Annotated in this window: 52 protein-coding genes, 1 tRNA gene and 4 pseudogenes (1 of these 57 only partly in view); 19 read left to right on the plus strand and 38 right to left on the minus strand. The window is 70.8% G+C overall.

Translation table 11 applies throughout. The features are described 5' to 3' along the window. The first annotated feature begins 316 nt into the window (after positions 1-316). Positions 317-1401 (plus strand): IS630 family transposase gene (locus ABD363_RS32680; RefSeq protein WP_425578000.1). Its coding sequence is split into 2 segments (ribosomal slippage): positions 317-842 and positions 842-1401, totalling 1086 coding nucleotides; the frame shifts between segments, so codons are not numbered across the junction. Between the two features lie 259 nt (positions 1402-1660). Here the strand turns inward: ABD363_RS32680 and ABD363_RS20095 are convergent. After that, entirely contained in the window at positions 1661-2293 is a 633-nt protein-coding gene (locus ABD363_RS20095) for a hypothetical protein (protein WP_344605498.1), read from the minus strand. After that, the gene (locus ABD363_RS20100) at positions 2290-2529 is read right to left on the minus strand and encodes a type II toxin-antitoxin system HicA family toxin (protein ID WP_344605500.1); all 240 of its coding nucleotides are present in this window, start codon (positions 2527-2529) and stop codon (positions 2290-2292) included. The genes ABD363_RS20095 and ABD363_RS20100 overlap by 4 nt, the downstream gene beginning before the upstream one ends. Before the next feature lie 324 nt (positions 2530-2853). Here ABD363_RS20100 and ABD363_RS20105 point away from each other — a divergent pair, with 324 nt between their 5' ends. Beyond that, positions 2854-4038, plus strand: a complete 1185-nt coding sequence (locus ABD363_RS20105; protein WP_344605502.1) for a pyridoxal phosphate-dependent aminotransferase — start codon at positions 2854-2856, stop codon at positions 4036-4038. Positions 4039-4167: 129 nt separating this feature from the next. On the opposite strand, the gene ABD363_RS20110 is transcribed toward ABD363_RS20105, so the two are convergent. The 3 genes from ABD363_RS20110 to ABD363_RS20120 form a co-directional block, all read right to left on the minus strand. Then, positions 4168-4698: a YbjN domain-containing protein gene (locus ABD363_RS20110; RefSeq protein WP_344605504.1), complete on the minus strand. Its 531-nt coding sequence runs from the start codon at positions 4696-4698 to the stop codon at positions 4168-4170. Positions 4699-4961: 263 nt separating this feature from the next. Continuing rightward, positions 4962-7559: an ATP-dependent chaperone ClpB gene (gene clpB / locus ABD363_RS20115; RefSeq protein WP_344605506.1), complete on the minus strand. Its 2598-nt coding sequence runs from the start codon at positions 7557-7559 to the stop codon at positions 4962-4964. Between the two features lie 582 nt (positions 7560-8141). Next, on the minus strand, positions 8142-8438 hold the full coding sequence (locus tag ABD363_RS20120; RefSeq protein WP_425578006.1) for a (2Fe-2S)-binding protein: 297 nt from the start codon (positions 8436-8438) through the stop codon (positions 8142-8144). 408 nt (positions 8439-8846) lie between these two features. Between ABD363_RS20120 and ABD363_RS20125 the strand changes: the two genes are divergently transcribed. Further along, on the plus strand, positions 8847-9791 hold the full coding sequence (locus tag ABD363_RS20125; RefSeq protein WP_344605510.1) for a helix-turn-helix transcriptional regulator: 945 nt from the start codon (positions 8847-8849) through the stop codon (positions 9789-9791). 28 nt (positions 9792-9819) lie between these two features. Here ABD363_RS20125 and ABD363_RS20130 read toward each other — a convergent pair whose 3' ends face one another. Together ABD363_RS20130 and ABD363_RS20135 are read right to left on the minus strand one after the other, a co-directional pair. Further along, on the minus strand, positions 9820-10857 hold the full coding sequence (locus ABD363_RS20130; protein ID WP_344605512.1) for a helix-turn-helix transcriptional regulator: 1038 nt from the start codon (positions 10855-10857) through the stop codon (positions 9820-9822). A gap of 631 nt (positions 10858-11488) precedes the next feature. Beyond that, on the minus strand, positions 11489-12589 hold the full coding sequence (locus ABD363_RS20135) for a sugar ABC transporter substrate-binding protein (protein WP_344605514.1): 1101 nt from the start codon (positions 12587-12589) through the stop codon (positions 11489-11491). Between the two features lie 296 nt (positions 12590-12885). Between ABD363_RS20135 and ABD363_RS20140 the strand changes: the two genes are divergently transcribed. Further along, positions 12886-14610 (plus strand): fibronectin type III domain-containing protein, encoded by a 1725-nt coding sequence (locus ABD363_RS20140; protein WP_344605516.1) that lies wholly within the window; start codon positions 12886-12888, stop codon positions 14608-14610. Between the two features lie 62 nt (positions 14611-14672). Here the strand turns inward: ABD363_RS20140 and ABD363_RS20145 are convergent, their stop codons facing one another. The 5 genes from ABD363_RS20145 to ABD363_RS20165 all read right to left on the minus strand — a co-directional run bounded on the left by ABD363_RS20145 (position 14673) and on the right by ABD363_RS20165 (position 20266). Next, positions 14673-15125 (minus strand): heat shock protein transcriptional repressor HspR, encoded by a 453-nt coding sequence (locus ABD363_RS20145; protein WP_344605518.1) that lies wholly within the window; start codon positions 15123-15125, stop codon positions 14673-14675. 5 nt (positions 15126-15130) lie between these two features. Beyond that, positions 15131-16297: a molecular chaperone DnaJ gene (gene dnaJ, locus ABD363_RS20150; RefSeq protein WP_344605520.1), complete on the minus strand. Its 1167-nt coding sequence runs from the start codon at positions 16295-16297 to the stop codon at positions 15131-15133. A gap of 36 nt (positions 16298-16333) precedes the next feature. Beyond that, positions 16334-17023, minus strand: a complete 690-nt coding sequence (grpE, locus tag ABD363_RS20155) for a nucleotide exchange factor GrpE (protein WP_344605522.1) — start codon at positions 17021-17023, stop codon at positions 16334-16336. After that, the gene (gene dnaK / locus ABD363_RS20160; protein WP_344605524.1) at positions 17020-18864 is read right to left on the minus strand and encodes a molecular chaperone DnaK; all 1845 of its coding nucleotides are present in this window, start codon (positions 18862-18864) and stop codon (positions 17020-17022) included. Before dnaK ends, grpE begins: the two co-directional genes overlap by 4 nt. 94 nt (positions 18865-18958) lie before the next feature. Further along, positions 18959-20266 (minus strand): MraY family glycosyltransferase, encoded by a 1308-nt coding sequence (locus tag ABD363_RS20165; RefSeq protein ID WP_344605526.1) that lies wholly within the window; start codon positions 20264-20266, stop codon positions 18959-18961. Positions 20267-20504: 238 nt separating this feature from the next. Here ABD363_RS20165 and ABD363_RS20170 point away from each other — a divergent pair, with 238 nt between their 5' ends. Beyond that, on the plus strand, positions 20505-22799 hold the full coding sequence (locus tag ABD363_RS20170) for a (Fe-S)-binding protein (RefSeq protein ID WP_344605528.1): 2295 nt from the start codon (positions 20505-20507) through the stop codon (positions 22797-22799). 442 nt (positions 22800-23241) lie between these two features. Continuing rightward, entirely contained in the window at positions 23242-24246 is a 1005-nt protein-coding gene (locus ABD363_RS20175; RefSeq protein WP_344605530.1) for a Yip1 family protein, read from the plus strand. Positions 24247-24315: 69 nt separating this feature from the next. Here the strand turns inward: ABD363_RS20175 and ABD363_RS20180 are convergent, their stop codons facing one another. After that, positions 24316-24813, minus strand: coding sequence for a phosphoribosyltransferase (locus ABD363_RS20180; protein WP_344605532.1), 498 nt, complete (start codon positions 24811-24813; stop codon positions 24316-24318). Positions 24814-24823: 10 nt separating this feature from the next. Further along, positions 24824-25399: a dCTP deaminase gene (gene dcd / locus ABD363_RS20185; protein ID WP_344605534.1), complete on the minus strand. Its 576-nt coding sequence runs from the start codon at positions 25397-25399 to the stop codon at positions 24824-24826. A 646-nt stretch (positions 25400-26045) separates the two neighbouring features. Between dcd and ABD363_RS20190 the strand changes: the two genes are divergently transcribed. Continuing rightward, a tRNA-Gly gene (locus ABD363_RS20190) sits at positions 26046-26119 on the plus strand. Between the two features lie 79 nt (positions 26120-26198). Here ABD363_RS20190 and ABD363_RS20195 read toward each other — a convergent pair. The 4 genes and pseudogenes from ABD363_RS20195 to ABD363_RS20210 form a co-directional block, all read right to left on the minus strand. Beyond that, a pseudogene (locus ABD363_RS20195) lies at positions 26199-27354 on the minus strand (tyrosine-type recombinase/integrase). After that, on the minus strand, positions 27354-27566 hold the full coding sequence (locus tag ABD363_RS20200) for a helix-turn-helix domain-containing protein (protein ID WP_344605536.1): 213 nt from the start codon (positions 27564-27566) through the stop codon (positions 27354-27356). The pseudogene ABD363_RS20195 and the gene ABD363_RS20200 overlap by 1 nt, the downstream one beginning before the upstream one ends. Continuing rightward, positions 27563-27742: pseudogene (locus ABD363_RS20205) on the minus strand (replication initiation protein); the annotation flags it as partial. The pseudogene ABD363_RS20205 and the gene ABD363_RS20200, both read right to left, overlap by 4 nt. A gap of 176 nt (positions 27743-27918) precedes the next feature. Next, complete coding sequence (locus ABD363_RS20210; RefSeq protein ID WP_344605538.1) at positions 27919-28059, minus strand: hypothetical protein; 141 nt, start codon at positions 28057-28059, stop codon at positions 27919-27921. 244 nt (positions 28060-28303) lie between these two features. On the opposite strand from ABD363_RS20210, the gene ABD363_RS20215 reads away from it, so the two are divergent. Beyond that, a complete protein-coding gene (locus ABD363_RS20215) occupies positions 28304-28951 on the plus strand; it encodes a GOLPH3/VPS74 family protein (protein WP_344605540.1) in 648 nt (215 codons plus the stop codon). Positions 28952-29173: 222 nt separating this feature from the next. Then, positions 29174-30058 (plus strand): hypothetical protein, encoded by an 885-nt coding sequence (locus tag ABD363_RS20220; protein WP_344605542.1) that lies wholly within the window; start codon positions 29174-29176, stop codon positions 30056-30058. Here the strand turns inward: ABD363_RS20220 and ABD363_RS20225 are convergent. The 13 genes from ABD363_RS20225 to ABD363_RS20285 all read right to left on the minus strand — a co-directional run bounded on the left by ABD363_RS20225 (position 30029) and on the right by ABD363_RS20285 (position 43188). Then, a complete protein-coding gene (locus tag ABD363_RS20225) occupies positions 30029-31114 on the minus strand; it encodes a glycosyltransferase family 2 protein (RefSeq protein ID WP_344605543.1) in 1086 nt (361 codons plus the stop codon). The two genes, ABD363_RS20220 and ABD363_RS20225, sit on opposite strands and share 30 nt — an antisense overlap. A 31-nt stretch (positions 31115-31145) precedes the next feature. Next, a complete protein-coding gene (gene lanKC / locus ABD363_RS20230) occupies positions 31146-33701 on the minus strand; it encodes a class III lanthionine synthetase LanKC (protein WP_344605544.1) in 2556 nt (851 codons plus the stop codon). Between the two features lie 54 nt (positions 33702-33755). Then, positions 33756-35417, minus strand: coding sequence for a daptide biosynthesis intramembrane metalloprotease (mpaP, locus tag ABD363_RS20235; protein ID WP_344605545.1), 1662 nt, complete (start codon positions 35415-35417; stop codon positions 33756-33758). Beyond that, a complete protein-coding gene (locus ABD363_RS20240; RefSeq protein ID WP_344605547.1) occupies positions 35414-36151 on the minus strand; it encodes an ABC transporter permease in 738 nt (245 codons plus the stop codon). Before ABD363_RS20240 ends, mpaP begins: the two co-directional genes overlap by 4 nt. Further along, complete coding sequence (locus tag ABD363_RS20245; protein ID WP_344605549.1) at positions 36144-36872, minus strand: ABC transporter ATP-binding protein; 729 nt, start codon at positions 36870-36872, stop codon at positions 36144-36146. Before ABD363_RS20245 ends, ABD363_RS20240 begins: the two co-directional genes overlap by 8 nt. Then, the gene (locus tag ABD363_RS20250; protein WP_344605551.1) at positions 36869-37033 is read right to left on the minus strand and encodes a hypothetical protein; all 165 of its coding nucleotides are present in this window, start codon (positions 37031-37033) and stop codon (positions 36869-36871) included. The genes ABD363_RS20245 and ABD363_RS20250 overlap by 4 nt, the downstream gene beginning before the upstream one ends. Before the next feature lie 156 nt (positions 37034-37189). Continuing rightward, positions 37190-37366 (minus strand): daptide-type RiPP, encoded by a 177-nt coding sequence (locus tag ABD363_RS20255; RefSeq protein WP_344605650.1) that lies wholly within the window; start codon positions 37364-37366, stop codon positions 37190-37192. A gap of 82 nt (positions 37367-37448) precedes the next feature. Further along, positions 37449-37652, minus strand: coding sequence for a daptide-type RiPP (locus ABD363_RS20260; protein ID WP_344605553.1), 204 nt, complete (start codon positions 37650-37652; stop codon positions 37449-37451). Positions 37653-37742: 90 nt separating this feature from the next. Next, positions 37743-38954 (minus strand): daptide-type RiPP biosynthesis dehydogenase, encoded by a 1212-nt coding sequence (mpaC, locus tag ABD363_RS20265; RefSeq protein ID WP_344605555.1) that lies wholly within the window; start codon positions 38952-38954, stop codon positions 37743-37745. Further along, the gene (mpaD, locus tag ABD363_RS20270) at positions 38954-40234 is read right to left on the minus strand and encodes a daptide-type RiPP biosynthesis aminotransferase (RefSeq protein WP_344605557.1); all 1281 of its coding nucleotides are present in this window, start codon (positions 40232-40234) and stop codon (positions 38954-38956) included. Before mpaD ends, mpaC begins: the two co-directional genes overlap by 1 nt. Next, positions 40234-41040 (minus strand): daptide-type RiPP biosynthesis methyltransferase, encoded by an 807-nt coding sequence (gene mpaM / locus ABD363_RS20275; RefSeq protein ID WP_344605559.1) that lies wholly within the window; start codon positions 41038-41040, stop codon positions 40234-40236. Before mpaM ends, mpaD begins: the two co-directional genes overlap by 1 nt. Next, on the minus strand, positions 41037-42131 hold the full coding sequence (gene mpaB, locus ABD363_RS20280; protein ID WP_344605562.1) for a daptide biosynthesis RiPP recognition protein: 1095 nt from the start codon (positions 42129-42131) through the stop codon (positions 41037-41039). The genes mpaM and mpaB overlap by 4 nt, the downstream gene beginning before the upstream one ends. A gap of 16 nt (positions 42132-42147) precedes the next feature. Further along, positions 42148-43188 (minus strand): LLM class flavin-dependent oxidoreductase, encoded by a 1041-nt coding sequence (locus tag ABD363_RS20285; RefSeq protein ID WP_425578001.1) that lies wholly within the window; start codon positions 43186-43188, stop codon positions 42148-42150. A gap of 129 nt (positions 43189-43317) precedes the next feature. On the opposite strand from ABD363_RS20285, the pseudogene ABD363_RS32685 reads away from it, so the two are divergent. Both ABD363_RS32685 and ABD363_RS20290 read left to right on the plus strand, forming a co-directional pair. Then, a pseudogene (locus ABD363_RS32685) lies at positions 43318-43548 on the plus strand (IS630 family transposase); the annotation flags it as partial. A gap of 321 nt (positions 43549-43869) precedes the next feature. Beyond that, entirely contained in the window at positions 43870-44094 is a 225-nt protein-coding gene (locus ABD363_RS20290; RefSeq protein WP_344605564.1) for a cold-shock protein, read from the plus strand. Between the two features lie 222 nt (positions 44095-44316). Here the strand turns inward: ABD363_RS20290 and ABD363_RS32760 are convergent. The 4 genes and pseudogenes from ABD363_RS32760 to ABD363_RS20305 form a co-directional block, all read right to left on the minus strand. Further along, positions 44317-44468 (minus strand): annotated as a pseudogene (locus ABD363_RS32760) (site-specific integrase); the annotation flags it as partial. Positions 44469-44843: 375 nt separating this feature from the next. Further along, positions 44844-45128 carry a hypothetical protein gene (locus tag ABD363_RS20295; RefSeq protein WP_344605566.1) on the minus strand — a complete coding sequence of 95 codons (285 nt, stop codon included), beginning with the start codon at positions 45126-45128 and terminating at the stop codon, positions 44844-44846. Further along, on the minus strand, positions 45125-45277 hold the full coding sequence (locus ABD363_RS20300; protein WP_344605568.1) for a hypothetical protein: 153 nt from the start codon (positions 45275-45277) through the stop codon (positions 45125-45127). The genes ABD363_RS20295 and ABD363_RS20300 overlap by 4 nt, the downstream gene beginning before the upstream one ends. Before the next feature lie 416 nt (positions 45278-45693). After that, positions 45694-46353: a hypothetical protein gene (locus ABD363_RS20305; protein WP_344605570.1), complete on the minus strand. Its 660-nt coding sequence runs from the start codon at positions 46351-46353 to the stop codon at positions 45694-45696. Between the two features lie 770 nt (positions 46354-47123). On the opposite strand from ABD363_RS20305, the gene ABD363_RS20310 reads away from it, so the two are divergent. Further along, positions 47124-47567 carry a winged helix-turn-helix transcriptional regulator gene (locus ABD363_RS20310; protein ID WP_344605572.1) on the plus strand — a complete coding sequence of 148 codons (444 nt, stop codon included), beginning with the start codon at positions 47124-47126 and terminating at the stop codon, positions 47565-47567. A 342-nt stretch (positions 47568-47909) separates the two neighbouring features. Here the strand turns inward: ABD363_RS20310 and ABD363_RS20315 are convergent, their stop codons facing one another. From ABD363_RS20315 to ABD363_RS20325, 3 genes are all read right to left on the minus strand, one after another. After that, positions 47910-48782 (minus strand): aldo/keto reductase family oxidoreductase, encoded by an 873-nt coding sequence (locus ABD363_RS20315; protein ID WP_344605574.1) that lies wholly within the window; start codon positions 48780-48782, stop codon positions 47910-47912. 649 nt (positions 48783-49431) lie between these two features. After that, complete coding sequence (locus ABD363_RS20320; RefSeq protein WP_344605576.1) at positions 49432-49980, minus strand: TetR/AcrR family transcriptional regulator; 549 nt, start codon at positions 49978-49980, stop codon at positions 49432-49434. Between the two features lie 123 nt (positions 49981-50103). Beyond that, entirely contained in the window at positions 50104-50577 is a 474-nt protein-coding gene (locus ABD363_RS20325) for a nuclear transport factor 2 family protein (RefSeq protein ID WP_344605578.1), read from the minus strand. Between the two features lie 1149 nt (positions 50578-51726). On the opposite strand from ABD363_RS20325, the gene ABD363_RS20330 reads away from it, so the two are divergent. The 7 genes from ABD363_RS20330 to ABD363_RS20360 form a co-directional block, all read left to right on the plus strand. Further along, the gene (locus ABD363_RS20330; protein ID WP_344605580.1) at positions 51727-51930 is read left to right on the plus strand and encodes a cold-shock protein; all 204 of its coding nucleotides are present in this window, start codon (positions 51727-51729) and stop codon (positions 51928-51930) included. Positions 51931-52162: 232 nt separating this feature from the next. After that, on the plus strand, positions 52163-53659 hold the full coding sequence (locus ABD363_RS20335; protein WP_344605582.1) for a DEAD/DEAH box helicase: 1497 nt from the start codon (positions 52163-52165) through the stop codon (positions 53657-53659). A gap of 46 nt (positions 53660-53705) precedes the next feature. Next, the gene (locus ABD363_RS20340) at positions 53706-54053 is read left to right on the plus strand and encodes a CBS domain-containing protein (protein WP_344605584.1); all 348 of its coding nucleotides are present in this window, start codon (positions 53706-53708) and stop codon (positions 54051-54053) included. Between the two features lie 54 nt (positions 54054-54107). Further along, positions 54108-54425, plus strand: a complete 318-nt coding sequence (locus ABD363_RS20345; RefSeq protein ID WP_344605586.1) for an SCO5918 family protein — start codon at positions 54108-54110, stop codon at positions 54423-54425. Positions 54426-55165: 740 nt separating this feature from the next. Beyond that, positions 55166-55516 (plus strand): helix-turn-helix domain-containing protein, encoded by a 351-nt coding sequence (locus ABD363_RS20350; RefSeq protein ID WP_344605588.1) that lies wholly within the window; start codon positions 55166-55168, stop codon positions 55514-55516. Positions 55517-55852: 336 nt separating this feature from the next. Beyond that, entirely contained in the window at positions 55853-56317 is a 465-nt protein-coding gene (locus ABD363_RS20355) for a hypothetical protein (RefSeq protein WP_344605590.1), read from the plus strand. 402 nt (positions 56318-56719) lie between these two features. Further along, a protein-coding gene (locus tag ABD363_RS20360) for a hypothetical protein (RefSeq protein ID WP_344605592.1) crosses the window boundary here: on the plus strand, positions 56720-56775 show its beginning. 676 nt of this gene lie beyond the right edge of the window; the window shows 56 of its 732 coding nt (coding positions 1-56); its start codon is at positions 56720-56722; its stop codon lies off the right edge, out of view.

Here is a 56775-nt window from a genome sequence, read left to right on the forward strand (position 1 = left end):
CCAGGCTCCCACCAACGAGTCCGCCACGCCCACAGAACTAACGAAAACCTCAGTAGTGGACAACACCGCCTATCGGTCAACGCAGCAAGCCCAACGAGTGGTGGCCTGTGATCTTAGATCTGGTATCCGTGATCATTGCCGTCATCAGCTTGACTCTCCAGATTCTGCGATGACTGCCCCGGGCGCTATAGGGACAGCCACGGGCTGAGGTCGACGGCATGAGCGACGCTCAGCCACATGACGTGAGTGTCTACTGAGCTTGTCGGCGTGATGTCGCGGGGCTGACAAGTGATGGTTGTCGCGGTATGCCGGAAGTATGAGGTATCCGCAAGGCGGCGGCCTGACCGCCGAGCGGCGGGCGTTTCGCGAACGCATCCGCATGGAGGCGGCCGAGATGTTCGCCGGGGGACAGGACAATGCGACGGTGGCGAAGGAGCTGCGGGTCAGCGTGCGCTCGGTGCAACGCTGGCGCTGTTCCTGGCAGGAAGGCGGCCGACAGACCCTGCACTCCAAGGGATCGGCTGCCCGTCCCAAGCTGGACGAGGCCCTGTTCGCGGTTTTGGAGCAGGAGCTGGCCAAGGGGCCGGTCGCCCACGGCTGGCCGGATCAGGCCTGGACCCTGGCCAGGATCAAAACGTTGATCGGGCGCCGGTTCCACCGGACCCTCACGCTCTCGGCCATCGCGCGGATGCTCCGGCGTCACGGGTGGAGCCACCAGGTTCCGGCCCGACGGGCACTGGAGCGCGACGAGGACACGGTCGCCGGCTGGGTGAAGGAGACCTGGCCCCGGGCAAAAGGACCGCGGCGGCGCTCGGCGGCTGGATCGTCTTCGAAGACGAAGCCGGCTTCTCGATGACGCCGCCCACTTCCCGAACCTGGGCAAGGCGCGGACACACGCCCGTGATCCGAGTACGGGGACGCTCCCAGCGCCGGTTCTCGATCACCGCCCCGGCCTGCTACAAGCAGGGCGAACGCTCACGCCTGGCTTTCCGGCCCAAGCGGCACATCGACCACAAGCGCGGCGGCCGGCGCAGCTCCACCTGGACCGACTACCGCGACCCGCTGACCACCGCCCACCAGCAACTCGGCGCCCCCTTCGTCCTCGTCTGGGACAACCTCAACGTGCACCTGGACGCCCGGCTGCGGGCCTTCATCGACACCCACGACTGGATCACCGCCTACCAGCTACCGCATTACGCACCCGACCTGAACCCGGTCGAAGACATCTGGTCACTGGTCCGACGCGCGGGTCAGAACAACACCGTCTTCACCGACCCCGACCACCTGATGCACGTCCTGCGCCGCACCCTCCGCGAACTCCAGTACCGCAGCGAAACCATCGACGGATGCCTCGCCGCAACCGGACTCACCCTAACGACGTCACGCCGACAAGCTCAGTAACTGCGCGATAAGGCCGACACACAGCGGCGGACAACCACGGACGCCTGTGGAGCACCGCGGCAGGTGAGAGGCACGCCAAGCCAGGTTGCTTGGTAACGGACGAGTGATGGCACGGGCGGCCGGCAAGGACGGCACATCCTGTGAAGCGTCTGAGGCAATGGGTCCTGCTTTTACGGAAAAGCGCAATGGGACCTCCGCAATTCGTTTTACGGAGGTCCCAGCATCGAAAGGGCATCCATTTATGCGAATGGCTACTACCCTAGCGAGCGTTTCTCGCTCCCCCTCGACTCACCGGAAGTCGAGGAATAGGAGTCACCACATTAGTTGCCTGAATGATCTCACTGAGGGGCGTTTTCCGGTCGTACCGACTGCTGGCCAAAGTGAAAGAACCTTCAATTCTTTCGCGATTCTCGCCGTACGCGAAGGGCAACGTAAGAAGCATCTGATCAGCCACTAGAATTGCGGCTGAAAATGCGTCGCCTCGCTCGTCGAGCTGATCCACTAGCCAGCCGACAGTGTCTTGCGGAAGAGCACACACGTAGACAGACTCGCCGACGCTGTTCGCAACTCCGTGCGCCAACGAAATTGCCTGTGATTCGTCTCTTAGCACCTCGCCAAGGCGCTCGTAAACGAACTGTCGCTCATCTAGGAATTTGTCATTTGCGATGCGAGTCACCAATTCGCCGTCGGCGATTTCATAATGCCGCTCATGGTGCTCCAGGACGCGAAATGGACCAGGTTCATCAAAATGGAATGAAAGAGCGTCCTGCAGATCCGCCCGAACAGCTTTTAGTGTTTCCCTGCCGAACATGAAGCCAGGAGCTTGTGGGGAGGTTACGTAGAGGCCTGAATCTGTCTTGCGCACGATCAGGTGGATGAGTTCAGCTGTCACTTCGCGCCCACCACCTTCAGTGCCTCGTCCTCCAGCAGTCCCACCTGCTTGACCAGGATGTCGCGCACCTCACCGGGAGACAAGCTGGCCCCGTCGTGGAACGCGAACGTGAGCGGCGGCATTCCGTCCGCTTCTAGTCGACGATGCGACCCCTTCTGTCTTGTGATCATGTAACCGAGCCCGCTCAGGACGCGCAGCATGGCCTGCGCCTTGAGCGAGGGGAAGGGATTGGGCACGCGTCGCTACTCCTTATGTCCACGCGCGAGGTTCACACAGCGTACCGGCCCTGTGGCTTCGTGTGTGCACGCTTGGAAGAATCAACGACGGTCCAGATCCTGCCCTCATGGCTCGGCCCTCAACCTTCGCGGACAAAGTCGCCAGCAGCCTGGCATCAGCTCTGCTCTTTCTGGGCCGTCCCTGGGCCGTCCGAGGGCGGCCAACGACGACAGATGACGACAGTCGATAACAGCCCTTCCCCTGTTCAGAGACGGGGCTTCGGGCATCGGCGCGGGTACTCATCGGTGAAGCAGAGTTGAGGAACTCCAGAGCTTCGGCGCAGGATGACCGGCATGACCTCCACCCCGCGCCCCTTCCTCAACCGCCGCCTCGCCGAGTTCGGGACGACGATCTTCGCCGAGATGTCCGCGCTGGCCGTGCGGACCGGGTCGATCAACCTGGGCCAGGGCTTCCCGGACACCGACGGTCCCGAGGAGGTCCGGGAGGCGGCCGTGCGGGCGCTGCGCGACGGGCGGGGCAACCAGTACCCGCCGGGTCCGGGCGTGCCGGAGCTGCGCTCGGCCGTCGCCGCGCACCAGCTGCGGCGCTACGGGCTGTCGTACGACCCCGACACGGAGGTCCTGGTCACCGCCGGCGCCACCGAGGCCATCGCCGCCTCGCTGCTGGCCCTGCTGGAGCCGGGCGACGAGGTGATCGCCCTCGAGCCGTACTACGACTCCTACGCCGCCTGCATCGCGATGGCGGGCGGCAAGCGGGTGCCGGTCACCCTGCGGCCGGACGGCGGGAGCTTCCGTCTCGACCTCGACGAGCTGCGCGACGCGGTCACCGACCGCACCCGGCTGCTGCTGATCAACACCCCGCACAACCCGACGGGCACCGTCCTCACCCGCGAGGAGCTGACGGCGATCGCCCGGCTGGCGGTGGAGCGGGACCTGCTGGTGGTGACGGACGAGGTGTACGAGCACCTGGTCTTCGACGGGGCCGAACACCTGCCGCTGGCGGCCTTTCCCGGGATGCGGGAGCGGACGGTCACCATTTCGAGCAGCGGGAAGACGTTCTCGTTCACGGGGTGGAAGGTCGGCTGGGTCACGGCCTCCCCCGGGCTGGTCGCGGCCGTCCGCTCGGCGAAGCAGTTCCTGACGTACGTGTCGTCGGGCCCGTTCCAGTACGCGGTCGCCGAGGCGCTGGCGCTGCCCGAGTCCTACTTCACCGCTTTCCGCGAGGACCTGCGGGCCAAGCGGGACCTGCTGGCGGCGGGCCTGGCGGAGGCGGGCTTCACGGTCTTCCGCCCGGCGGGCACGTACTTCGTCACCACCGACATCCGGCCCCTCGGCGAGAGCGACGGCGTCGCCTTCTGCCGCTCCCTGCCCGAGCGCGCGGGGGTCGTCGCGATCCCCAACGCGGTCTTCTACGACCACCGCGAGGAGGGCGCCCCGTTCGTGCGGTTCGCGTTCTGCAAGCGGACGTCCGTGCTGGAGGAGGCGGTGCGGCGGCTGAAGACGCTGTAGCGCCGGCGGGTACGGCGAGAGCCCGGTCCGGCACGCGGCCGCGGTGGCCGGTGCCCCGGCCGGGCTCTCCCTCACGTCCGGCGCGTACCCGCGTACCCGCCGGCGCACCGCTGCGGACCGGGGCGGGGACTACTCCTCGCCGTCCTGCGGGTTCTCCGCGTCGTTGATCTCCTGCTCCAGGCCGAGCTGCTCGACGAGCCACTTGTCGAACTCGATGGCGGCCCGCACCCAGCTGACCGTCGAGGAGACGAAGTGCTCCAGGCCGACGCCCATGCCGATCAGCATCTGCGCCTCGCCGATCAGGCGGACGGTGCCGTCGTCATGGGTGTGGGTGTAGACCTTGGGCCACAGGGTGCGGCGGTTCCAGTCGTCGACGGACTCCAGCAGCTGCGGCTTCTCGTCGATCTTGTGGGGCCGGTCGTAGAACGTCCGCACCGAGAAGACCTGCTGGTCCCCCTCGCCGCGGAACATGAAATACGTACGGAACTGCTCCCACGGCGCCGCGAGGTCGCCCTCGTCGTCGACGACGTACTTGAGCTCCATCTGGTCGAGGAGCTGCTTCACGAGGTCCTGATCCGGGACGACGGGGCCCGCCGGTCCTTGGGGCTGCGGCTCGGGCTGGCCCCCGAAGTTCGGAATCGAGGACGGGTCGATGCTCACCGTGATTTTCCCTTCGTACGGATCCCGCCATCCTCCCTCATCCGGGGAGGGGGGTGGCAAGCCCCGACGGTCCTGTCAGCTCCGGGCTGACACGATCCGGTCACTCGCAGCCGCCCCTTCGGCGGTCTTCCCTTCGCTTCACGGGGTGCCCCGCTCCGCCGGGTGGATGCACGCGTATCCCCGTCCCCGGCCGCGCGCCTGCCGCGGACCGCCCGCGGGCCCGCCCCCACCGGGGCGGCGGGCCCGCGGGCGGTCCGCGTCGCTCACAGGGTCTTGCCGGTCGCCGGACCCACCAGGAGTCCGTCGCCGAAGCGGTCCACCCGGACCGTGTCGCCGTCCTTGATCTCGCCGGAGAGGATCTCCCTGGCGAGGCGGTCGCCGATGGCGGACTGGACGAGGCGGCGCAGCGGGCGGGCGCCGTAGGCCGGGTCGAGGCCCTCCTCCGCGAGCCAGGCCAGGGCCTCGGGCGTGACGTCCAGCGTCAGGCGCCGCTCGGCGAGCCGCCTGGCCAGGCGGTCGACCTGGAGCTTCGCGATGCGCTCCAGCTCGGGCTTGGTCAGCGCCGAGAAGACCACCAGGTCGTCCAGGCGGTTGAGGAACTCCGGCTTGAAGGAGGCCCGGACCACCTCCAGCACCTGCTCCCTCTTCTCCGCCTCGCTGGTGAGCGGGTCGACCAGGAACTGGCTGCCCAGGTTGGACGTCAGCACCAGGATCGTGTTGCGGAAGTCGACCGTGCGGCCCTGGCCGTCGGTCAGCCGGCCGTCGTCCAGGACCTGGAGCAGGACGTCGAAGACCTCCGGGTGGGCCTTCTCCACCTCGTCCAGCAGGACCACGCTGTACGGCCGCCTGCGCACCGCCTCGGTGAGCTGGCCGCCCTCCTCGTAGCCGACGTAGCCGGGCGGGGCGCCGACCAGGCGGGCCACGCTGTGCTTCTCGCCGTACTCCGACATGTCGATGCGGACCATCGCCCGCTCGTCGTCGAAGAGGAAGTCGGCCAGCGCCTTGGCCAGCTCCGTCTTGCCCACGCCCGTCGGGCCCAGGAAGAGGAACGAGCCGGTGGGCCGGTCGGGGTCGGAGATCCCGGCCCGGGAACGGCGCACCGCGTCCGAGACCGCCCGCACGGCCTCGCTCTGGCCGATCAGGCGCTTGCCGATCTCCTCCTCCATGCGCAGCAGCTTCTGCGTCTCGCCCTCCAGCAGGCGGCCGGCCGGGATGCCGGTCCAGGAGGCGACGACGTCCGCGATGTCGTCGGGGCCGACCTCCTCCTTCACCATCGTGTTCCCGGTGACCTCCTCCTCGGCCTCGGAGGCGGCCTCCAGCTCCTTCTCCAGGGCCGGGATCTCGCCGTACAGCAGCTTCGAGGCGGTGTCGAAGTCGCCGTCGCGCTGGGCGCGTTCGGCCTGGCCGCGCAGGTCGTCGAGCTTCTCCTTCAGCTCACCGACCCGGTTCAGGGACTGCTTCTCCTTGTCCCAGCGCGCGTTGAGACCGCGCAGCTCCTCCTCCTTGTCGGCGAGGTCGCGGCGCAGCTTCTCCAGCCGCTCGCGCGAGGCCGCGTCGGTCTCCTTGCCGAGGGCCAGCTCCTCCATCCTCAACCGGTCGACGGCGCGCTGGAGTTCGTCGATCTCGACGGGGGACGAGTCGATCTCCATGCGCAGCCGGGAGGCCGACTCGTCGACCAGGTCGATGGCCTTGTCGGGCAGGAAGCGGGAGGTGATGTAGCGGTCGGACAGGGTCGCCGCCGCCACCAGCGCGCTGTCCGCGATCTGCACCTTGTGGTGGGCCTCGTACCGGCCCTTGAGGCCGCGCAGGATCGCGATCGTGTCCTCGACGGTCGGCTCGGCCACCAGCACCTGCTGGAAGCGCCGCTCCAGCGCCGGGTCCTTCTCGATCCGCTCCCGGTACTCGTCCAGGGTGGTGGCGCCGACCATGCGCAGCTCACCACGGGCGAGCATCGGCTTGAGCATGTTGCCCGCGTCCATCGCCGAGTCGCCGCCGGCGCCCGCGCCGACGACCGTGTGCAGCTCGTCGATGAAGGTGATGATCTGGCCGTCGGAGGCCTTGATCTCGGCCAGGACGGTCTTCAGCCGCTCCTCGAACTCGCCCCGGTACTTCGCGCCGGCCACCATCGCGCCCAGGTCCAGCGCCACCAGCCGCTTGTCCTTCAGCGACTCCGGCACGTCCCCCTTCACGATCCGCTGGGCGAGCCCCTCGACGACGGCGGTCTTGCCGACGCCGGGCTCGCCGATGAGGACGGGGTTGTTCTTCGTCCGGCGGGACAGCACCTGCACGACCCGGCGGATCTCCTGGTCCCGGCCGATGACCGGGTCGAGCCTGCCCTCGCGGGCGGCGGCGGTGAGGTCGGTGCCGAACTTTTCCAGGGCCTTGTACTGGCCCTCGGGGTCGGCGGTGGTCACCCGGCGTCCGCCCCGCGCCTTCCGGAAGGCCTCCTGGAGCTTCCTGGCGTCGGCCCCCTGCCGCTGCAGCACCTCACCGGCCTGACCGCCCTTGGCGGCGATGCCGATGAGGAGGTGCTCGGTGGACAGGTACTCGTCCCCGAGGTCGCGGGCGCGCGCCTGCGCGTCCGCGATCACGGCGAGCAGCTCGCGGTTGGGCTGCGGCGGCGCGACGGTGGACCCGGTCACGCTGGGCAGCCCGGCGAGGATCTTCTCCGCGCCGGTGCGCACGGCCGCCTGGTCGGCGTCGACGCCGGCCAGCAGGTCGATGATGTTCTCGTTGTCCTGCCCCTGGAGCAGAGCGAGGAGCAGGTGCGCGGGGGTCAGGTCCGGGTGCCCCTCGGTCACGGCCCGGTTGCCGGCCGCGTTGATCGCGTCCCGGCTCCGGTTGGTCAGCTCGGCGTCCACGTTCGCGTTCTCCTCCTGGCGTCAGCTGTCTGCAGCCGTTCTTGTGCCGTCTCCCAATGCTGACTTAATCAACGTACACAAAGTTGAGTCTATTCCACTCAAGGCCCGGTGCGGGAGGCTCCACGGGGCCGAGTTCCGGGGACCCGGCTCCGCACACCCCTCCGATCCGGCGGTCCGGTCGTCGGCGAGCCGGGCGCGTCGCCTCTCGGCTTCCGGCGGGAGCGGCACGCGCGCACGCGGGCGGGCGGGCGGATACGCGTTCACTGCGGGCGGCACGCGTCCACGGCGGGGCACGCGTCCACGACGGGTGGGCCACGTCCGCAGCGGGGCAAGCGTCCACGGCGGGCGGGCGCACGTCCACAACGGGACAGGCGTCCACGGCGGGTGATGCGCGGAGCGATGGGGGAAGGCCGGCTCGACCGGGGAGATCCGCACCGGTGATCGACTATTTTCGGCCAGTCGAGAGCGAGCCGATGTCCAGAAAAGTCCCCTCAAACTGCAGCGGCGTCACCGTGTTCAGGTCACGGTGACGCCGCTGCGGGGGGAAGCACCTGAGCGATCTTTTGCGACGGGGGAATCGCGTCAGGCACTGCGGGGGGTGGCCGAAACAGTCCGATGGGCAGGGGAGCCGGACTCCACCTGCCGGTGGTCCCGCTGGTCGAGGTTCACAAAGATCATTCCGTACCGGACGGCACACCGCACGGGCTGCGGCGCCCCCCGGGGCCGCCGCAGGCACCGGTACGCCCGTACGTCTCCGTCCTCGTCCCGCGTGACGACGACCGGCTCGCCGAACACGGTCACCATCAGCGAATCGCCGCTGTGGGGGATGGCGGTGACCAGGTCGATGAAGTGCCAGCCGGACCGGTAGGCGGTGGCCATCTCGCGTCGGAAGGACCGGTCGTCGGGTGGAGTGGTCACGTCAGCTCCCGGATCCCGCTGCCCCGGAACTCGGCCAGCTGCTGTTGTCCGCGCCGTAGACGGTGTTCACGCCCACTGACGGCCAGCTGCTGTTCGCTCGGACATCGTCCTTCGCCTCGGAGAAGCCACTCAGCGCGCCGAGGGCCACAACGGTGGAGAAGGCGGCGACAAGCACCGAGCGAAGCATTCTGTTACGCATGGTCGGCTTCGTCCTCACTTGAAGGTCCCCTTTTCCCCCGTCGGGTACGACGATGGCTCATTCGGGCACGTCATGGCCACACAATCGATGCATCATGTTCCTGCATGTTCAGGAGCCTGGGGGGTGGAGATTTGGCATCAAATCGGACTAAAGCAGTGCATCCCCATGCGATGACCGAGTGGTGTGCGGAGGGGGAGCGTCTGTATGCCGCCGCCCTGCGCGCCGGACGCATCGCCCGAAAGGACGCGGAAACCGCCCCCTGTCTGATGGAGTTCGCCCTGCTCCATCCCGATCCGGACGACCCGAACTGGCTGCGCCCGGTCCTCCCGGCGGTCGCCCTGTCCCGGCAGCTCGGCCCCCTGGAGTACGAGATCACCCAGCGCAGGCGGCTGGCGGTCGAGCTTGCAGAGACCTTTCAGCCGTTTCTGGCGCTGGGCACCCAGGTCACCTCCACCAGCGACTCCATCACCGTGCTGGAGGGCGGGGAGCGGATCAACGCCGCCCTGAACATGGCCACGGCCCAGTGCCGGACGGAGATGCTCACGGTCCAGCCCAGCGACCGCATGTCCGAACGCAGCCTGCTGCGCGGCCTGGAGCGCGACAAGCCGTTGATCGAACGTGGTGTGCGCATCCGCACGCTGTATCAACACACGGCCCGCTACAACCCTGAACAGCTCGCCTACGCGGCCCGGCTCTCCGAGGGCAAGGCGGAGTACCGGACCATCGACGAGCTGGTGGAACGCCTGATCATCTGTGACGAGGCCGTCGCCTTCATCCCCGCCCGCGACGACCAGCAGGTCGCCCTCGAACTGCGGCACCCCGGCCTGATCCGCTACCTGATCAAGCTCTTCGAGTACCTGTGGGACCGCGCGGTCCCGCTGAGCACCGGCAAGCCCTACGAGGCGGCCCTCGACGGCATCACGGAGATCCAGCACTCCATCGCCAAGCTCCTGGTCGAGGGCCATGTGGACGAGGCCATAGCCCGGCGGCTCGGCATGAACGTCCGCACCTGCCGGGCCCACATCGCCAAACTGGCGACGGCCCTCGGCAGCGGCAGCCGCGCCCAGCTCGGCTACCTCATCGCGCAGTCGGGGATCCTGGAACAGGAAGGCTGAGTTCCGGGCACGGCCGCGCCGGGCCGGCTCACCGGACCGTCCGCGCCCCCGGCTCGCGCGCGCCCGGCGAGACGGCCGTGCGCGGCGGGCCGTCCAGGCCCACCTGGGCGATGCGGACGCCGAGCTGGGTACGGCTGGCCGCGCCCAGGGTCTCCGACAGCCGGGCGATGTGGGCGCGGCAGGTGCGGACGCTGATCCCCAGCCGCTCCGCGATCACCGCGTCCTGGTGGCCCTCCGCCAGCAGCGCCGCGATGGACTGCTCCCGGTGGGAGATGCCCTCGATGCCGGTGTCCGGCAGCGGCGCGGTCAGCGGGATGGCCAGCCGCCACAGCCGCTCGAAGACCGTGACCAGGTACTCGACCAGCGCCGGGTGCCGCAGCTCCAGCGCCATCGTGCGGTCGGCGTTGGCGGGGATGAACGCCACCTTGCGGTCGAACAGGATCAGCCGGTCGATCACCTCGTCGAGGGTGCGCGCCTCCACCGCGTCGCCCATCAGCTCCAGGTAGTTGAGCAGCCCCTGCCCGTGCCGGGCGACGTGGTTGTACAGGTCCCGCATACGCACCCCGCGGCCGCGCAGCGTCAGCGCCCGGTGCAGGCCCTCCGCCAGCTCGTGCTCGCGCCGGATGCCGCCGGGCTGGACGGTCAGCACCTCGGTCGTGCAGGCCTCCGTCGCCTCGTCCATCGCGGCCTGGATCCGGGCGAGCCCGTCCAGCACCCGGATCGCCGAGCCCTCCGCCGCCGACGGGACCGGCTGCACCTGGCGGCCGAGTCCGGCGTACCGCTCGAAGGCCGCCACCGCCGAGCCCACCCGCCGCTGGCTCGCGCTGACCTCGTCGTACATCCCGCGCAGCAGCCGGGTCATGACCTCCTGCGGAGGGGTGGGCACCAGCCAGTCCATGTCGTCCGGGTCCGGGTGCAGCAGGGCCAGGTCCAGCAGGCAGGGCGCCGTCTCCGCGTCCCCGCGCGGCACGCGGCCACGCCGTACGGCCCGGGAATACACGCGATCCCCGGCCTCGCACAGTCGGTCAGCACCATGGGGATGCTCGTCCGTCCCGTGCCCGGCCATCGCCCGTTCCACCCCCGGTTCCAGCCTCGTTCCGCAGCGCAACTATGCGCGGAGCGGACCGGGTCCGCAACACGGCTCCCTCCGCCGTGATCTACGAAATGGACCGGTACGCACCGGTATCTCCGCGCCTCCGCCCGGCACGTCGCAGCGGAACGACCAGGGTCTCCGGATACCCGGCGAACACGGCGGAAGACATGGTTCCGAAAAGCCGCCGCCCGCGCGGCCGGGGCCGGGCGCGTGGACCGGGCGGGCATGAGAACCGGATCGGGCATGAGGACCGGGCCAGGTGCACGCAGCGGACCCGACCTGGGGATCGGCCCGCGCGTGCGGGCCGGCCAGGCGGCCCGCACGCGCACCCCATGAGCCACGAAGGCCTCACGGATCACAGGTCTTACAGGCGGCGGCTGCCCACGGGCGGAACGCACCCGCGACGAAAGGCGGCGGCTCGGCCCGGGGCCGGGGGACGGACGGTGCGCGGACGTCCGGCGGCCGCCAGGGCGCTCACCGGGGCGTGGCCGCGTATCACCGGAAAGAGTGCGGAACCCCGGCCGGGACGGGCACCGTGCCCCAGCCGGAGGAGGGCACCGTGCCCCGGCCGGGGCACGTAACCGGACGGTCCCCGCCGCCGGTGCTACTTCAGGCCGATCGCCGCGCAGGCGGTCTGGTACTTGGCGGTGCAGATGTCGGACACCTTGTGGATGCCGTCCGCGACGACGGTGTCCTCGATGTTCCCCCGCGTCAGGGCCACGACGGGCACGAGCTGCGCGGGGATGCCCTTGTGGGTGGGGCTGTCGACCTTGTCCCGGGCCAGCGCCTCGAACTGGATGTCCCGGCCCTGCACCTTCGCCACGGCCATCTCCGCGGCGCTCTCGGCCTCCTGCGGGTAGGACTTGTACACGCTCATGTACTGCTCGCCGGCGACGATCCGCTGCACCGCCGCCAGTTCCGCGTCCTGGCCGGTGATCGGCGGCAGGTCGGTGACGCCCGCGGCCTTGAGGGCCTTGACGATGCCGCCCGCCATGCCGTCGTTGGCGGAGTAGACGCCGGCGATGTTGTCCTTGCCGAGCGTGTTGATGGCCTCGGCCATGTTGGCCTCGGCGTTCTCCGGCTTCCAGTCCTTGGTGTCGAAGGACTGCGCGATCGTCACCTTGCCGGTCAGCACCGACAGCGCGCCCGCCTTGAACTGCTTGGCGTTCGGGTCGGTGGGCGAGCCGTTCATCATGACGATCCTGTCGGAGGCGCCGCCCCCGAGGGCCTCGAGCAGGGAGCGGCCCTGCACCTCGCCGACCAGTTCGTTGTCGAAGGAGATGTACGCGTCGATCGGGCCCTCGGCCAGCCGGTCGTAGGCGATGACCGGGATGCCGGCCTCCTTGGCCTTCTTCACCCCGTCGGCGATGGCGTGCGCGTCGACCGCGTCCAGCACGATCACGTCGACCTTGTCCTCGATCAGCTGCCGGAGCTGCTCGGTCTGCTTGCCGGCGCTCGCCTCGGCGTTGGCGTACACGACGTGGCCCCGGCCGCCGGTGAGGGACTCGACCTTCTTCTTGAAGATGGGGTAGTCGAACTGTTCGTACCGGGTGTTGTCCCGCTCCGGCAGCAGCAGCCCCACGGTGAGGTCGTTGCCCTTGGTGGGACTGGCGTCGCCGCTGCTCCCCGACGCGTTCAGCATGCCGCAGCCGGCGAGCGTGACGGACATCGTGGTGACGGCCACGGATATGGCGATACGACGCATTCGAGGGCTCACTTCAGGTGCGTTCCGGACGTGGGCACAGCATTGCGGCCCATGTGACTGAAAAGCCAACGCGGCGGCGGCCCCCAGCGTCAAGCGGAACCACTTAACGAGATGACAACACCACGCTCCGCGTTCGCCGTGAAGACGGAGCGGAATCTTCTCCCAACACCCTTCACGGAGTGTCCACTCCATGGGGGGCGAACGGCGCGCGGAAGGCCGTACAACCAACGCCTTTCCTCACGAGTCGTGATCACGAGGGCGGTGTCCGGCCCTCCCGATCCCAGTAAGAGGACCGCATGATCCCAGCCAGACGCACGACGACCGCGGCCGCGTCCGCCGTCGTGCTCGCCACCGCGGGCGGCCTGCTCACCGCCGTCGCCGCGCCCGCGTCCGCCGCCGTCAGCTGCGCCTCCCCCGTCTACAAGCGGCAGTTCTTCGCGAACACCACCTTCTCCGGCACCCCGAAGAAGACCGACTGCGACAGCGCCATCGACCAGAACTGGGGCACCGGCGCCCCCGCCTCCGGCCTGCCCTCCAACAACTTCGGCGTCCGCTGGTCCCTCACCCGCGACTTCGGCTCCGGCGGCCCCTTCACCTTCACCGCCTCCGCCCAGGACGGCATCCGCGTCCACCTCGACGGCACCCGCAGGATCGACCTGTGGAAGAACGTCTCCTCCACCACGAAGAAGACGGTCCACCTCACCATCCCCGCCGGCAAGCACACCCTGCGCATCGACTTCGTCAACTGGACCGGCACCGCCAACGTCAAATTCACCTACACCCCCCGCACCACCGCCACCACCGACAAGGTCAAACCCCTCGCCCCCACGAACGCCACCGCCACCTACGACCCCACCACCGGCAAGACCAAGGTCACCTGGGCCAGGAACAAGGAAATGGACCTCGCCGGCTACCGCGTCTACCGGCGCCCGAAGGGCGCGGCGTACGGCAGCACGCCGCTGACGGCCACCACCGCCACGTCCGCCACCGACGCCACCCTGCCGGCGACCGGCCAGGCCTACTACTACGAGGTCCGCGCCCACGACAAGGCCGGCAACGAGTCGGCGGGGACGGCCGACCTGCTCGTCACCACCGCCGACCGGACCGCGCCCGCGGCGCCCACCGGGCTGGGCACCGCCTCCGAGGAGGGCGGCCTGCGCATCGCCTGGCGGGCGGTCCCCGACGCGGCGTCGTACCGCGTGTACCGGGCGACGAGCGCGTCGGGCACGTACACCAGGATCGGAACCGCGACGGGCCGGACCTCGTACCTCGACGCCTCGGCCGCCGAGGGCACCGCCTACCACTACCGGGTGACCGCCCTCGACGCGGCCGGCAACGAGTCCGCGCGGTCCGCCGCGGCCGGCGGCGAGCGGCGCGACCTCACCCCGCCGTCCGCCGTCACCGGGCTCGCCGTCACCCCGACCGAGTACGGCTTCCAGCTGCGCTGGGACGCCAACCCGACGCCCGACCTGGCGCGCTACGTGGTCCGCCGGGGCGAGCTCCTCGGCGACGAGGGGGAGCGGATGTGCTCCCTGTACGCGGGCTATCACGTCCCGGCCGGCACCACCTCGTACGCCTACACCACCCTGCCCGACGGCGAGGAGGTCTGCTTCGTCGTGGACGCCGTCGACGACGCCGGGAACTCCGCCTTCCAGTGGACCGGCGACGCGCTGGTGGTGACCGCGACCGAGCTGGACACCACGCCGGGCGTGGCGACGCCCGAGGGTTCCCCGCTCACCCTGGAGGCGACCGGGGCCGAGGGCGCCGAGGGCAACCGGCTGACCTGGTACGGCCTCGGCGAGGACGATCCCCGGGCGGCGGGCGGTTACCGCGTCCACCGCTGGAACCCGGCCACCGGGGCCTACGAGAGGATCGCCGCTCCCGGCAGCGGCACGGCGGAGTACGTCGACACCGGCGCGCGGCCCGGCACCACCTCGTACTACTGGGTGACCGCGGTGGCCGCGGACGGCACCGAGTCCCCGCCGGCGGGCGACTGGGCGGTCACCGCGCCGGCGGGGTGACCCGGACGACGCGAAGGGGCCCGGAGGTCCACCGCCTCCGGGCCCCTTCCCGCGCGTACGGGTCAGTCCGACTGCTGCTGCCGCTTCGGCCGCCACACCACCAGCGCGCTGGTCTGCTGCACCTCCTGGTACGGCACCAGGTCGCGGCGGTAGGAGGCGTGCACCGCCGCCTCGCGCTGGCGCATCGCCGCCGCCGCGCCGTCGAGCGCGTCCTCCAGCTCCGCGACGCGGGCCTGGAGGGCGGCGACCTGGTTCTCCAGTTCGATGATGCGCTTGATGCCGGCCAGGTTGATGCCCTCGTCCTGCGACAACTGCTGCACCTGGCGGAGCAGTTCGATGTCGCGGGCCGAGTAGCGCCGGCCGCGGCCGGCCGTGCGGTCCGGGGAGACCAGGCCGAGGCGGTCGTACTGGCGCAGCGTCTGCGGGTGCAGGCCGGAGAGCTGGGCCGCCACCGAGATGACGTAGACCGGGGTGTCCTCGGTCAGTTCATACGGGTTGCGTCGACGGCCATCCATCTCGTTCAAGCTCCCTTCGCGGCCTGGAACAGCTCCGCCCGCGGGTCCTCGCCCGCGGTTGCCTCGCGATACGCCTCGAGCGCTTCACGAGCCTTCCCCGACAGGTCCTTCGGGACACTCACCTCCACGGTGACCAGCAGATCGCCGCGGGTGCCGTCCTTGCGGACCGCGCCCTTGCCCCGGGCCCGCATCGTACGGCCGTTCGGCGTGCCCGGGGGCAGCTTCAGCGTGACGGGCGGGCCGCCCAGCGTCGGGACCCGGATCTCCCCGCCGAGGGCCGCCTCCGGATACGTGACCGGCACGGTGACGGTGAGGTTGTCGCCCTTGCGGCCGAACACCGGGTGCGCGTCGACGTGCACGACGACGTACAGGTCGCCCGCCGGGCCGCCCCGCTCGCCGGGGGCGCCCTTGCCGCGCAGCCGGATGCGCTGCCCGTCGGAGACGCCGGCCGGGATGCGGACCTGCATCGTCCGGGAGGACTTGGCCCGGCCGCTGCCCTTGCAGACGTCGCAGGGGTGCTCCGCGATCAGGCCGCGGCCCTTGCAGTCCGGGCAGGGGTCGGTGAGGGAGAATCCTCCGCCGGAGCCCCGGGCGACCTGGCCGGTGCCGACGCAGGTCGGGCACACGCGCGGCGTGCCGTTCTGGTCGCCGGTGCCCGAGCAGGCCTTGCACGGCTGCTGGCTGGACATCCGCAGCGGGACCGTCGCGCCCTCGATCGCCTCCGTGAAGCTGAGGGTGACCTCGGACTCGATGTCCTGGCCGCGCCGCGGCTGGGTACGGGTGCCCGCGCCGCCGCGGTTGAACAGACCCCCGAAGACGTCACCGAGCCCGCCGCCGAAGCCGCCGGCTCCGCCCTGGGCGCCGCCGAAGAGGTCGCCCAGGTCGAAGTTGAAGGAGGCGCCGCCCGCGCCGGGCCCCGGACGGAAGCCGCCGTTGCCGAAGAGGGCGCGCGCCTCGTCGTACTCCTTGCGCTTCTTGGGGTCGCCGAGGACGTCGTTCGCCTCGGAGATCTCCTTGAAGCGTTCCTCGGCCTTGGCGTTGCCCTTGTTGGCGTCCGGGTGGTACTCGCGGGCGAGCTTGCGGTACGCCTTCTTGATCTCGGCCTCGGTGGCGTCCTTGGGGACGCCGAGGACCTTGTAGTAGTCCTTCTCGATGAAGTCCTTGGTGCTCATCCCCGACGCCCCTCCTTCCCTGCGTTCGTTTCGACGTCAGCCCTCCTCCGGGCCACCGTTCTCCTTGTCGTCCGCCGGCTGCTCCGGTTTCTCGGCGTCCCCGGCGTCCTTGGACTCCTCCGCCGGCTTCACCGTCTGCGCCCCCGGCTGGGGTTCGGCCACGGCCACCCGCGCGGGGCGGATGGTCCGCTCGCCGATCCGGTACCCGGGCTGCAGAATCGCCACGCACGTCGTCTCGGTGACGTCCGGCGCGTAGGAGTGCATCAGGGCCTCGTGGACCGTCGGGTCGAAGGGCTCGCCCTCCTTGCCGAACTGCTGCAGGCCCATCTTGGCCACGGTGGTCTCCAGCGACTCCGCGACGGACTTGAATCCGCCGACGAGCTCGCCGTGTTCCCGCGCGCGGCCGATGTCGTCGAGCACGGGCAGGAGCTCGGTCAGGAGGTTCGCCACGGCGATCTCCTTGACCGCGACCCGGTCGCGCTCGACCCGGCGACGGTAGTTCTGGTACTCGGCCTGGAGCCGCTGGAGGTCCGCCGTGCGCTCGTTGAGCGCGGTGCGCACCTGGTCCAGCTGGGCCACCAGACCGGCGTTCTGGCTCGTGTCCCCGGCCGGGGCCGCCTGCTCCTCCGGGGAGGAGGAGGCGGCCTGCGACTGCTCGGCGTCGTCGGAGTCGGCGCCGGAGGGGACGTCGGGCTTCTCCTCGAAGCCCGGGTTCTCCTCCGTCACGCGGCACCGTCCTTCCGCTCGTCGTCGACGATCTCGGCGTCGACCACGTCGTCGTCGGCCTTGGCGTCACCGGCACCGGCGGAGGCACCGCCGGCCGCCTGGGCGCCCTGGGCGTCGGCGTACATGGCCTGGCCGAGCTTCTGCGAGACGGCCGCGACCTTCTCCGTGGCGGTGCGGATCTCGGCCGTGTCCTCGCCCTTGAGCTTCTCCTTCAGCTCGCCGACCGCGGCCTCGACCTCGGTCTTGACCTCGCCCGGGACCTTGTCCTCGTTGTCCTTGAGGAACTTCTCGGTCTGGTAGACGAGCTGCTCGCCCTGGTTGCGGGCCTCGGCGGCCTCGCGGCGCTTGTGGTCCTCCTCCGCGTAGCGCTCGGCTTCCTCGCGCATGCGGTCGACCTCTTCCTTCGGGAGCGAGGAGCCGCCGGTGACGGTCATCTTCTGCTCCTTGCCGGTGCCGAGGTCCTTCGCCGTGACGTGCATGATGCCGTTGGCGTCGATGTCGAAGGAGACCTCGATCTGCGGGACGCCGCGCGGCGCCGGGGGCAGACCGGTCAGCTCGAACATGCCGAGCTTCTTGTTGTACGCCGCGATCTCGCGCTCGCCCTGGTAGACCTGGATCTGCACCGACGGCTGGTTGTCCTCGGCCGTGGTGAAGATCTCGGAGCGCTTGGTCGGGATCGTGGTGTTGCGCTCGATGAGCTTGGTCATGATGCCGCCCTTGGTCTCGATGCCGAGGGACAGCGGGGTGACGTCGAGCAGCAGGACGTCCTTGACCTCGCCCTTGAGGACACCGGCCTGGAGCGAGGCGCCGACGGCGACGACCTCGTCCGGGTTGACGCCCTTGTTGGCCTCCTTGCCGCCGGTCAGCTCCTTGACGAGCTCGGCGACGGCGGGCATGCGGGTCGAACCGCCGACGAGGACGACGTGGTCGATGTCGTTGATGGAGACGCCGGCGTCCTTGATGACGTTGTGGAACGGGATCTTGCAGCGCTCCAGCAGGTCGGACGTGAGCTGCTGGAACTGGGCGCGGGTGAGCTTCTCGTCCAGGTGCAGCGGGCCCTCGGCGGAGGCCGTGATGTAGGGCAGGTTGATCGAGGTCTCGGTGGAGGAGGACAGCTCGATCTTGGCCTTCTCGGCGGCCTCGCGCAGCCGCTGGAGGGCCATCTTGTCCTTGGACAGGTCCACGCCGTGGCCGGACTGGAACTGCTTGACCAGGTAGTCGACGATGCGCTGGTCCCAGTCGTCGCCACCGAGGTGGTTGTCGCCGTTGGTGGCCTTCACCTCGACGACGCCGTCGCCGATCTCCAGCAGCGAGACGTCGAACGTACCGCCACCGAGGTCGAAGACCAGGATGGTCTGGTCCTCCTTCTCCAGGCCGTAGGCCAGGGCGGCGGCGGTGGGCTCGTTGACGATGCGGAGCACGTTCAGGCCGGCGATCTCGCCGGCCTCCTTGGTGGCCTGGCGCTCGGCGTCGTTGAAGTAGGCGGGGACGGTGATGACCGCGTCGGTGACCTTCTCGCCCAGGTAGGCCTCGGCGTCCCGCTTCAGCTTCTGCAGGATGAACGCGGAGATCTGCTGCGGGTTGAAGTCCTTCCCGTCCAGCGCGATCTTCCAGTCGGTACCCATGTGGCGCTTGACGGACCGGATCGTCCGGTCCACGTTGGTGACCGCCTGGCGCTTGGCCACCTCACCCACGAGCACTTCGCCGTTCTTGGCAAAGGCGACGACGGACGGCGTGGTCCTGGCGCCCTCGGCGTTGGTGATGACGGTGGGCTCGCCGCCCTCCAGAACGCTGACGACGGAGTTAGTCGTGCCCAGGTCGATGCCGACCGCACGTGCCATGGTTGATTCCTCCAGCTGACTTGAGTGGAACAGGCTCAAGTGTGCCGGACGCCCGGCGCTGGGTCAACAGAGCTGAGTCAACCTGGCTCAACTCTTATCCGTTCCTTACGCGCAACCGGTTCCTGACCTGCGAAGAAGCGCTACGGGAAACCTGCCGCACCGGAAATCCAGCCGTACGAGGACCCGGGCGCACCACGCCCCCGGCGGCACCCGAGCCCTGCCGCGCCACGGCCCCGCCGCCACGAGGGACCCGGCCCGCCACCGCCCCGGCGACTCCCGCGCCCTGCCGCGCCACGGCCCCGCCGCTCCGCGGAACCCGCCCCACCGCGCCCCCGGCGGCACCCGGCCCCTGACCCACCACGGCCCCGCCGCCACGGGGAACCCGCCCCGCCGCGCCCCCGGTCGTCCGGCGCGGCTCGTACACCCGCACCCGCAGCAGCCCCAGGACGACGACGAGCGCGCCCGCGGCGATCCACAGCGCGGCGCCCCCGCCCGCCCAGCCGGTGTGCACGAGCACCCCGGTGAGCACCCCCGGGACCGCGCCGACGCCGAGCAGCACCGTGGCGCCCCGCGCGGTGAGCCCGAGCCGCCGCAGCCGGTGGGCGAGGTGGTCCGGGCCGCCGCGCGACAGCGTCCGCCCGGCCAGCCACCGGGAGAGCACCACGAGGACGGCGTCGGCGCTCGCGAGGGCGGTGAGCGCGAAGAGCACCGCCGCGCCGGCGGACGGTTCGCGGCCGGCGCGGGCGAACACCGCGGCCGAGGCGAGCACGAAGCCCGCGAACAGCGAGCCGCACGCCCCGAGCGCGCTCCGCGCGGGGTGCCAGTTGTGCAGGAGGAACCCGGCCAGCGCGGCGGCCAGCGTGCTCAGCAGCACCACGATCCCGTCCAGCATGTCGACGGCCGCGCACACCGCCACGCCGAAGGCGGTGACGACGCCCGCCGTGCCGGCGAGCCCGTCGCTGTGGTCGAGCCCCCGGAAGGCGGCGGCGACACAGACGATCCAGCCCGCGGCGAGCACCCCGCCCGGCACCCCCGTCTCGCCGTACGGCACGACGAGCGCCGCCGCCACGGCCGTCCCCGCGAGCACGAACCGCCGCCGCAGCCGCCACGCGTCGGCGGCGAGGCCCAGCAGGGCGACCCCCGCCCCGGCGGCGAGCAGCCGCCCGGCCTCCGCGCCGAGCGGGGCGGCGCCCGTCCACTGCCCGGCCCCCGCGACCAGCGACGTGCCGAGGACGACGGCCACGCCGCCGAGCAGCGGCAGGGGCCGGCCCCGGGCCTCCTCCGAGCGTCCGCGCCCGCGCGGCTCGACGAGGCCGAGGCGCAGGGCGAGCGGGCGGAGCAGCGCGGTGAGCAGGGCGGTGAGCAGGACGGCGGTGGCGGCGGCGACGATCCCGTAGAGCACGGCCTTAAACTAAGCCGACTGTCACGATTTGCGATGAATGGCGGGATCGGCTCGGCGTGGCGTCGCCCCCGGGCCGGTCAGGGTCGCCTCAGCGACGCAGATCACCGCACGCCCGGCTACAGTGCGGCGGAGGATAGGGGTAGTCTCAGACGGACTGCATAAGTTACCGCTTAGTAATCTCGGGGAACTCGTCGAGGAGTTCCCCGACGCAAACCCCTCGCAGGCCCGAGGAGCCCCCATGCAACTCGCCGCGATCGTCGTGTCGCTGGTCCTGACCGTGGTCGGCGTTGCGCTGCTCGCGCGCGCCGTCGGTCAGTTCGTCCGGTACTTCAGACTGGGCCAGCCCGTACCCGCCGGCAGCCGGACCGACAACCCCTACCAGCGCAGCGTGACGCTGGTGAAGGAGTTCCTCGGCCACACCCGGATGAACCGGTGGGGCATCGTCGGCATCGCCCACTGGTTCGTCGCCATCGGCTTCCTGACGCTGCCGCCGACGATCATCACCGCCTACGGGCAGCTCTTCCAGGCCGACTGGACGCTTCCGGTGCTCGGCGGCTTCCTGCCGTACGAGCTGTACATCGAGTTCATCAGCGCGATGACCACCCTGGGCATCCTCGTGCTGATCGTGATCCGCCTGCTGAGCCTGCCCTCGCGGCCGGGCCGCAAGTCGCGCTTCGCGGGCTCGAAGATGGGCCAGGCGTACTTCGTCGAGTACGTCATCCTCACCATCGGCCTCGCGATCTACGTGCTGCGCGGCCTGGAGGGCGCCCTGCACCACGTGGACCACTACGAGGCCGCGTACTTCGCCTCGTACCCGCTGGTCCTGGCCTTCGAGGGGCTGAGCGTCGCCACGCTGCAGAACCTGGTCTACCTCTTCGCGATGATCAAGCTGGGCACGACCATGATCTGGATGATCACGGTTTCGCTCAACACCAACATGGGCGTGGCCTGGCACCGCTTCCTCGCCTTCCCGAACATCTGGTTCAAGCGGAACGCGGACGGCTCCACGGCCCTCGGCGCGCTCCCGCCCATGACGAGCGGCGGCAAGCCGATCGACTTCGCCGACCCCGGCGAGGACGACGTCTTCGGCGTCTCGCAGGTCGAGCACTTCTCCTGGAAGGGCCTGCTGGACTTCTCCACCTGCACCGAGTGCGGCCGCTGCCAGTCGCAGTGCCCCGCCTGGAACACCGGCAAGCCGCTCTCCCCGAAGCTGCTGATCATGTCGCTGCGCGACCACGCGCACGCCAAGGCCCCGTACCTGCTGGCCGGCGGCGGCAAGACCATGGAGGGCGAGGAGAAGGCGTCCGAGGAGCAGCTGAGGGACGTGCCCGCGGCCGCGCTGGCCGAGGCCGAGCGCCCGCTGGTGGGCACCGCCGAGGACAACGGCGTCATCGACCCGGACGTGCTGTGGTCCTGCACCACCTGCGGCGCCTGCGTCGAGCAGTGCCCGGTGGACATCGAGCACGTCGACCACATCGTCGACATGCGCCGCTACCAGGTGATGATCGAGAGCTCCTTCCCGTCCGAGGCGGGCACGATGCTCAAGAACCTGGAGAAGAAGGGCAACCCCTGGGGCCTGGCCAAGAAGCAGCGCCTGGAGTGGACCAAGGAGGTCGACTTCGAGGTCCCGGTCGTCGGCAAGGACATCGAGGACCTGTCCGAGGTCGAGTACCTGTACTGGGTCGGCTGCGCGGGCGCCCTGGAGGACCGCGCCAAGAAGACCACCAAGGCCTTCGCGGAGCTGCTGCACATCGCGGGCGTGAAGTTCGCGATCATGGGCGGCGACGAGAAGTGCACCGGTGACTCCGCCCGCCGCCTGGGCAACGAGCCCCTGTTCCAGGAGCTCGGCATGGAGAACGTGATGGCCCTGAACACGGCGTTCGGCGAGGAGCTGGACGACGAGGGCAAGGTCACCGAGGAGTCCAGGAAGCCGAAGTCGGCCAAGAAGATCGTCGCCACCTGCCCGCACTGCCTGAACACCCTCGGCAACGAGTACCCGCAGCTCGGCGGCGACTACGAGGTCATCCACCACACCCAGCTGCTCCAGCACCTCGTCGACGAGGGCAAGCTGGTCCCGGTGACCCCGGTCGAGGGCATCATCACCTACCACGACCCGTGCTACCTGGGCCGCCACAACAAGATCTACACGCCCCCGCGCGAGATCATCGGCAAGGTCCCGGGCCTGCGCAACGAGGAGATGCACCGCCACAAGGAGCGGGGCTTCTGCTGCGGCGCCGGCGGCGCGCGGATGTGGATGGAGGAGCGCATCGGCAAGCGCATCAACAACGAGCGCGTCGACGAGGCCCTCTCCCTGAACCCGGACATCGTCTCCACCGCCTGCCCGTTCTGCCTGGTCATGCTGACCGACTCGGTCAACGGCAAGAAGAACGACGGCAAGGCCAAGGAGTCGGTCCAGGTCGTCGACGTGGCCCAGCTGCTGCTGGACTCCGTCAGGACCCCCGCCCCGGACGACGAGCCCCCGGCGGGCACCGCCGAGTCGGAGAGCGCACCGGAGCCGGAGCCGGTGAAGTAACCGGCGCCGACGGCAGGCTCCACACCCCCGGGTTCCGCACGGAACCCGGGGGTGTCGTCGTATCCGCGGGCTCGGGGACTCCCGGACGCGCGTACCCCCCACACCCCGGCGCGGGTCCCCCGATCACCGACCGCCCCGCGCCCCGGGAGAACTCCCGGCCGACGCGGACGGGCCGACGAACCCGGCCGCCGGCGACGTCGACGGCGACCGGGAGACCGGCCCGTCCACCACGGACGCCCACGCCGCGCCCCGGACCCGCCGACGGCTGCCGGAGGCCTGCCGACGGCCTGCCGACGGCCTCGACAGCGGCTTCGGCGGCGTCCGGCCGCCCCGGGCCCGACCGGGCCGTGCCGAGGCGACACCGCCGCCGCGGACCGGGCCCTCCCCCGTACGGCCCATCCCCGACCGTCCACGGGGACAAGGCCGTTCGCCCCCTTAGGGGATGTCACAGCTCGGCCGCAAAGCCGGGCCCGGACGCCCGGGCCCGGCACGTCACTCCTCGGGACCAGGTACGTTCGAAGGCGTGGCTGGATTCAGGATCGGACGCGGCCGGGACAACGGCGCTCCTCAGACGCGACCGCAACACCCTCCGTACGGACAGCAGACGCCGCAGGGACCGTCGTACGGCTACCCCCCGGCGCCGCAGCCGTACCCGCAGCAGCCGCCGTACGGCAGCAGCGGCGGCGGCCCCTGGCCGCAGGGGAACCACGGCGGCTACGGCGACCAGGGCGAGCCGGAGTACTTCGGCGACGGCACCTACCCGCCGGACCAGGGCCCGGCCGGCCCGCACGACCCGTACGCGGCGAACAACCCGGGCCACACCCAGGTGTTCTCGATCGGCGAGGACCCCTACGGCCAGGGCGAGACCTACCGCGCGGGCTCGGTCCCGCCGCCCGGCCCGATCGGCCCGCGCCTGCACTGGAAGGAGCTGCTGAAGGGCATCGTCACCGCCCCCGGCCAGACCTTCCTGCGGATGCGCGACTACACGATGTGGGGCCCCGCCCTCGTCGTGACGTTCCTCTACGGCCTGCTGGCGGTCTTCGGCTTCGACGAAGCCCGCGCGGAAGCGATCGGCGCCACCCTGTCGAACGCCATCCCCATCGTCCTGACGACGGCGGTCGCGATGGTGCTCAGCGCCTTCGTCCTGGGCGTGGTCACCCACACCCTGGCCCGCCAGCTCGGCGGCGACGGCGCCTGGCAGCCCACGGTCGGCCTCTCCATGCTGATCATGTCCCTCACGGACGCGCCCCGCCTGATCGTCGCGATGTTCTTCGGCGGCGACGCCTCCTTCGTGCAGATCCTGGGCTGGGCGACCTGGGTGGCGGCCGGCGCCCTGCTGACCGTGATGGTCAACCGCTCCCACGACCTGCCGTGGCCGAAGGCCCTGGGCGCGTCGGCGATCCAGCTGGCCGCGCTGCTGTCGATCGTGAAGCTGGGCACGTTCTAGACGATCCCGCCATGCGCGAAGGCCCCCGGCTGTGCCGGGGGCCTTCGTCGTCGCTCCGCCGCCGTCCGCTCAGGCGTCGAGCACCTGCCCGCCGCGCCGGACGACGGGCGGCTGGACGGACCACGGGAAGTTGATCCAGTCGTCGGTCCGCTTCCACACGTACTCGCACTTCACCAGCGACTGCGACTTCTCGTAGATCACGGCGCTGCGCACCTCGGCGACGGCGTCCAGGCAGAAGTCCCGCACGAGCTTGAGCGTCTTGCCGGTGTCGGCGACGTCGTCGGCGATGAGCACCTTCTTGTCGGAGAAGTCGACGACGTTGGGCACCGGCGCGAGCATCACCGGCATCTCCAGGGTGGTCCCCACGCCCGTGTAGAACTCCACGTTGACCAGGTGGATGTTCTTGCAGTCGAGGGCGTAGGCGAGCCCGCCGGCGACGAAGACGCCGCCCCGGGCGATGGAGAGCACGATGTCGGGCTCGTACCCGTCGTCGGCGATGGTCTGCGCGAGCTCCCGGACGGCGGTGCCGAACTGCTCGTAGGTCAGGTTCTCTCGTACGTCACTCATGTCGCCGCGCTCACACCTGGGTCCGATGGAAGTTGAGGAAGGACCGGGAGGCAGTGGGCCCGCGCTGCCCCTGGTACCGGGATCCGTACCGCTCGCTGCCGTAGGGGTACTCGGCCGGCGAGGTGAGCCGGAACATGCACAGCTGCCCGATCTTCATCCCGGGCCACAGCTTGATCGGCAGGGTCGCGAGATTCGACAGCTCCAGGGTCACGTGCCCCGAGAAGCCGGGGTCGATGAACCCGGCGGTGGAGTGCGTGACGAGCCCGAGCCGCCCGAGCGAGCTCTTCCCCTCCAGCCGCGAGGCGAGGTCATCGGGGAGGGTGATCACCTCGTACGTGCTGGCCAGCACGAACTCACCGGGGTGCAGGATGAACGGTTCGTCCCCCTCGGGCTCGACGAGCCGCGTCAGGTCCGCCTGCTCGACGGAGGGGTCGATGTGCGGGTACCGGTGATTCTCGAACACCCGGAAGTAACGGTCGAGGCGCACGTCGATGCTGGACGGCTGCACCATGGATTCGTCGTAGGGATCGATCCGCACCCGCCCGGCGTCGATCTCGGCCCGGATGTCCTTGTCTGAGAGAAGCACGCCCCGAGGATACGCAAGGCGCGCGGAGCGGCCACAATCGCGCCGACTCCACGCGCCCGGGAAACTGCTGGTACCGGTGCACCGCTGCCGCAGCCGCGGCGTCCCGCGGACACGGTCACAGCCGTCCTCGCGGCCGTGCCCGGGTCCGTTTCCGCACCTGCCCGTGCAGTCGCTCACGCGGCCGCACGGGCAGCCGCCTCTGCTCCTGCTACCGCTTCTGCAAGCTCACCGGCACGACACTGCGCAACCGCGCGCATCGCGGACAGCGCAGGAGCCGTCCGGGGCCGAGTCGCTCGGCCTGCTGCATCGGGAACGAAGCGGTGGTGAACACGTGCCCATCGGCACAGCGGACGACGGTGCGCTCCATCAAGTCCTAGAGTCCCTTCCCCAAGAGCCGCGTCTGGCCAACTGCCTGACGACAAAAGCCACATTACGGGATCAAAGAGACGACTCTCCAGGCGGCACTCCGCCCCCGCTCGACCCCTCCCCCACCCCCACCGTACGCCCCAACTCCAGCCCCCCGCAGCCGCATCCCTCCCCCCGAAACCCACTCAGGCCCACGGCGTGAACACCAAGGGCCTGGGATGAGGTACAGTGGGCGAGCGTTCGGGCACCGACTCCGGATATCCTCCGGTCGGCGTCTTACGCGGGTGTAGTTTAATGGTAGAACATCAGCTTCCCAAGCTGAGAGCGCGAGTTCGATTCTCGTCACCCGCTCCATGCGAAACCCCCAGGTCAGTGACCCGGGGGTTCTTTGTTGTCCGGACCGGTGAGCGGGTGCCGCACCACAACCGCACCACTAGCTCTCCGCGCGCTCCTCCGGCTGCTCCCTGTGGTGCTTCGCACGTTCGGCGCGCACCAGGTCGTCCAGGCCGACGGCCACCTCGCGCTGCCGCTCCTCGTCGGAGTGCCGGTAGATCAGTGCCGCCTTCTCCGAGGACTGCCCGGCACGGACCATGGTGTCCTTCAGGGTGGCGCCCGAGCGCGTCGACAGGGTGTGCCCGGTGTGACGAAGATCGTAGAAGCGGAAGCCGTCCGGCAGACCCACCGCCGCGCGGGCCCGCCGCCAGGTCCGGCCGAAGGTCGTACGACGGAACGGCGCGCCCTTCTCGCCGACGAAGAGCAGACCGTCGGGTCCCTTCTCGGCGTACCAGTCGAGGTGCCACCGGAGCTCCCGGCGCAGGAAGGCCGGCAGGACGACCACACGGGCACCCCCCGCCGGACTTGGTCGGTCCGGGCGCGCGCCTGCCGTTGGTCCGCTCGGGTTCGGCGACGCGGACGCGGATCACGAGGTCGTCCGGGTCGACGTCCCGGCGGCGCAGGCCGGCCGGTTCCTCGGGCCGCATCGGACCGTAGGCGCCGAGATAGACCATGAGCCGCCAGCGGGGACCGATCGCGTCGGCCAGGGCGTCGACCTGGGCCACGGTGGCGATACGCCGCTCGGCCGCGGCCTCCTTGCCCGCGCCCTTGATACGGCACGGGTTGCGGCTGATCAGCTCGTCGTCGACGGCCGTCTCCATGATGGCCTTGAGGAGGCGGTACGCCTTGGCGACGGTCGTCCTCGCCCCGATGGCACGCAGCCGCTCGGCCCGCCACTCACGCACGCGCGGAGCGGTGATCTCGTCCAGGTCGAGCGCGCCGAACGTCGGAAGGAGGTGGAGCCGCAGGAGGTGCCGGTACAGGTCCTCGGTGCGAACGGCCAACTCCCGCTCCTCGACCCACTTCTCGGCGTAGACGCGGAAGTCGACGGCCCCGGCGTCCGGGGCGCGCCAGTCCCCGCGGCTGAGGTCCGCCTCGATCTGGGACAGCCAGATCTCGGCATCCCTCTTGGTCTCGAAGGTCCCGTCCGCGCGGATGCGCTCCCCGTCGGGCCCGAGGTACGACGCCGTCCAGCGGCCGGACCGGTACTGCCGCACCGCACCGAAGCGGCGGCGCCTGCCCTTTTTGTTGGCCATCAGGCAGCCCTCCGCAGTCCGGCGCGGCGGAGCCTGACCGGCTCGACGGTGTGGGACTCGATGAACTCCTCGAGCGCGCTCGCCGGGATACGGACGTGCCGGCCGACCTTCACGTAGCGGATGCGCCGCTCCTCCACGAGCCGCCGGGGGAAGCGCACGGAGGTGCCCAGCAGCTCGGCGACCTGGTCCACGGACAGATAGCGGTCGGTCATGTGGTGGGCTCTCCTTCCGTTCCGGGGGCGGGCTCGAGGGTGGCGGCGAGCCAGGCTTCGGCACGGGAGAGGCCGGTACCGGCGAAGACCCAGTGGGCGAGGACGAGCGTGGTCTCGCCGTCCCGCGGGACGGGCGGGGCCGCTCGGGCCCGGCGCCAGTCGGCACGCGCATCGCGACGGACGCAAGAGCTTCTCCTGGCGCGACTACCGCGACCCGCTGACCGCAGCACACCGGCAGCTCGGCAGCTCGGCGGCCCGATCGTGCCCATCCAGTACGACCTCACCGTCCACAAGGCCGCCGGCCTGCAGCAATGGTCGGCAGCCCGGGGCCGACCGGCCGCCACCTGCCGCCCTACGCACCCGGCCGCAACCCCGTCGAGGGCATCTGGTCCCCGCTGCGGCGCGACCGGCTCTCCGACGCCGCCTTCAGCACCCCGAACGCCCCGTCCAGACCGTCCGGCGCGGTCTCCGCCACCTCCAGTACCGCAGCCACCTCACAGACGGCTGCCTTGCCGGGACGGGACTGACCATCAACCCCTGATCACCGCGGACGGCATCACGAGTTCAAGCCCAGTAGCAGGACTTCGAAAAGAAAGAGGATTCCCGTTTAATACCCATGTGCTGATGATTGAATCCACGCTTCTTCTCGTCTCTCTTGCCGCCTCGATCGATTTGCTGACGCACAACGGGAACCCCCGCTTCCTGTGAGACGTCCTTCCTGTCGAGAGGGGGATCCCATGACCAAGGATCTGACGATCGGTGAGCAGATCGTGCTGCTCGCCTTGGACGAAGAGACCGGGGAACTGCGAGAGGCGCCCCTGCGGGTTTCACTGGCCGTTTCGGCAGCCGCCTTGCTGGAGCTGACCTTCTCCGGCGGCCTGACGGCGCGTGAGGGCGCGCTCGTCGTCGACGGAGAACCGGCATCCGCGGACCCGGCGGCCGCGGCCATGGCCGCGCACGCGCGGAGCCATCCGGAGCAGTCACCACGGGAGTGGCTCCTGGCCCTGCGCGAGCCCGCGCTCGACGCGGCATACCAGGGACTGTCGCGCAAGGGAGTGGTGGGCGAGCAGGGACGACGGATCCTCGGCGCGTTCGGGTCGGTGAAGCACCCGGTCACGGACCCGGCCGCGCTCGCGACGCTACGCGGGCGGCTGGAAGCCGTGTTGACGGAGGGCGGGCGGCCCGACGAACGCACGGCCGCCCTGATCACCGTGCTGCATCACGCGGGCCTCCAGTCGGTGGTCACCCGGGAAGCCGGGACGGAGGCGGTGGAGTCCCGGCTGGCCGAGATCGCCGACGGCCAGGGCACCGCCGCGGCGTTGGGCGACACCATCCGCACGACGGTCGCCGCGCTCACCGCGGTCATCGCCGCGTCCGCCCTGTAGGGAGGACGCCCCCCAGGAGCCGGCGGACCCCACCGGGGTCTGCCGGCACCGGAACAGGGAAGTCAAGCACCTATCACAACGGTGATTGACAGGTATACCCACGCCTGTTCGAATACAGCCATGGGGGAAGCCGTTTTGACCATCTTAGGTATTTCAAGTTTTGACGAATCCGTGTACAGGGCCCTGGCCCGAGAACCGGATTTGGGGATATCCGGCCTGTGCATGGTCCTCGACCGTGACGACACGGAGGTCCGGGCGTCCCTGCGGAGACTCGCCGCCAAGGGCATGGTCTGCCTGAGCGGACACGGTGAGCCGACCGTCCTCGATCCGGACGAGAGTGTCGGACGGCTTCTCGAGCAACGGCTCAAGAGGCTCCATGCCGAGCAGCAGGAATTGCTGTCCTTCGGTTACTCGCTGATCCGCCGGTCGCTCGCCTGGCGTTCTCCCGGACGGATCCCGCGGGACAGCGGGCCGGCCGTGGGCGTCGAGGCCGTGCAGGACCCGGCCAAGAGCATCACGGTCCAGGCGCGGCGCGAGGTGCTGACGATGCAGCCCGACTGGGCCGTGACGCCGCAGAAGGTCGCGGCCACACGCCGCGTCTGCGCGCCGTGCCTGCAGCGGGGAGTGACCGTGAAGGCGCTGGTGCACAGACGGGCCCTGGAGGACGAAGCCACGTCCGCGCATCTCACCGAGCTGATCCGGCTCGGTGCTCAGATCCGTCTCCTGGACGGGGAGTGCCAGCGGGTGCTGATCGCCGACGGGGAGACCGCCGTCGTGCAGACCGAGCGCGACTCCTCGCCGACCACCATTCTCGTGGAGCAGAGAATCCTCGTGGGCACGCTCCGGTCGCTCTTCGACCACTGCTGGTCCCATGCGGCGGACGCCTCACCGCTGCTCCTGCCGGAGTGCGAATCCGCCTCGCTGGACGCGACGCAGTTGAAGGTGCTCCACGCCATGGCCCGTGCCGAGAAGGACGAGATCGGCGCGCGTGAACTGGGCATGTCCGTACGGGCCTACCGCGGGCGGGTGGCGGAACTGCTCAAGCACTTCAAGGCCACCACCCGCTTCCAGGCGGCCCTACGGGCCAAGGAGAAGGGCCTCGTCTGACCGGTGCGCACGCCCGCCGGGGCCGCCCAGGGCCAGTTCCCTCAGCAGCCGGAGCACCCGCGGCTGGACGGAGGGAACCAGCCGGGCGGCGCGGCGGGCGTGCTCGGCTCGGGAGCAGAGCAGGTTCCGCGCGATGGCGTACCGCCCCCGGTCGGGCACCAGCACAAGCTCCTCGAAGAGTTTCACATCACCCGAGACGACCCGCTCGATCTCGTCGTCCAGATCTCCTCTCCAGTCGAGGGGCCGCACCAGCGCGCCGGACCCGTCCATCCGGCGGTACCAGTCCTTCATGTCCGCCAGGACGGCGGCACGGAAGGCCTCGTCATGCCGACCGGACCGCAGTTCGCACAGCAGGCCGTGGGCGGCCCTGGCGTCGTCGAGAACGACCAGCGGCAGCCGGTGGGGCCGCGGCATCCGGTTCCTCCGGGTTCCGCTGTCCATCAACAGGGCTGCGGTCGGGTCCACGCAGGTGCGGAACGTATGGCCCGCGTCGGCCACCCGCAGCCACAGGTCCCAGTCCTCCAGACCCGCACCGCTGCGCCAGCCTCCGACCCGCTCCACGACACGGCGCCGGTGTCCGACCCTGGACGGCTCGAACATCGGGCCGAACAACTGGAGTTCGGGGTGCCAGAAGGCTGACAGCGGTGAGAACTCGGCCGCCTCCCCGCCGTCGGCGTCGTGGTAGGTGCAGCCGGTCACCGCGAGGTCCGCGCCGGCCCGCAGCATGTCGAGCAGCAGGCGCAGGTGACCGGGCCGCCAGACATCGTCGTGGTCCAGATAGGCGATGAACTCCCCGCGTGCCAGGGCGAGCCCCGCGTTTCGTGGCCCGCTCGGATGGCCGCTCCGCTCCGTCCTGTGGAGCTTGACCCGCGGATCCTGCCGCGCGGACCGGCGCACCCAGTCCTCGGTGTCGTCGTCGCACCCGTCCGAGACCACGAGCAGTTCCCAGTCCTCAACGGTCTGCGCGCGGACGGAGTCGATGGTCTCGGTGATCCGCCATGACCTGTTGTAGGTGGGGCAGATCACGGACACCGTCACTGTGCTGTCGGCGTTCATCGCCTCTCGTGGCCTCCGTCGTCGTATCGGTTCACAGGAACGCCGTCGCCCCAGCAGGGGTGTCCGCCGCGTTCAGGGCGAGCAGGACGCCTGCGGCTCCGGTCGCCAGGTCCGTGGTGAGGCGCACGTTCTCCAGGCCGAGGAACGCCGGCCGTCCCTCGTGGGCGACCCGGTAGAGGTCGACCGTGGCGACGAGGCGCTCGACCGCGGTGGCCTCCGCGGGGCCGGCGAGACGGGTGGCCGTCAGCAGCACGCCCGCGAAGCCGTGGAAGAGCCCGGCGGTGTGCGGAACACAGTCCAGGGCCGACCGCAGAACGGTCTCGCAGGCCAGGGCGAAGCGCGGCTCGTGGCGTCCGGCCAGGTACTCCTTCAGGACCAGGGCAGTGCCGCCGCTGCCGGCGGCGAAGGTGGGACGCGCGCCGACCGCGCCCTCCGCCCAGCCCTCCTCCGCGTCCGGCCGCGCCGTCCACCCGAGGGCGCGCAGATCGGTGTCGAGCAGGTCACGGGCCCGGTCGAGCAGTCCGGTGTCGTGCGTATGGGCGTGCAGTCGCAGCAGCAGCAGCGCGCCACCGGACCTGCCGCGCATCAGACCGGCCTCGCCGCGACGGGGAGGCCGGCCTCCGGCGTTCTCGGCCACCTGCTCCGCCAGGACCATGGCGCGCTTCAGAGCCGCGTCGTCGCCTGTGGCGCGCGCCATGTGCAGATGGGCGAGGCCCAGTCCTGCCCGGCCGTCCAGCAGGCTGTCGTTGGCGGGCTCCGCGCGGTCCGCCTCCTTCAGCAGCGCGGTGGCGGCATCGGTCCGGCCGAGGCGCTCCAGCGCGCAGGCGATGCCGGACATGCCTGTGTAGAGCCCCGGGGACGGCTCGGCGAACCGGCGTGCGGTCTGCTCGAGCCAGTCGACGTGGGCGGCGGGAATGTCCGCCCCCGCCTCGCTGAGCGCCCACAGCACCCCCGCGGCCCCGTAGGCGAGGCAGGCGCCGCCCTCCGGCAGGATGAACTGGGCGGTGTCGCCGGGGAAGAGACGGTCCTCGCGGTGAGGCGTGGCCGTCATGAGGATCCCCTGTTCCACGGCCGCCCGGTCGATCCGGCCCTCGGCGAGGCCCCGGCCCGCGACGGTGGGCGGATCGACGGGCTCCGCGTCCGGGTGGCCGTCCGGTGTGCCCGCACCGTCGGCGGCGGGCAGGGGTGCGAGGTCGGCGCGTACCTTGTCGCCGTAGTCGGCGGGTACCGGGTAGCGGGCCTGCACGAGCTCGATGAGCTGGTCGGCCTTGTCGGCGTCCCACGGCAGGAGACTGGTCAGCGGAGTGAACAGGGCGAGGCGCAGACAGCCCAGGGCGTACCTGTCGATGTCCTTGCCACGGTGGGTGGACGGGGCGGCGAAGCCTGGCGCGGCATGGATCTGGCGTGCGGTGAGATCGGTCGAAGCCGTCTCCAGGTCGATGAACGCGATGGAGCCGTCGGGACGGACCATGACGTTGCCGGGGTGCAGGTCGCCGAAGACCACACCGCGTTGGTGCATGGCCCGCACCCCCTGCTCGATCTGGTCGAGCACGTCGAGGGCCCATCGGGTGTAGTCGGCCGTCCGCTCCGGATCGGCGCCGGGGGAGGACGGGTTGTCGCGGGTGGTGCGCACCGCCAGCGTCTCGCCCTCCACGTACTCCCGGACCAGGAAGTGGTGTTCGTGCCCGACACGGGCTTCGACGAGTTCCGGCACCCATGGAAGGCCGCCGAGCCTGCGCAGGCAGTCGCGCTCACGCAGGAGCCGGGCGACCGCGTCCTCGCCGTTGGTGTCGATCCCGGCGAGCGGCCTTGCCTCCCGGAGCAGGACGGGCGCGCCCGTACGCAGGTCGGTGGCACGGTAGACGCCCCCGCCGTTGGAGAAGTGCAGGGCCTGTTCGGCACGGTACGGGAAGTCGTTCAGGGTGCCGGCGTTGCGCGCCTTCACCGCTTCCTCGAGACAGTCGGGAATGGTCACCCACTCCGGCGGGCGGAAGGAGGGGCCGCGGCGGTCCGGCACCAGCCTGCCCTCGGGATCCTCGATGCAGGGGACGGTCTCTCCCCTCTCCGTCTTCATCGTGCGCGCGACGAACCCGCCGTAGCGCACGTACAGGGGACCGGAACGCCACCTGAGATCGCTGAGGATGTACGGACCCTGCTCACCGTCGAGCAGGGCGCCCAGCTCGTTCAGCGCTGAGGCCAGGCGGGTCTCGTCCTCCGGGTAGATGGTGATGAACTTGCCACTGGCCCCGCGGTCCCCGTACTTGCCGTTGCGCCGCAGCAGCACCTGCCTGCTGCGGATGAACTTGAACGCCATGCGCTGCGGCACCAGCCAGTCCCAGGACCGGGCGAGGATCCTCGCCGCGTTCTCGGCGGTGGCCGACACATGGATCTTCCAGCCCTGGAGCGGCATCCGGAATCCGTGGGGCGCCAGCATGGTCCAGTCAGGTCCCGTGTCGCACGACCAGCCATCGGGCGTGTCGGCCGTCACGGCACGGAAGTCGTCGTCCACGTCGCCGGCGCCGGCCTCGTCCCGGTCGAAGAAGGGCGTGCCGGGCGCCAGGAACATCACGCGCCGATGTGCATCCATGACAGGTTCAACCGCCTTCGGGAGTACGGAGAGATCAGGGGAGACGGGCGGCTCTCAGCGCCAGAAGGACGCCAGGTACTTGAGGTAGAGCCAGTCGCCCAGGCGCCGCTCGCCGGCGCTCACCACGGCTTGGCCCGTGGTCGCCCGGACCGGCGAACCGGTGTCGAGGGGGATTCCGGAGGCCGGCACCCGTACCGGGTCGAGTCCCTTGACGGGGACGAAGGCGGAGATCGGGGCCGACAGGTCCGCAAAGTCCGCGGACGCCACCCTGGCCGTGCCCATCTGCTGCTGGAGCGCGATGCCACCGCTCAGCAGACGCACCTCGGCGCCGGGCACGACGGCCTCCCGGTCGGTGGCCCCGGTGGACACGAACACCGTCCGGCCCTCGGCGTGGACGAAGCCGCCGGTGACGTTGTACGGCACGGAGACGCCCCACATGATCCACGCCACGGCGGCGATCCCCACCGCGGAGACGGTCGCGCGCCGCCAAGGGGACGCTCCCGCGGTCCGGGCCTCCGCGTTCAGATTCAGCGCGGCGGCATAAAGCCGGAGCAGCAGGTAGCCGATCGCGACGGAGACGACCACGGCGCCCACCAGGCCCGTGCTCTCCAGGATCGAGCCCCAGAGCGCGAAGGCCATGCTCACGACGTACAACGGGAAGAGCATGCATGCCAGACCGAACAGGGGCGCCCAGCCGACCTCGGGCAGCTCGCGCTTGTAGCGTCCGCCGAACAGCAGCCTGGCGACGAGCCGGCGGGCGTCCGTCATGGACCGGTCCCGCAAGTGGGAGATGTCCAGGTGGCTCATGAGCGCCAAGTACCCGTCCAGCTTCACGAGCGGGACGGCGTTGAAGACACCGGAGATGTAGTTGGTCACCGCGAGGAGCAGCAGAAGATCGCGCAGCGCGGGGTTGTCGCCGGTCGCCGCCACGACGACGGAAGCGATGCCGGCGAGCCCGGCGAGGACCGCCTGGGTGGCGATCCCGGCCAGTGCGACCCGTACCCGCTGGTGGTTCCTCGGCAGCCGCCATCCGTCCGAGACGTCGCAGAAGAACGCCGGAGTGAGGTAGAAGAGCATGAAGCCCATACGGCTCGGCCGGCCACCGTAATGGCTCAGCACCAGTCCGTGCGAGAGCTCGTGCAGCATGGTGCCGCAGTAGGTGGCGATCATGAGCGCGACCAGTGCCGACATGGAGATCGGACTGGACAGGGCGTTCATCGTCGCCGGGGCTTGGACGGCCAGGCACAGCAGCCCCGCCGCCGCGAGGACGGCGCCGGCGACCGCCCAGCCCCGCCTGGCGAGACGGGCGGTGAGCGGCCGGAACCTGCTCAGCATGCGTTCCGGCCGCACCAGGGTGAGCTGAACGGTGAGCGGCGGGACGAAGGTGAGCCTCCGGTCCTTGACCGGTTCGCGATCGGGGTCCTCCAGGAGCCGGGTGCGTTGGGCACGCAGCAGGCCCTCGCCCACCAGCTCGACCGTCCAGGGGGCGCCGAGCTCCTTCGCCAGTTCCTCCCGGTTGCGCGTGCCGTCGGCGAGGGTCAGGAGCCTCGCCATTCCGGCGGTCACCCGCAGGTAGCGCTGCGAACCGGACTGGACGAGCCAGGGGGCGCCCTCCTCGATCGGCTGATGGACCCGCACGTCCGGCGCCAGGCGCGGGCACTCGGGCAGGGGTGCCGGCGCCGTGTCCTCCCGGGGCCGGTTCAGGGTCAGCCTCACGGCAGGTCCCTGCGCAGGAACAGGGCCCGTGCGGCGATCGTGCCCGCGACGATCCAGGCCGCGAGGACCACCAGGGCCCACGGGATGGGCAGCAGGTCCTCATGGCCTCCCCGGTACACGGATGCCATGGCCTCGTCGATGGTGAACCTGCCGATCTCCGGGACGAGCCGCAGCAGGCCCTCCCCCACCAGCCAGGTGCTGATCAGCAGGGTGAGAATGGCCGCGACCTGCTGCCGGATGAGCAGTCCGAGCAGTGCTCCCCACACGGCGCCGACCACGATGACCAGCATCACCCCGAGCAGTGTCCAGGTGGTGTCCGTCGTCCATTCGGGCTCCTGCGTGCGGCCGGCCAGGAAGACCCACGGGCTGGCGGCGGCCAGCACGCCGGCCCCCGCGGCGAACACCGCGCCGCATCCGGTGGCGGCGACGAGCTTGGCCACGAGCAGCCGGCTTCTGCCGCCGCTCAGCAGCACCGACCTGCTGACGGCGCCGTTGCCGAACTCCCTCGTCACGGCGAGCATGGCGACCACCGCGGCGGCGAGTTCGACCATGAACCAGCCCTGCACCAGGGTGGACGTGATCTCGCGGGTGTCACCGGTCACCCCGGTGGCGACCTCCTGCTGCAGGAAGCCGGCGTCGGCCATCGCGCACATCAGCACGGCGGCCGCGGCCACGCCCCACCAGGCCCGCCCGGTCCAGATCTTGCGCCACTCGGCCGCGATCAGGTCACGCATGGGCGTTCTCCTTCACCGCGGGCCCGACCAGGTCGAAGAAGCGGCTCTCGAGGCTGACGGCGCCGTTTCGCGTGAGCTCGGCGGCCGTGCCGCTGTAGCGCAGCGTCTTCTGGAGGATGACGATGTCGTCGGCCATCTGCTCGACCTCGGCGAGAAGGTGGCTGGAGACCAGCACGGTGCGCCCCTCGTCCGCGAGGGAGCGCAGGAGCTCCCGGAGCCAGCGGATGCCGTCGGGGTCGAGTCCGTTGGCGGGTTCGTCCAGGATGAGCAGTTCGGGATCGGCGAGCAGGGCGGTGGCCAGGGCGTGGCGCTGCCGCATGCCCTGCGAGTAGTCGCGGATTTTGCGGTGGGCGTCCGCGGCGAGTCCCACCTGTTCGAGGACGTCGTCCACCCTCGTCCGGGGGAGGCCCAGGGTTTTCGCCCAGATCCGCAGGTCGGCCCGGCCCGAACCCGCGGCGGAGGGGCCGATTCCGTCGATGCTCACCCCTACCCGGTGCGCCGCGCGGGGCAGTTCCGGGTACGGGTGGCCGAAGATCGTGGCGCGGCCCGAGGTGGGGCGCGCGAGCCCCAGCAACATCCGCAGGGTCGTCGTCTTCCCTGCCCCGTTGCGTCCGAGGAGCCCGACCACCCGCCCCGAGCGGGCGGTGAAGGACACGTCCTCGACCACGGTCAGTTCGCCGTACCGCTTGGTGAGGCCCTCGATGTCGATGCCGTCGGTCACGCTCCGACCCGCCCCTTCGCACGGAGATACAGGCCGACGCAGACGATGAGCGCCAGCTCCACCCCGACGCAGATGAGCAGGTTTCTGGTGCGGGCCGGGCCCTCGGTGAGGGCGTAGACCACTCCTGGAGCGGCCACGGCGGCGATGAGCCCGAAAGTCACGAGGGACCATGCGAGGCCGCGAGAAGCAGCTTGGGGCATCAGATATCACTCCTCTGCGGCTCGGGGGCCGCACGTATATTCATCGGTGCGGCCCTGTTCCGGATGCTCTTGGCCAGCATCCGGAACAGGGCTTTGCCGTCAGGCGTCCGACCTGGATCAGGTCGCGATGACGGAGGTGACAGCGACGGTGCTGTAGGCGGCGCTGACGCCGGCCGAGACAGCGAAGCTCGCCACGAAGCTGTCCCACCAGTCAGGCGCCTCCATGCCCTCCAGCTCCTCCATGGCCAGCTCCTGCATGGCCAGCTCCAGAGCGGGGTTGATGTTCTCCTGCATTTCCTTCACCTCCTTCGGGGATCTCGGGGTCGACGGCCCATGTCCGCGCAAGCCGTCCTCGCTCAGCGGGACGGCCTCCGGGTCAGGTCGCCAGGGTGACGATGGAGACGTAGGAGACGACGCCGCCGGCGCTCAGGCCGCCGGCGAAGCTCAGCGCGTCGCTCCAGCTGAAGTCCGGGGCGTCGAGCGCCTCCAGCTCCTGCATGTCGAGCTGCTGCGCCTCCAGCTCCTGCAGGGCCAGCTCCAGAGGTGCGGCCGCGGCGCTGTTCCCGTTCGCAGTCTGCATGTGTTCTTTCCCCCCTCCCGTGGTGTCGCGGGCCGTCCGCCGGCGGTTACCGGCGGAAGTCTGTGTGTGCGGTGACGTGGCTCCGGTGCGTCACCGCGCAGCGAGCTGCGGCTGTCCGACGGCCTCCGTCAACACCCACCGGACGTCGGCGAGAGTGAGCGTGCCCAGGGTGGGCAGTCCGTCGCCCCACGCGCGCATCGTGGCCCGGGCGATCCGGTCCGTCCGCTCCGCGGTCGCGTCGATGCGGCGCTCGATCCGCCAGGCGTCCATCAGGTCCGCCACTCCCTCGACCGGGTCGTCGGGCAGAGGCGGGTGGTGGACCGAGGCGACCGCCTCCCAGAGCTGTCGCAGCCGGCGCGCGGAGCCCCAGCGTGCGTCGCCTTCCGCGATCCGCTGCCACAGGGGCGGCAGCACTGCGGCGGCGGCCGTCATCTTGCGGAGCCCCAGAGCAGTGGAGAGCTCGTTGGCGAGGTACCAGCCCTTGCAGGCGCACGGGTCGCGGCCGACGTTGAACCACGCGGCGTGGCTCATGCCGCTGAGCTTGGCGATCTCCAGGCGCAGCGGGTCGCCCGGGACGTGGTCGGCCTGCCGGACGGCCGCAAGCTCGGCGCCCAGGACGACCAGTCTCCGCACGAGCGTCAGGGCGAAGGCGTCTTCCGAGGGGAGGTCCTGCGGATCCCCCACGTACATCCCGGCCACCCGGAAGAACACTTCCAGGACGCCCTCCGCGAGGAGTTCCACCGGGAGCGTCCGGGTGGCGACGGGATCGAGGACCGCCACGTCCGGCTGGAGTCCGTTTCCGAGCACCAGCCGCTTCCCCCCGGGGCCGGCGAGGCAGGCTCCCCCGCTCAGCTCGCTGCCGGTGCCCACCGTCGTCGGGACGGTGACCACGGGGATCCTGGGTTCGGCCTCGGCCGGGAGCAGCACCAGGCCGCTGCGCTGCCGCACCGCCAGGCGGTCCCGCACGACAGGGGACGCACTCATCAGCGTGGCCAGCTTGGCCTGGTCGAGCAAGGTGCCCCCGCCGACCGCCACGACGAGTTCGCTGTCCCGAAGCCGCTCGGCCAGTGCCGTCACGCTCTCCAGCGTGCCCGGGCCGTGCGGCACCAGCCGCTCCACGGACCGGCCCGCCCACGCGGCGCACGCGGACACCTGGTCCACGGCCTCCGAGTCGGCGACGGCCGGATCCGCGAGCAGGGTCACGGTCCGCCCTTGCCGGAGGGGCAGCCACTTGGCCAGTCCGCTGATCCCGTAGGCCACCTGGGTGAGGCGCCGGTTGCTGATGTTCCACACCGTGTCCATCAGGCCGCCCCCGCCTCGCCGTCGAGCCAGCCCTGGGCCTGCGCGTGGGCCCTCACCCCGCGGCGCACGCAGTCCAGCAGCTCGGCGAGCTCGGCGTCGGTGTAGATCAGCGCGGGGAGGATCTGCACCCCGTTCACACTGGGGTGGACCAGCGCGCCGGCCCTACGGATCGCGGCGACGACCTGCGGCACCTGCTGCTGCGGCAACGGGTCCCCCTCCGGGGTCCGCAGCCGGATCGACCGGAAGCAGCCGATGCCCGTGGTGGTCGAGACCAGCGGTTCGGTGGCCACCAGGTCCTCCAGCGCCCTGTCGAGCAGGCCGGAGAGGCGCCGCGCCGAGGCGACCGCGTCGATCCGTCGCATCTCCTTCACCGTGGCCAGGATCGCCGCGCAGGTGACGGGCGTGCCGGCCTGGGTCTCGCCGTGGACGAACACGTCACCCGCCGCGTCGAAGGGCTCGGCGACCGCCTGGGGCATCAGCACGGCCGCCGCGGCCTGCGTGCCGTTGGTCAGTCCCTTCGACGTGATCAGCAGGTCCGGTGGCGCCGGCCATCGCTGCGAGGCGAAGAAGTCGCCGGTGCGGCCGAAGCCCGTGGCGACCTCGTCGGCGACGAGGAGGAAACCGTGGCGGTCCCGGAGCTCCAGCAGCGTCCCCACGTACTCCGGGGTGAGCGGCACCGCTCCGCTGCCGAGGACGGGTTCCACCACCACGGCCGCGATCCGGCTTCCCTGCTGGGCCGCGAGCCCGGCGATCTCGTCACCGGCGTTGGGGGTCACATGCCTGACGAACCGCTGGTCGACACCGTAGACGGACTGGCCGAGGTTCTCCCCGGTGAGCGCGAACCCGCCGAACGTCAGCCCGTGGTAGCTGTCGCGGAGGCCCACCACGAGCTTGCGCGCACCGTCTCCGCGCAGCGCGTGGTAATGCCTCGCCAGCTTCATCACAAGGTCGTTGGCGGCGCCGCCGGAGGTGGAGAAGACCACTCGCCCGTAGTGCTCCGCCCCTGCCGCTTCGACCAGCGCGCGCGCCGCGCGCCTGGCGTAGACGTTCTCGTAGCGGAAGACGGACAGGTAGGAGGCGTCGCGCAGGGCGTCCGCACAGGCCTGAGCGATCGCCTCGTTGCCGTAGCCGAGATTCGCGTTCCACAGGCCGCTGGAGCCGCAGAGCAGCTCACGACCGTCCTGGAAGCGGATCCTGACGCCCTTGGCCGACACCGCGCACAGGTCGTCGGCTCCGTGGAGACGGGGGTCGAGCAGCGAGGGCCAGAGTTCGGTCGCCATCACGCGGCCTCCGCTTCCAGCAGCACACCGGTATGCCGGTGGGACGCGGCGGGCAGGGAGTGGCGGGCCACCACGCGCAGTCCGGCGGAAGCCAGTTCCCGCACGAGGTCGTCGGGGGGCAGCACCCGGATGGACGTGGTGAGCGCCAGTACGGGACCGTCCTGAGGCGTGTCCCGCTCGGCCGGCAGGATGGTCACCCTGCGGACCTCCTGGCCTGCCCGCCAGTGTTCGATCATCCGGTAGCGCCGCCCGCTGGCGCCCACGGCCTCCAGGTCCAGGTCGTCCTCGTCGGCGCCGGCCACGTCGACGGTGGAGAGCAGGAACCTTCCGCCGGGCCGGAGGTGCGCCCGCACGGCTGCGTAGAGTCCTGCCCTGCCCTCGGCGTCCAGCAGGGAGACGGACGTGGTGCCGAGCACCACGACGGCGAAGGTGCCGTCGAGCTGGAAGTCGGACATGTCACCCTGCACGACGGTGCACCGCGCCCCGATGCCCGCGGGGGCCTCGGCGAGCCGGTCCCGGAGCAGGGCCACCATGCTCTCCTCCAGCTCCAGGGCCGTCACCTCCCGGCCCAGCGCGAGCAGAGGCAGCGTCAGCCGGCCGGATCCGGCGGCGAGTTCCAGCACGGGGCCGGGTACGGCACGGACCGACCTGAGCAGTTCCCTGATCTCGGTGGTGTCGACGGCCGCCAGGTCGTGGTAGACCGACGCTCCCGCCTCGTCGTACAGATCGTGCAGCCTGACCCGGTCGCCGTATCCGGCCAGCACCTGGCCGGCCAGTCCGGGAACCGTCGCGGTTCGCGTCGTCATGCGGTCGCCTCCAGCAGGGGGGCGGCACCGGGGACGAGTGAAACTCCCTTGTCGGCGAAGAACGCGAGCACTCGCTCGACCGCGGCCCGGTCCACGGGACCGGTCTCCGCGTCCCCGGTGTGGCGTCCCGCGTATTCCTCCACGGCCTCGACACTGCCGAGGACCAGCAGCATCTCCGTGATCGCCGCCGCTCGTCGGCCGAGCTGGAAGGTCCGGCCGGGATCCGGAACCCTGACGTACGCCTTCTCGGGCGTCCAGCAGAGGAACGGCGCACGCGGGTCGTCGGCGTCCAGGGCTCCCTCGACCTCCTCCAGCCCTGGAACGAGCCGGCTGCCGAAACCCGAGACCCTGGGCTCGGTGATCCCACGCGTCTGGAGGTCGCGCAGCAGATCCAGCGTGACCAGGTAGCGGGCGAGCCAGGGCCGGCGCCGCACGGCGGTGCCGCGCAGCTCCTCCGCCACGGCCGCTCCCAGCGGCACCGCGCCGCCCACTTCGCTCGCCGCGCTCAAACGTTCCCAGGCCGAACGTAGGGCCGCGGCCGAATCCCCGGCGGTTCCCAGCGGCAGTCCCTGCGGCGAGACGGAGACACTTCCGTCGCGGTTCACGTAGAGCCTGGTACCGGGTCCGTCCTCCGGGACGTGACCTCCGAGCGCGGAGAGATCCGCGAGCTGCACGGCCGGGCTGACCGCGAAGGGAGCGAACCTGCCCTCCGTCCTGGCCGCATCGGCGTCGGCGAGGAACATCTCGAAGTCCGTGTCGCCGGCCACCCGCACGAGCGTCGTGCCGAGCAGCGACATGTACGGGCTCACGCCGTAGTCCTGGATCTGGAGGAACAGGACGTCACCGACCGACGCGTCCCCCTCCGACCCGCTCAGCGATCCCTCGTACCCCACCACGGTGGCGCCGGACCTGTCGTCCTGGCCGTCAGGTGCTCCCGGGGCGAGGACGAGCGTACGCGGGCCTACGGCGTCGGATCCGAGCACCGCGTCCAGGCAGGCGGAGTCCTCCAGCACCACGGTGGCGGTCTCCGGTCCGGGGACGTCGCCGGTCACCGGCCGGCCGGTGACCCAGGACCGCAGATGGCGCCCCACCCGAGCGATCAGTTCCTCATTCACCGGAGTCCCTCCGATCCGCGCCCACCGCGGCGAGAATCTGCTTCAAGTCGTCCATCGCGGCATTCGCGCCGTAAAGCCGGCACACGCCCGTAAGGTTCAGCACGATTTCATCGACCCCGGCCTGGCGATATTCATCGAGGCGCTTGACCACCTGGTCGATGTTTCCGAAGAGAAACGCACCCGATTCCGCCATGCGCCGTGCGGCGGCCCGCGGGTCGAGTTCGGAGAAATCAATACCCGCTTTTCCGAGCATGTCAAGATAGTGAGGCGCCTGCATATGTGCGGCATTGCTCGCCAGCACGAAGTCGGACACGTCGCGGTCGGAGCGCTCCAGAGCCACCGGCACCATGGCGGTGATCCGGGGCACGGACCGGCCCGCGTCGTCCGCTCCCTCCCGCATCGCGGGGCGGACGACGCCGTCCAGGTAGGCCGCCGGCGTGAGCCAGGTGACCGCCACGTCGGCGACCTCGCCCGCCAAGCGGGCCATGCCGGGGCGCAGCACCCCGAGACCAAGGCGCACGGGAGGCGACATGACCGGGCCCATCCCCGCATGGCAGGAGTAGTACTCGCCGTCGAAATCGACCGGCTCGCCGCTGAGAAGGTCTCGGACCACGGTCATGTACTCACGGACCGCCGTGAGCTGGCTTCGGTACGGGGCGCCGAGCAGGCTCTGCTGGAACGTCTTCGCCCCTGGCCCGAAGCCGGCCACCACGTCCTTGCCGGTCGCCATCGCCAGGGTCTTGACCTTGTGGGCCGCCTCGAACGGATGCCGCAGCGGCATGAGGGTCACGCCGAGTCCCGTCGGTACCCGGAAGCCCGCGCCCGCCACCGCGGAAAACGTCTGGAAAGGCTCCATCAACAGGCTTTGCCCCTGCCAGAGCCGGGCAGCTCCCGTCCACTCGACCAGCGCGGCGAAAGGAAGAACCTGTTCTGGCCGACGCGGCAGGAATGGCACCAGAACCGAGTAATCCACATTTCCCCCCGGGCCGCTGCTTCTTACGGCGAGAAGCTTTTCAGGAAGTTCACCGACCACGCAAGGCTTTTCCCTGCAGCTTGATGCAGGACAACTACATGAAGCTGCATCGGAAACCGTTTATCGAGCCTGGGCCTGTGATGTCACGTTCGGCTGGCCGGCACCTGTTCTGTGCGGTTTCACCGTGGGATGCGGTATCCACGAGGGAGCGGGCTGACCGCCGAGCGGCAGCGGTTCCGCGAGGGGGTACGGCTTCGGGCGGCCGTGCGGTTCGCCCGGGGCGAGGCGAGTTCGGTGGTCGCCATGGACCTGCGGGCCGGTGTCCGGCCGGTGCAGCGGTGGCGGCGGGCGCGGGACGAGGGCGGGCCGCGTGCTCCGCGGTCCCAGGGACCGGCGTCGGTGCCGAGGCCGAGCGAGAGGCCGTCCGCGCGAAGGGATGCAGCCGTTCCCTTCAGAGCGGGAACCCCCGGAAGCCGACCGCGCGCCCGAGATCGTGACGGCAGGCACCGACAACGGACCGGACAGTGATCGGCCGTTGAGCCGTGGTCGGTTGGCCCCGCACCACAACTGCACCGGACCGATGGGGGAACAGCCGGGAACGACGGGGCGTACAGACGCTGCGACCAACGTCGGGGCCAGGCGTTTGCCCAGGTCAGCGCTCAAGTGAGCCCCGATTGACCGCAACTTCCCAAGCTGAGGTCCTCGGTGTGCCGGCGCAGACGGAGCCGTAAGGTTCCCCCCATGGTGACTGCGATTGTCCGCGAGTGGCGCGACGAGGAGGGGTGGGGCGTGCTCGACTCCCCCGAGACTCCCGGCGGATGTTGGGCCCACTACTCCCACATCCAGATGAAGGGCTTCCGAACGCTGTCGCCGGGACAGCAAGTGGACCTGCAGTGGGAAGCCCCTGGCTTCAAACAGGACGGGTACAGCTACCGGGCCGTGACCATCGTGCCTCGGCCCGCCTGACCCCACCAGCCGACATCAACGACAACGAACGACAGCGCACCGAAGCGGCCACGATCGGACCCACGAACGACCGCTGAGCCCCGTTTCGGCACGCCGCGCGACAAGGTGACCGGGCCCCTGAAGCGGGGGTCGCAGGTTCGAACCCTGCCGGGGACACGGAGAGAAGGGCCGGCTCGGGAGAGGTCTTCTCCCAGGCCGGCCCTTCGTCTCCTTCTGGGCAGGAGCGTTTCCTCCGCTTCCGCGGATCATGACTCCGGGCCGGCCGGCGATGGCCCGGTCCCGGTCACTGGTCATGTGCCGATGGATCAGCGCGGCCCGGGAGCCGCTGTGCCCATCCGCGTCATCAGCTCCCGCGTGCCGGCCCCGGCCGCCGAGCCACGGCTGCGCTCCGCTCCGCCGGGCGTGTTCCCGGCTCCGCCGCCCTCCACGCTCATGCCTCCGGCCCGCGCTGCGGGCGCTGCGCCGGCGCGCGCCCGCGAGTGGGACAGGGCGGGCCGTGAACGGCGAGCACCGAACGTGGCCGCGGTCAAGGACACGCCTCCGGCGGGGTGCTCCTGCATCCGGGATGGACGGGACGCCGTACGCGGGTGCCGGCCGAGTGCGGCGAACACGGGGGAGCTCCCCTCCCGTCTGCCGTCGACCCAGGCGGAGCCGAACAGACGTGGTCCACGGTGTGCGGATCGACGGCGGACGGGGTGGGAGCCGGGGTGAGTGATGGGTGGCTGCAATCCGCGAGTGTGCAGCCACGCCTACAGGAACGACGCCCAGACGACAACGCAGAGAGGGACGAGGGCACAGGCAAGGCCGAAGCTCAGGAACGCGTACGCGAGCACCTTGAAGGCTTTGTGCGCTTGAGCCCGAAATGCGGCAAAACAGGTAAAGCTGATGATGGCGAGGCACGGCAGAGCGATGAAGACGAAGCCCAACGCTGCCACAGTTTCTCCCGACCATCCGACCGTCTCGCGGCCGGAAACTACAGCAACCACTGCAGCCGTCCGCCACCAGGCCCGGCAACGGCCGAACGGTGTGCTCACGCGAACGGTGACGAGCCCTTGGTCTCCGGGTGAGCAGGCAACGCGTCGAGGCATGCATCCGCCGTGGCCAGGTCCGCGCGGAAGAACGAGTCCTCACCAAGCGGTCCACCGCTGACGATGACCATCCACGCCTTCCTGCGCTCGACCATGCGGTCACCGTCGACCTCACGTCTTCGAGTTCTCCCGCGACCGCCGAGTCATCCACACGCAGCCCGCCAGTCCGAGCGAGCCACGCACCATGAAGTCACCGGAATCCGGCGTGGGCAGTTGTGGCACGCCGGCGTGGGCCCCCGGCCCAGACACTCCGCCTCGTGAGCCCACCAGCCGTCCGCCGCGTCATGCCAGGCCGACGGCATACTGCCCGGCGCCAGGGCGTAGTACCGAGGACTGCGCGATTCACAGATGACCGCCCGCCTTCGACTTCTCGCCGAGAAAGGCGTCGTTCCCCTCCGGGCCGGTACCGCCAGGATCCATGATCGCTCACCCCGAAGCAATTCCCGTCCAAATCCGCTACGCCGACCTCAACACCTGCCAATTTGCCCACGGGCCGCTGCGCGGCGTTTTCTCAGATGTATGTGTCCGGCGCCACGATTTCCTCAAGACGATCCATAAGAAAAAGAGTGAGCTCGTGTCGCGCATCGTCCGCTTCGGCCAAGGCCGTTTGAAGCTCCTCGATGCGATCTTGAGGAACTGGATCACCGCCGAGTATCACCATGCGCATCAGCGACATGGCCTCGTTCAGAGCGACGGTGACTGATTGCAACTCGGGGCGTACATGCATTCGGCGCTGCTCGTCGAATGCGGCTTCCGGCTGCCGATAGTGTGTATGCCCCGGTGTCTGAGGCAGCAGGACCAGCAGACCGTGATCCATCGCCCTGTCGATCGCGGCATGGGCTTCCGTCCGTGCCGCGTGTACGGCTGCGTCAAAGTCCGGGAGGGAAACGTCGTGCCCGTGTCTGAGGTCCTGCAGGTAACGCTGTAACAACTGGCTCCAAGCACGAGTTGTTGTCCGGACACGGATGATGCGTTCAGCGGCAGCCTCCCTACGGGCACGTACCCGCTCAGCGGCTTCCTTCTGCTCGGCATCTCGGCGGGCCTGTTCGCTCTCCTCCCTTGCGCGCGCCAATGCTTCGCGTTGCGCTTGCAAGGGACCCCAGTAGGCTGTCACCCCCACGATCAATGCCCCGCCCAGAGCGCCGATCAATCCGTACAACGCATCTGACATGCCTTCACTCTGCCTGGTCCGCGACCTCCGCCGCCAGAGGTGACATGGAACCCTCACGTTCGCAGCCGCAGCGGCAGTCGAACCGCACCGCAAGTGCACCAGATCGAGCGGGGAAGAGGCGGGAAACCACGGTGAGAGCCGCCGAGCCCGGCGAGGCCGATCCTCGGTCGTTCGCCCCGGTCAGCGCCCGGACCGGCCACGAACAACCGCAGCTTCCCAAGCCAGGAGCGCGAGTCCGGTCCTCGTCGCCCGCTCCGCGTGGAAGGCCCAGGCCGGATACCCGGGCCTCGTCGTCGTGTCCGGTGATCAGTGGCCGTGTGCCGGAGGCGTGCCGGAAGGTCGCCTTCGGACTCTCCGTCGTCTCCGGGGCCGAGTCACCTGGGGCGGATCGGCTCCCCGGCGGCCACGGCCACCCTCCTGTCCGGCCGGGCGGGCACGGGTCCCGATGTGACGGCGCCCGGAGCCGGCCCTTCGGGTAGGGATCGACGGACCTCGTGCGGCTCCCCGCTGCGCGACGGAATCCTCGGGTGCGAGCAGTTGCGGTACCGCTGCAGAGCTGAGATCGGCCACGGTCTCCGCGCCGGCCCGTCACGGTTCTCGTGCCGTTCACGTCTTCTCGGCGCAGTGGGTGAGCTCAGCGGTTCGCGCCGTCCGCAGGCGCCCCAGGGCGGCCCCTGGAAGAGACTTGCATCATGATGGGTATGCAGCTTCCCCAAGGGAAGCTGGTGTTGCGGAGTGCGCGCAGCGCTCACCGATGAGAGGAGCGGCGGATGGCGACGATGACGGCGGCCCAGCGGAGGGAGCAGGCCAAGGTGGAGTACGACGCCTTCGTGGCGGCCTGCCCCAGCCGCAAGCTGCTCGACCGGATCTCCAACAAATGGGTCACGCTGGTCCTGGCCGCGCTCGGCAGCGACAGCACGCACCGGCCGGGGGCCGAGTGCGCGGGCGAGCCGCGGGCGATGCGCTACTCGGAGCTGGCCCGCCTGCTGGCCGGCGTCAGCCAGAAGATGCTCACGCAGACGCTGCGTTCCCTGGAGCGCGACGGCCTGGTGGCCCGCACCGTGGTGCCGACCGTGCCGGTCACCGTCTCCTACGAGCTGACCGATCTCGGCCTGTCGCTGTACGAGACGATGCGCGGCCTCAAGGCCTGGGCCGAGGTGCACATGGACGATGTGCTCGCCCACCGCGAGACGTACGACGCCCGCGTCGCCTGAGCAGGCACCACGCCGTACGGGTCCCTCCACTGTCTTCGGCGGATGTCGTCGGTCAGGCGCCTTCCGGCTGCGGCCGCCGGCGGTTCGACCGGCGATCCGGGCGGCGAGGGCGTCCGGCACGGCCGGGCGAGGGCGGACGCCGCCGATGTGGGCGTCGACGGGTCCGCCCTGCCTTCGCTCACCGGAGTGCGCCGATGCGCCAGTGGGTGACGGCGGCCGGGCCGTCGCCGGCGTCTCGGCGCACGGTCCCGCCGGTGCCTCCCGCGGCCGGGTCCTGTGCTCGGCCGTGGGGCGTGCGGGGATCCGCCCCGTGTCGCGCGGGAAGGTCCTGGCCTGCCGCCGTCAGCGGCCGATCTTGTCCAGTTCGGCGAGATCCTCGTCGGAGAGTGCGAGGCCCGCGCCCGCGACGTTCTCGCGCAGGTGCGCCACCGAGGAGGTGCCGGGGATGAGCAGGATGTTCGGCGAGCGCCGCAGCAGCCAGGCCAGGGCGACCGACATCGGCGTCGCGTCCAGTCGGGAGGCCACGGCCATGAGCGCCGAGGACTGCAGCGGCGTGAAGCCGCCGAGCGGGAAGAAGGGCACGTAGGCGATGCCCTGCTCGGCGAGCTCGTCGATCAGCTCGTCGTCCTGGCGGTGGGCGAGGTTGTACATGTTCTGCACGCACACGATCGGCGCGATCGAGCGTGCCTCGGCGACCTGCTCGGCCGTCGCGTTGCTCACGCCGAGGTGCCGGATCAGGCCCTGCTGCTGGAGTTCGACGAGCGTCTCGAGCGCCTCGGCGAGCGAGCCGGGCTGGGGGCCCCGGGCGTCGCCGAGCCGGAGGTTGACCACGTCCAGCGCCTCCAGGCCGAGGTCCTCCAGGTTGCGGTGGACGGCCCGGCGCAGGTCCTCGGGCTCGCGGGCCGGGGGCCAGCCTCCCTGCTCGTCCCGGACCGCGCCGACCTTGGTCACGATGTGCAGCGAGTCGGGATACGGGTGCAGCGCTTCGCGGATCAGCCGGTTGGTGACGCGCGGCCCGTAGGCGTCGGCGGTGTCGATGTGGGTGATGCCGAGGCGGACGGCCTCGTGCAGGACGGCGAGCGCGCCGTCGTGGTCGGCGGGCGGGCCCATGACGTGGGGGCCGGTGAGCTGCATGGCGCCGTAGCCGAACCGGGTGACGGTCAGGTCGCCCAGGGGCCAGGTGCCGCCGGGAAGCGAGGCGGAGAACGTGCTCATTGCTTGCCTTTCGCGTGGGATCGGAAGGTGGTGCCTGACAGCGCCTCGCTCATCGTGGGTGAGCGGCTCCTCCCCAGGAAGAAGGCACTTCGAAGTGCGTAAGGCACCCGCGGGTGGGAGGGGAGCCGGGCGGTGACGGTGGCGGCGGGCCGGAGCGGGACGCGGGCCGGGCCGGGCCGGAACGCGGGCCAGGGCGGAACGCGGGCCGGGGCGAGCGCGCACACGGGCGGGGCCCGCGCACGGGTGGCGGTCCGCACCGGCCGTGCGCGCCGAGGGGCGGCGCTCGTGCGGGCACGGGCGGGTCCGGCTGCGCGGATCAGGCGCGGGCCCGGGTCAGCGGGTGGCGTCGGGAGTTCTCTTCCGGACGGCGTCCGCCCTCGCGGGTCCGGGCTCCGGCCGCGCGCTGTCTGTGGGCGAGCACGGCGGCGTCGGGGGTGAACGGGCCGGCCCCGGTGGAGCGGTGGTTCGCCGGGCCGGCGCGGAAGGAGCCCGAGCGCGGTGTCCACCGCTCCGTCCGGGCCCGCGGACGCGGCGTCCGCGGCCGGCTCGCGGACCGGAACGGGAACCCGGGGCCGTCCGTCCGGGCGGGGACCGCCGACGAGATCCCCGGCCAAGCCGCCGTCCGCCGCCGGCGAGTCCCCGGCTCAGGTCACCGGCCGCGCAGCGTGCGTGCCCAGGGGGCGTCGACGGCGGCGGCGTCGATCGCCACCAGGACGTTGCTGAGCAGGGCGTCCGCGAAGTAGCGGCGGATCTGCTCCTCGGAGGCGCCGGAGACGGCGCGGACGTACTCGACCTGCTTGGCGTAACACCTGCGCACGGCCTCACCGATGCCGGGCTCGCCGGCGCAGCCCTGGGCGTGCATGAGGATCATCAGCACGTCCCGGTCGGCGATGACCTCGTCGTACGAGGCGGTCAGTGCCTGCATGACCGCTTGCGGGTCGGTGCTCCGCACCGTCGCCGCCGCCGCGGCGACGGACTCGCGCAGACGGTCCGAGCAGTAGTCGACCAGGGCGACGAACAGCGTCTCCTTGTCCTTGAACAGCCGGTACAGGTATCCCTGTGAGATGCCCGCGGCCTTGGCGACGTCCGTCGTCGAGGTTCCGTAGTAGCCCCGCGCGGCGAACGTCTTGATGGCCGTGCGCATGACCGTGGCCCGGCGCTCGTCGGCGGTGGAGCGCTGCCGCGTCCTGGTTTCCATGGAAGCAATCAACCACTTTCATAGAAGTGCGTCAAACCACCGAAGCGGCCCGATGCGGACGTACCCGGCAGCCGTGCTCAGTCGGCGCCGAACGCCGTGATCAGTCGGTGCCGAACGCCGTGATCAGTCGGTGCCGAACGCCGTGATCATGTCGTCGGTGCTGCCGCCGAGGGCCTCCATGGCGATCAGCGGGTTCCAGTAGTCGACATAGCGGCTGATCCTGCCGTCCACGGTCTCGACCACCGAGATGTACGTCTGGTCGTAGGGGCGGCCGGTCTCCAGCGCGACGCCCTCGGACTTGAGTTCCGCGATGACCAGCGAGGGGTCGACGGTCTCGTGGATGCGCACGTCGGTCATCCTCAGGCGGAAGGCCTTGGGGAAGTTGCTGATGTAGGCGAGCAGCTCCTGCCTGCCCACGAGCCGGGTGGTGTAGCCCTTCGGGGCGTACGGGAACTCCAGCACTCCGTCCTCGGTGAAGAGCTCGACCCACTCTTCGACCCGGCCGGCGGTCAGGAGGTCGAGGTGGTCCCGGAACACCTGCCGGGCGGCGGCCCGGACGGCGTCGTCGCGCTGCGGAGCGGAAGTGGTGTCTGCCATGGCGGAAGGTCACTTTCTGGGGTGGTGATCGGCGGATGAGTCGCCAAGTAAGCGGTTGACCGCTCACCTGTCGACCCGAAAAATGACCCCTCAACCCTGCGGATGAGGGGTTGATCTCGTGTGCAGCGTCGACCGGACCCCGACACACTCAACCTGACGTAAGTAATAGACCACTTACATTTACAGCGTCAAGCGACGCCTTCCGCTGCCCGATGCGCTCACCCGCCCTGAGCCCGGTCCGGCCGCCCCGGTACCGGTGGTCCGGTCCGTCGGCCGGGCCCGTCGGGGTCCGGCGCGCCGGGAGGTCCAGGACACGCTGCGGCGACGACCGTGCCTCGGCGGCGCGGACGAACAGCGTGCCGTCCGGGTCCCGGGTGGTGTGAGCGCCTCGTACGCGACGGTGAGGCCGGGCCGGCCGCGCTCCCGCCACCGCCTCGCCGGCCCATGAGGGCCTCCGCTCCGCGCAGGGGAAAGGGGGAGCGAACCTGCTCTCCCCTGCCGCTCGGGACCACGCAGGCCCCGTGGGGATCACGTCGGCCTCGCGGCCGGCGAGCAGTACCGTGTTCACCGCGCCGGCGAGGCCGAGGCGCCGCAGCGGAGGCCGGTGCTCACGCGGCTGTTCCGGGACCGGGCCTCACGGCCTCGCAGGGGGTGCGGACGGGGCCGCGCGGCCCGCGGGGACGGCCGCCGGGCGCGCGGGGACGGCCGCCGGGCGCGCGGGCGGTCCCATGCGGTTGCCTGCCGTCCATCGGCCCTCGCGCCGCTCCCGGGAGATGTGACCTTCATCGCGGCGGCGGGGTCCCGGCGCGTTCGCCGCCGCGCCGCTCGCCGGCGACGGCGGCAGCGGTACGTCCCCCGTCGGCGGAGGTCACAGGGCTGCGCGTGGGAGGGCACGACAGGAAGGCTGCATCCGCGAAGAGCAATATCTATGCCCGCGACATGAGAAATAGGCGCGGGGCGCGGCGAGTATTCCCGGTTCGTCGAACGGAGTGGAATTATCGACCGTGCGGGGCCGATCGCACCGTGCTACTGTCGTTCTCAGTTGCAGGTGTGGTTGCCAGAAGGTTCATTTCCGACGGGGTAATCATCACGGCGACACGGAATTCGCACAGGGCGAATTCCTGACACCGTCTCCGAAGGAGAAACAACATGGCTACTGGCACCGTGAAGTGGTTCAACGCGGAAAAGGGCTTCGGCTTCATCGAGCAGGACGGCGGCGGCGCCGACGTCTTCGCCCACTACTCGAACATCGCCACCCAGGGCTTCCGTGAGCTGCTGGAAGGTCAGAAGGTGTCGTTCGACATCGCGCAGGGCCAGAAGGGCCTGACGGCCGAGAACATCGTTCCCGCCTGACACCGGCGCTGACGCGTATTTCGCAGCCGGGGCCCGCACCTCTGGGGTGCGGGCCCCGGCTCGCCGCATTTCAGGGCGCGCGACGGGAAGGATCCCTCGCATCACCGGCCGGTGGCGCTCTCCCTGCCGGTTCGACCCGGCCCGCACCATCTTCGGCTCGTCTCGAAATTCTCTGCGCCGCTCATCTGCTGCGGGAATTCCTTGCCACGTGCCCCGTCAAGGAAGGTCTCGCATGAAGCGTGCCCACACATCCCGCGCCCATGACCGCTTCGGAGGGGGCACCGGCGCCAACCGCTCCGGTGGTCCGCGCCGTTCCAGGAACTACGGAGACCGGCGGGCCGGACAGGCCGCGCAGGGCGAGTTCGCGCTGCCGGAAACGGTCACGCCCGCACTGCCCGCCGTCGGGTCGTTCGCCGATCTCGCCCTGCCCGAACGGTTGCTGGCCACCCTCGGCCGTGAAGGCGTGACCGTGCCGTTCCCGATCCAGGCGGCCACCCTGCCGAACTCCCTGGCCGGGCGGGACGTACTCGGCCGGGGCCGGACCGGTTCCGGCAAGACCCTCGCCTTCGGCCTCGCGGTGCTGGCCCGTACGGCGGGCCGGCGCGCCGAGCCCCGGCGGCCGCTGGCCCTCGTCCTCGTCCCCACCCGCGAGCTCGCCCAGCAGGTCACCGACGCCCTCGCTCCGTACGCCCGCGCCGTGAGCCTGCGGCTGGCCACCGTGGTCGGCGGGATGTCCATCGGCCGGCAGGCCGGTGCGCTGCGGTCCGGCGCGGAGGTGGTCGTCGCGACGCCCGGGCGGCTCAAGGACCTCATCGACCGCGGCGACTGCCGGCTGGACGAGGTCGGCGTCACGGTCCTCGACGAGGCCGACCAGATGACCGACATGGGCTTCATGCCGCAGGTCACCGCCCTGCTCGACCAGGTGCGTCCCGAGGGGCAGCGGATGCTCTTCTCGGCCACCCTCGACCGCAACGTCGACCGGCTGGTCCGCCGCTACCTGACCGACCCCGTCGTCCACTCCGTCGACCCCTCGGCGGGCGCGGTCTCCACCATGGAGCACCACGTCCTGCACGTGCACGACACGGACAAGCAGCAGACCACCCTCGAGATCGCGGCCCGGAACGGTCGCGTGATCATGTTCCTGGACACCAAGCACGCGGCGGACCGGCTGACCATGCTCCTGCTGAGCAACGGCGTCCGCGCCGCCGCCCTGCACGGCGGCAAGTCCCAGCCGCAGCGCACCCGGACTCTCGCCCAGTTCAAGAGCGGACAGGTGACGGCCCTGGTGGCGACCAACGTCGCGGCGCGCGGCATCCACGTCGACGACCTCGACCTGGTCGTCAACGTGGATCCGCCCGGTGACCACAAGGACTATCTGCACCGCGGCGGACGCACCGCCCGCGCCGGCGCCTCCGGCAGCGTCGTCACCCTGGTGACCCCCGGCCAGCGCCGCGGTATGAGCCGACTGATGGTCTCGGCGGGCATCACCCCCCGGATCGCCCAGGTGCGTTCGGGCGAGGCGGAGCTGAGCCGCATCACCGGCGCCCGGACCCCGTCCGGCGTCCCGGTCGTCATCACCCCGCCGAGCGTGGAACGTCCCCGCGGCGCGTCCTCCTCGTCCCAGGGCCGTCCCCGTCGCCGGGGCCGCGCCGCCGGCCAGGGCCGGCCGCTCGGCGAAGCGGCGCGCCGCGGGGCACGGCAGCGGCCCGGCTTCGGCTCGGCCGCCTAGGAGCCGCCGTGACCACGAGCACGCCCCTTTCCGGCAGGAGGCACCCATGACGCCGACTCGGACGCAGCACCACCCGGTGGGCCCCTTCCCCGAGGCCGTGGCCGACGACGGGGACGCGTCCGGACCCCGGGTCCGTGACGACATGACGGTCGAGGTGGCTCTGTCCCTCATGGCCGGCGCCCGGGTCGATCACCTGGTCCTCTGCGACGGGGACGACCAGAGCACGGGCCTGATCACCCTGGCTCGGCTCACCGTTCTCCGCGACAGCCCCGCCTACACCGACCGGATCCGTCTACGGGACGTCCTCGCCGGTCCGTTCACCTCGCCCGGCGTTCGACCCGGTGCCGTCGGGGAGGACGACCGGGCCCCGGGCCCCCTCGTCCTCGCCCGCTGAGCCGTCCCGCCCGGTCGGCCCGCTCCCCCTTTCTTCTCTTCCTTGTGAGGCATCATGCGCTGTGTCATCGCCCGGTACCCGTTCGAGCTGACCAAGAACGGAGTGCTGGCCTCGATGAAGGACGTCACGCCCGAGCCCGTCACGGGCGAGTCCGTGACCATCGGCCGCCGCCGCTATCCGGTCAAGCAAGTGGGCCAGGTCATCACCCGGCAGGACCGCCGCGACTTCACCAGCGGCGAAGTCGTCCGGGCCATGACCCGCCTCGGCTTCGTCTGCCACGAGCACCCCGGGACCGTGCCGGCGGGCGTCCCCACCCCGCTCCAGGCCGCGTCGGCGCTGCTCGGAGGCGCCGTCTCCTCCCCGGAGGCGTGAGCCGTCTCCTCCCCGGAGGCATGAGAAGGGGCGGGAAACCGCCATCGCGGACCCGGTGAGGGCCCTGCCGACGCGCGTCGGCAGGGCCCTCACCGTCGTGTCGCCGTCCCGCCGTCCGCGCGACGTCCTGGCCGAGCGGAGGGGCGAAGCGGCGTCCCCCTGCCCGCGGCGGCCGAGACGGACGCCGTCCCTCAGCCCTGTGATCCACGAAGACGAAAATCTACTTTTGCCAGAGTAGACATTACTCTTGGTCACAGTTAGTCTTTCTCTCGTAGACACAGTCGAGCAAGACCCGGCAGACACGAACTGGCGGGTAGCGACACTTGAAGTTCGCAGGTCGGTGCGGCTCTGGAGTTCCGAAGCCAAGGTGTTCGCAGGACGGTGACGGGGCTGAGAGCCGCACTGGGCGGCCCGCAGGCCAAGGGGCTGCCGACAGCATCACCGAGCAGTGCCGCAGTACCCGTTCACCCAGTGATGGGTCCGGAGGAAGAACGGAGGAGCAGACGCCATCAGGATCGCCCGGACCGAGAAACACTCGGTCCGGGTACCGCAAGACCCCGGAACGGACGGTGGTCCCCGGTCACACAGCCGCGATCCCCGCATCCCTCCCCTCGCCGGGCCGGATAGCGGAAACAGAAGGTCGGCGCAGCACGAGGGCCGACAGATGGTGTTGAATTCCCTTCGGGGCCCTGGTGCCGTACGGCACCAGGGCCCCTTGACGCGTTGTGCAACGAGGTGACATGGCAGCAGACACTCCACTCAGCGATCGTCTGGACGACGACGACTACCCCGCCTACACCATGGGCCGGGCCGCCGAGATGCTCGGCACCACCCCTGGCTTCCTCCGGGCCATCAGCGAGGCTCGTCTGATCACTCCGCTGCGCTCGGAGGGCGGACATCGCCGGTTCTCCCGCTACCAGCTGCGGATCGCCGCTCGCGCCCGCGAGCTCGTCGACCGGGGGACCCCGATCGAGGCTGCTTGCCGCATCATCATCCTCGAGGACCAGCTCGAGGAAGCTCAGCGCATCAACGCCGAGTACCGCCGTGCCGCGAACGAAGCTTCCGGCGGGTCCGGTCCCGGTTCGAACTGACCCCGCGGGCACGGACGGGCCGGGTCGGGCACGTACGACTCCGGGACGTGCGGGAACGAAAACGCACCCGGGTGTCCCGCCCGCCCCGACGGGTGAGCGGAGAGGAATCGCTCCCCGCGGGCACGGACACACATTCTCCCGAGCCCGGACTCCCGGACCACGCCCGCTCCACATGTGCGCGGGCCGACGGCGGACGGGAGCCGGGTGAGCGGCGGGCCGGACTTGCCGGGCGAACCACGAGCCCGACCGGGCGTACCTGCCCTCGGTCCCCCCGGCCGAAGCCGCTCCGCCGACCGCGCGGTACCGTGCGGCGTCACGGAGGGCGAGGAGCACACCATGCACGAGGACATCCGCCGGCAGCGGTTCGAGGTCGGCGACGTCCTCCTGGTCAGCTGCCCGTGGGCACGTGCCCGAGTCGTCGGCGTGACCTCGTCCGACGTCTCGGTCGAGTGGCCGTGGGCGCGGATCGATCCGGATTCCGCGATCCGCTGGAACGGCCACAGAGCGATCCCGCGCACGCGCGACCACGAGTGGGGCGGGCTGTTCCAGATCGCCCCGCACGCGGGGAACCTGCGAGTCGGCGACTCCTGCTGGGTGGGCGTCCCCGAGACCCTCGTACGGATCATCGACATCGGCCGCTTCGACCCGCCGGCGGACGTGGGGTGGCTCCCCAGACCCCACACCATGCTGATCGTGCTGCCGGCCGATCGTCCTCGTCGCCCTGACGCGGAGGAGGAAGGCGACACCATCGACCTCGACTCCGCGGCTCCCCTCAGGATCGAGCCGGTGTCGCGCGGCTGACGGGATCACGGGCGTCCGGGCCGCTCCGGGGCTGCCGAAGGGCGACCGGAGGGCGGCCGACGACGCCCGGCGCCGATCACCGGCGACGGCCGGGCCGCAGCTGGCAGCGTCGATCGGTCGCACGGCCGCAGGCCAGGGAGCCGGCCCTGCACTTCCCCGGCTGCTGATCGCGCCCGACGGAGCCCGGCACGCCCGTCGGGACCCTCCGGACTCCGCCGCCCGTCGGCGCGCCTCGGGGGCGGGCCCGGGCCGGTTTCCTTCCTCCGGCAGTCCCGGAGCGCCGCACGCTGCCGGTCGTGGGCATGGGCAGCTGCCGGCCGGTGTGCTCGGATGGGGGGAGTGAGAGGCCCGGGAAACACGGGGGGCGCGGTGAAGTCGAAGGTGGAGAGAACGGCACGGACCGTGACGTGGCTGGTGCTCGCTGTCGTGACGCTCGTCGCGGGGGTGGCGTCGGCCCT

The organism is Streptomyces glaucus, assembly GCF_039533365.1.
Classification (GTDB): Bacteria; Actinomycetota; Actinomycetes; order Streptomycetales; family Streptomycetaceae; genus Streptomyces; species Streptomyces glaucus.

Coding starts and splice junctions, on each gene's coding strand:
- ABD363_RS20105 (WP_344605502.1), top strand. CDS start 2,854: ATGACCGGCATGACCTCCACCCCGCGCCCCTTCCTCAACCGCCGCCTC.
- ABD363_RS20120 (WP_425578006.1), bottom strand. CDS start 8,438: ATGGCCACCGCCTACCGGTCCGGCTGGCACTTCATCGACCTGGTCACC.
- ABD363_RS20125 (WP_344605510.1), top strand. CDS start 8,847: ATGACCGAGTGGTGTGCGGAGGGGGAGCGTCTGTATGCCGCCGCCCTG.
- ABD363_RS20130 (WP_344605512.1), bottom strand. CDS start 10,857: ATGGCCGGGCACGGGACGGACGAGCATCCCCATGGTGCTGACCGACTG.
- ABD363_RS20135 (WP_344605514.1), bottom strand. CDS start 12,589: ATGCGTCGTATCGCCATATCCGTGGCCGTCACCACGATGTCCGTCACG.
- ABD363_RS20140 (WP_344605516.1), top strand. CDS start 12,886: ATGATCCCAGCCAGACGCACGACGACCGCGGCCGCGTCCGCCGTCGTG.
- ABD363_RS20145 (WP_344605518.1), bottom strand. CDS start 15,125: ATGGATGGCCGTCGACGCAACCCGTATGAACTGACCGAGGACACCCCG.
- dnaJ (WP_344605520.1), bottom strand. CDS start 16,297: ATGAGCACCAAGGACTTCATCGAGAAGGACTACTACAAGGTCCTCGGC.
- dnaK (WP_344605524.1), bottom strand. CDS start 18,864: ATGGCACGTGCGGTCGGCATCGACCTGGGCACGACTAACTCCGTCGTC.
- ABD363_RS20170 (WP_344605528.1), top strand. CDS start 20,505: ATGCAACTCGCCGCGATCGTCGTGTCGCTGGTCCTGACCGTGGTCGGC.
- ABD363_RS20175 (WP_344605530.1), top strand. CDS start 23,242: ATGTCACAGCTCGGCCGCAAAGCCGGGCCCGGACGCCCGGGCCCGGCA.
- ABD363_RS20180 (WP_344605532.1), bottom strand. CDS start 24,813: ATGAGTGACGTACGAGAGAACCTGACCTACGAGCAGTTCGGCACCGCC.
- ABD363_RS20200 (WP_344605536.1), bottom strand. CDS start 27,566: ATGACCGACCGCTATCTGTCCGTGGACCAGGTCGCCGAGCTGCTGGGC.
- ABD363_RS20215 (WP_344605540.1), top strand. CDS start 28,304: ATGACCAAGGATCTGACGATCGGTGAGCAGATCGTGCTGCTCGCCTTG.
- ABD363_RS20220 (WP_344605542.1), top strand. CDS start 29,174: ATGGTCCTCGACCGTGACGACACGGAGGTCCGGGCGTCCCTGCGGAGA.
- ABD363_RS20225 (WP_344605543.1), bottom strand. CDS start 31,114: ATGAACGCCGACAGCACAGTGACGGTGTCCGTGATCTGCCCCACCTAC.
- lanKC (WP_344605544.1), bottom strand. CDS start 33,701: ATGGATGCACATCGGCGCGTGATGTTCCTGGCGCCCGGCACGCCCTTC.
- ABD363_RS20240 (WP_344605547.1), bottom strand. CDS start 36,151: ATGCGTGACCTGATCGCGGCCGAGTGGCGCAAGATCTGGACCGGGCGG.
- ABD363_RS20255 (WP_344605650.1), bottom strand. CDS start 37,366: ATGCAGGAGAACATCAACCCCGCTCTGGAGCTGGCCATGCAGGAGCTG.
- ABD363_RS20260 (WP_344605553.1), bottom strand. CDS start 37,652: ATGCAGACTGCGAACGGGAACAGCGCCGCGGCCGCACCTCTGGAGCTG.
- mpaC (WP_344605555.1), bottom strand. CDS start 38,954: ATGGACACGGTGTGGAACATCAGCAACCGGCGCCTCACCCAGGTGGCC.
- mpaD (WP_344605557.1), bottom strand. CDS start 40,234: ATGGCGACCGAACTCTGGCCCTCGCTGCTCGACCCCCGTCTCCACGGA.
- mpaM (WP_344605559.1), bottom strand. CDS start 41,040: ATGACGACGCGAACCGCGACGGTTCCCGGACTGGCCGGCCAGGTGCTG.
- ABD363_RS20290 (WP_344605564.1), top strand. CDS start 43,870: ATGGTGACTGCGATTGTCCGCGAGTGGCGCGACGAGGAGGGGTGGGGC.
- ABD363_RS20300 (WP_344605568.1), bottom strand. CDS start 45,277: ATGGTCGAGCGCAGGAAGGCGTGGATGGTCATCGTCAGCGGTGGACCG.
- ABD363_RS20305 (WP_344605570.1), bottom strand. CDS start 46,353: ATGTCAGATGCGTTGTACGGATTGATCGGCGCTCTGGGCGGGGCATTG.
- ABD363_RS20310 (WP_344605572.1), top strand. CDS start 47,124: ATGGCGACGATGACGGCGGCCCAGCGGAGGGAGCAGGCCAAGGTGGAG.
- ABD363_RS20315 (WP_344605574.1), bottom strand. CDS start 48,782: ATGAGCACGTTCTCCGCCTCGCTTCCCGGCGGCACCTGGCCCCTGGGC.
- ABD363_RS20320 (WP_344605576.1), bottom strand. CDS start 49,980: ATGGAAACCAGGACGCGGCAGCGCTCCACCGCCGACGAGCGCCGGGCC.
- ABD363_RS20325 (WP_344605578.1), bottom strand. CDS start 50,577: ATGGCAGACACCACTTCCGCTCCGCAGCGCGACGACGCCGTCCGGGCC.
- ABD363_RS20330 (WP_344605580.1), top strand. CDS start 51,727: ATGGCTACTGGCACCGTGAAGTGGTTCAACGCGGAAAAGGGCTTCGGC.
- ABD363_RS20335 (WP_344605582.1), top strand. CDS start 52,163: ATGAAGCGTGCCCACACATCCCGCGCCCATGACCGCTTCGGAGGGGGC.
- ABD363_RS20340 (WP_344605584.1), top strand. CDS start 53,706: ATGACGCCGACTCGGACGCAGCACCACCCGGTGGGCCCCTTCCCCGAG.
- ABD363_RS20345 (WP_344605586.1), top strand. CDS start 54,108: ATGCGCTGTGTCATCGCCCGGTACCCGTTCGAGCTGACCAAGAACGGA.
- ABD363_RS20350 (WP_344605588.1), top strand. CDS start 55,166: ATGGCAGCAGACACTCCACTCAGCGATCGTCTGGACGACGACGACTAC.
- ABD363_RS20355 (WP_344605590.1), top strand. CDS start 55,853: ATGCACGAGGACATCCGCCGGCAGCGGTTCGAGGTCGGCGACGTCCTC.